Below are 56,455 nucleotides of genomic sequence, written 5' to 3'. Positions count from 1 at the left end.
AAGCGGCGGCGACGCCGCCTTCCAATTGGCGCTTCTTCGATAGTGTTCACGTCCACCTATTTTAAGTGGATACGATGCTCCCAAGACCCTCAGCCCAACTCAAGACGGGATGACCGGGCGCTTACCTCGACTCCTCCCATCCCTTCACAACAGCCCAACCTGAAGCATAAAAATAGCTGTTTTCAACAGATATAAGGCTGTCCTAAAAACAGCATTCATCACTTCCTCAAGCCCCTTCCTGCACCCACCGGGCTGTATCCCTCCATCTTAACATCCATCCCAAAATACTGTATAAATATACAGTGAAAACTCGTCACCTCATGCTTGCTCGATGCCGGGCAGGGCGGAGCATTCCCTATTCAAGAGCGTGTCTATGGCAGCAGCGATTCAGCTTGCGACGACCGCGCTGTCGTCTAAATTACGGCGTCAGGTGTGGCAGGGCAATGAGCTTGCCGAGGCGGACTCGCGTGTGATTTCCAGCGGCTATGCCACGCTGGATCGGTTGTTGCCGGGACAAGGCTGGTCGGCTGGCGGTCTGACAGAGTTGTTGGTTGAGCATGGTGGAGTGGGTGAAGTACGGCTGCTAGCTCATGCGCTGCGTCATCTGACGAAGCAAGCCGGGCGGCATGTCATGCTCGTGGCGCCTCCGTATCAGCCATGCGCTGCCGCATTGAGAGCTTGGGGTGTCGATGTCGAGCGAGTCTTATGGGTGCGCTCGAGTGAAGACCAGGCCCTGTGGGCCGCTACTCAGGCCTTGAAGCAGGATGGCATCGGCGCGGTCCTGGTTTGGCTGCCGAATGCGCGTGCCGACAAGGTCCGGCGCCTGCAAGTGGCGGCTCAGGAGTCGGCATCGCTGGCATTTTTGATCCGGCCTGTCGAGGCCGCCACGCAATCTTCCCCTGCGCCATTGCGAATGATCTGCGAGCCGCTTTTGCCGGCCAATGCGCAGACGATCAACCGTCGTCAATGGCTGCAGGAGATTGGTTTGTCGATCGACATCTTCAAGCGTCGCGGGCCGCCGCTAGCCGAGCCTCTTCGTCTCGTTTTGCCTTTACAAAGCGTCTTGTTGCCGGAAGACGGACTCGACCGTCATCAAGGGCCAGAGATCAAACATGCTGTGGATCGCAGTCACATTGCCACTCTTGTCGCTGGAAGCGGTGAAGCCTCTCGCGCCGCTCCAGGATGGTTCGCTCGCGAAGCCGAATCGGCGTGAGTCGCGCGACGAGACAAGCCAACTTCACGATGCCGAAGACATCGGTGGAGGGCGTTGTTACGCCCTAGCCGATCACGCGCACATCCTGATGCCGGATCTCGACGCGCTGCGTGCCGGCGTGCATGCGGGTCATTCGCGTTCGTACGCCTTGGCGTTGGCGCCGGGGCTTGAACTGCTTGCCGCCGATGCCGCCCGCGAAACTCAGGCATTCGAAGCCATAGCGCTTGCCTTGCTGACATACACGCCGAAAGTGTCGCTTGCCGACGCGCATACCCTGTTGCTGGAAGTCGGCTCGGGTTTGAGATTGTTCGGCGGCTTGCGCGCGTTGTTGTCGCGGGTGTCTGCCACGGTGGCGGAGTTCGGCTATACGGCGCGCATCGCCTGTGCGCCGACCGCCTGGGGAGCGTGGCTGTTGGCGCAGGCGCGCGCCGTTCGGCAGGGCCATCGCTGGCACGTGGTCAAGGAGACGTCGCTTGCGCGCGTCCTCGATGGCTTATCCGTCTCACTGCTGCCGGTCACGCAGGCGCATCGCGATGCGTTTTCGCACGTCGGCTGTACGACGCTGGCCGATTTGCGTCAATTGCCACGTTCGGGTGTCGTGCGACGTTTTGGCAGCGGCATTCTGGATCTGCTGGCGCAGGCGTATGGCGCGCGCCCGGATCCACGCGAATCGTTTCGCGCGCCGGCGTCGTTTCATGCGCAACTGGAGTTGCCCTCGCGGGTCGATAACGCGGATGCATTGCTGTTCGCCGCGCGTCGGCTGATCGTGCAGTTGGCCGGCTGGCTGAGCGCGCATCATGCAGCGCTCAGCGGTTATACGTTGCTGCTCGAGCATGAATTGGCGTCCCGTCATGCACCGAAGACATCGAGCCTGAAGGTCGCATGGGCCATACCGTCGCGTGATGCCGAGCATCTGATCTGGTTGTTGCGGGAAAAGTTGAATCAGACCGTGCTGGCGGCACCGGTCATCGAATTGAAGCTGGTCGCTGAGCAGATCGGTGAATATGCCGGGCAGTCGGACACCTTGTTTCCCATGCCCGAATCGGATGGCGATTCGATTGCGCGTCTGCTGGAGCGCCTGAGCGCTCGATTAGGGCCGGAGAATGTGCTGCAGATGTCGGTGCAGGACGATCATCGTCCCGAGCGGGCAATGCGCGTCGAAGCCTACCAGGCGCAAGCGTTTTCGCGCAAGAAGCGTTCGCCTGCGAAGTCCCGGTCGAAGATCAAAGCGGACAAAACCTGGCTGACCGATGAGTTGCGGCACGCTGCCGCGGAGGAAGGGCGCGAAGACGGCGAGGCGCTCGCCTACGCGATCGAGGCGGCTGAGGCGACCCAGGCACCCCAACGCCCATCCAAAACAAACGACGCCAAAAACACCAGCACATCCGCACCGCAACCCGGCAACGCACAGGCATCCCTCGACTTACCCGACAGCGCATTACCTTCCCAGCCTCGCCCGGTCTGGATGCTCGACAAACCGCTGCGCCTGATGATGCGCGACCAGCGGCCGATCTATCGCCGGCCGCTGAAAATGCTCACGCGTACCGAACGGATCGAAGCAGGGTGGTGGGACGGCAACCGTGTCGAGCGGGATTACTACGTTGCAGCCGACGACCGCGGGCACATGTTCTGGGTATACCGCGAACGCCTCAGCGGCGAGTGGTATTTGCAGGGTTTGTTCGGCTGACCATCATGCCTCTAATCCAGCCATCATTCCTCGCGCAGCCGCCGCTCGCCACCCAGTTGCCGGCGTATGCGGAATTGCATTGCCTGACTAATTTCTCTTTTCTGCGTGGCGCGTCGCATCCTCATGAACTCGTCGAGCAGGCGATGTCGCGCGGCTACAGCGCGCTCGCCATCACCGATGAATGCTCATTGGCAGGCGTCGTGCGCGCCCACACGGCGTTGAGGGAAATCAAAGCGGAGCGGGACCGTCAGCAGAAAGAGCGCGAGGAAAAGGCCAAGGCTGCGCAACCGGAAGCGCCTTTGGAAGACGCGACAAAAACCGGAACGTTGCAACAGGAAACCGTGGGAGCCTCGGAAACCGAGGCACTAAAACCCCTCCCTCAACTGATCATCGGCAGCGAACTCAATCTGACCGACGAAGCCGGCGAGCCTTTCTGCACCCTGGTCGCGCTAGCAACCAACCGCAACGGTTACGGCAACCTTTCCGAGCTGATCACGCTAGCCCGCTCGCGTGCGGACAAAGGCAGTTATCGCCTCGGTCCGTCCGACTTCACCGATTCCTTGCCCCATCTGGCACATCTGAAGACGTTGCCCGATTGCGTCCTGATGCTCGTGCCGCAGCGCGCGGCGACGCTCTCGCATACGCTGCGTTGCGCGCATTGGCTCGCATCGTTCGCTGCACAACGGGCATGGATCGCGCTCGAACTCTGGCAAACGGGCAGCGATGATCTTCAGATCGACGCCCTGCGCATGATTTCAAAAGCGAGTGGTTTGCCGCTGGTCGCGGCGGGCGGCGTTCTCATGCATGCCCGATCGCGCAAGCCTTTGCAGGACACAATGACAGCCATCGGCCTCGTTACGCCGCTATCGCAATGCGGCCACGCGCTCGAGGCGAATGCGGAGCGGCACATGCGTACGCGCGTGCGGCTCGGCAAACTGTATCCGCGCGATACGCTGGAAGAAACGCTGCGTATCGCCGCGCTATGCCGCTTCTCGCTCGACGAACTCAAGTACGAGTATCCCGAAGAACTGGTGCCCGCCGGCGAGTCGCCGTCGAGTTATCTGCGCAAGCTGGTCATGGCCGGTGCGATGGAGCGCTGGCCCAAAGGCATGGACCTGAAGCGAATCGGTCAGATCGAAAAGGAGTTGGGGCTGATCGCCGATCTGAAATACGAAAAGTATTTTCTGACGGTGCACGATATCGTGAGTTTCGCGCGCTCCAGAAACATTCTCTGCCAGGGGCGAGGTTCAGCGGCGAATTCGATCGTCTGTTATTGCCTGCACGTGACGGAAATCGATCCGGTGCATATGAACATGCTGATCGAGCGTTTCATCTCTCGCGCGCGCAACGAGCCGCCTGATATCGACGTCGACTTCGAGCATCAGCGGCGCGAAGAGGTCATTCAATATATCTACACGAAGTACGGCCGTCATCGGGCGGCCCTGACTGCATCGCTGATTACGTATCACGCGCGTAGTGCGCTGAAAGACGTCGGCAAGGCGCTGGGTCTCGAGGCGTCGTTGATCGAGCGGATCAGCAAGTCGCAACAATGGTGGGACGGCACGGATGCAGTCGCCAAATATCTGGCCGAAGCGGGCTTCGATGCCAACTCGCACATCACGCGGAACCTGATTCGTTTGACCCAGGAGTTGCGCAGCTTTCCGCGTCATCTGTCGCAACACGTCGGCGGTTTTGTGATCGCGAAAGACAAGCTGTCGCGACTCGTGCCGATCGAGAACGCGACGATGAAAGACCGCAGCGTGATCGAATGGGACAAGGACGATATCGACGCGCTCAAGCTGCTGAAAGTCGACGTGCTGGCGCTCGGCATGTTGTCGGCGATCAGACGCGCGCTGGAATTCGTCGCGTTGAGGCGCGGTTTTCCGACGTTCAGGGTGCAGGATATTCCGCGCGAGGATCGCGCCGTCTACGAAATGTGCGGCCATGCCGATACGATCGGCGTATTCCAGATCGAATCGCGTGCGCAGCAAAGCATGCTGCCGCGCCTGAAGCCCAACAAGTACTACGATCTCGTGATCGAAGTGGCGATCGTACGGCCCGGGCCGATTCAGGGCGGCATGGTGCATCCCTATCTGCGCCGCAAGCAGGGGCTCGAACCGGTTGACTACGCGAAGGATGAGTTGCGTCCCGTACTCGAACGTACGCTCGGTGTGCCGATTTTCCAGGAACAGGTCATGCATCTGGCGATGGTTGCGGCGAAATATACCGGTGAGCAGGCCGATCAGTTGCGGCGCGCGATGGCCGCATGGCGGCGCAGCGGCAACCTGGCGAAGTATCAGAAGGATTTGAGCGACCGCATGTCGGCGCGCGGTTATGAACAGGAGTTCATCGACCGTATCTGCAAACAGATCGAAGGCTTCGGCGAGTATGGTTTTCCGGAGAGCCATGCGGCGAGTTTCGCGTTGCTCGTTTATCTCAGCGCGTGGTTGAAGCGCTATGAACCGGCTGCTTTTCTGGCAGGTTTGCTGAACAGTCAGCCGTTGGGGTTTTATTCGCCGTCGCAACTCGTTCAGGATGCGAAGCGTCACGGCGTCAAGGTATTGCCGCCCGACGTGACCCTGAGCGATTGGGAGTCGACATTCGAAAGACGCGGTCATGAAGGACAGCGGATCTCAGCGGACGAAACCTGTTTGCATCGTCAACAGGCCGTACTATCCGCGCAGCAATTGCGCGATCTTTCGCTGCGGCGCCTGACGGTGAGCAGGACGGTCCGGCGCGCGGCACAGCGGTTGACTGCCCGCGTGTTTCAATCGTCGGATACCTATGGCGCTCGCGGTCCCGCCGTGCGCATCGGCATGCATCTGATCAAGGGGCTGGCACAAGGGGCCGCTGAACGCATCATGGCGGCACGCGACGAGGCGCAGTTTACCGATGTCGACGATCTGGCGCGCCGTGCGGCCTTGACGCGGCGCGATCTCGAAGCGCTTGCCGCGGCGAACGCGCTGGTCAGTATCGCGGGACATCGGCGCGAAGCATGGTGGGCCGTGACGGCGCAGCACACGGTGCCCAAACTGCTGCGCGACGCACCGATCGCCGAAGCGCCGCTGCTGTTGCCGCAGGCAGCCGAAAGCCGCGAAATCGTCGACGACTATGCGAGCCTCGGCCTCACGCTCAATCGCCATCCGCTCGCGTTGTTGCGCGCACGCCTTGCTCACCATCGTTTTCGCACGGCCGCCGAACTCGCCGCGTGTCAGCACGGCACGCTGGCGCGAGCGTGCGGCATCGTCACCGTGCGGCAGCGGCCGGGTACGGCAAACGGCACGGTGTTCGTTTCCATCGAAGACGAGACCGGGTCGATCAATGTGATCGTCTGGCCGTCGCTAGTGGAAAAGCAGCGCAAGGTTTTGCTGGGCTCGTCGTTGCTCGCGGTCTACGGCGTTTTGCAGCGCGACGACGGCGTGGCGACCGGCGGCGACCATGCCGGAAATGGCGTGAGCGCAAACCAGGCAGGCAAAGCGAAACGGAAAAACAAAGGCGAGGTGATCCATCTCGTCGCCCATCGCCTTGAGGATCACAGCGAATGGCTCGGTGAACTGGCCACGGCGAGCCGCGATTTTCATTGAGGGCGGCTTGCGGCTGTTAAACCCGCACGTCCGCCATCAGGCCGTCGTGCCGGCGCATCGCACTCATGGCGACACGGGGTGCCGCCGTGGCCAGCCCTATCTGCCAGACGAGGCGTTCTACGCCGACGCGTCACCTCGCCACGGAAACACGGCTAACACTTGCCGGATCGCCGCATCGAACGGTGTGCGGCGGCCGATCCCAAGCGCCTCGAGCCGGCTCGAAGCCAGGTGGCAGTTATGCGGGCGCGGCGTCGCATCGGTCGGCGTGTGTTGCGGCGTCAGATGCGCGCCGACTTGCAACGCTTCGGCAAGGCGCACGGCGATTTCGTACTTGTTCATCGGTTCGTCGCCGGACCATTGCATGATGCCGCGGATCGCGTCGCCCTGCGCATGCCGTTCGAGCATCTGCCGGATCACGAACGCGACGTCCGGCGTGAAGGTGGGATAACGGATCGCCCATGCATCCATGACGGCGGGTTTGCCATCGGGCGCGGCCGACGCGGCGATCGCCGGCACGAGACTCGTCACGGCAGACTCCGCCCAACTGACGATCGGCCCGTACAGCAACGGCAAACGCAGCACGCAGCCGAGGTCGGTCGATTCAGTCAACGCACGCTCGCCTTCGAGCTTGCTGCGCCCATAGGCATTGAGTGGCGCGGGCGCGGAATCGTGCTGGTAGGGCGGGTGCGTGCCGTCGAACACGTAATCGGTGGAGATCGACAGCGTCCATGCGCCGCGCCGGTTCGCCGCCGCGGCAAGGGTGCGCACCGCGTCGACGTTCAGCGCGCGGGCCAGTGCGGGATCATGCTCGCACACGTCCGGCCGACGCTCCGCCGCGGCAATCACGAGCGCGTCCGGCGCTTCGCGCTCGACGAACTGCTCGACTGCCTGCGCGTCGCGAATATCCAGCGCGACCGTGCCCGGCGCCAGCCGGCTGAAAGCTGTAGCGACGACTTGCCAGCCGGTCTGCTGCGCCAGTTCGTCGACGAGCGCGCGGCCAAGCAGCCCTGAGGCACCAATGACGGCAACTTTGAACATGACGTGAACTCGCTCACCGGGCGGCGCCGGACGCGCCGTTTGTCGTGTCGTTTGACGCGCCATTCGCGATGCCCGTCACCGTGTATCCGGCCTCGTCGATGGCGGCCTTCAGCGTCTCAGCCGGTTGCGCCGATTCGACCGCCACGCGCCCGGATGCCAGATCCACGTGGACTTTCGCGGCTTCATCGTGTTCGCGGATTGCGTTCGTAACCGCCGCCACACAGTGCTGGCAGCTCATGCCTTCTACCTGGAATTCGATTGTCATCGGGATTGCCTCGGAAAAATGGATAGTGCGATGGTTGAATTATGCCTGCCGATCCGCAATTGAGTGGTACACCTTCCCATCATGGGAAGGTGTACGATCGACGTACATAGACTGGGGGAAAGAGCCATGAATATCGGTGAAGCAGCCCGCGCGTCGGGCGTCACGGCGAAAATGATTCGCTACTACGAAAGCGTCGACTTGCTGGCGGCGAAATCGCGCACGAGCGCCGGTTACCGCGTATACGGCCCGCAAGAGGTGCATTCGTTGCGCTTCATTCGCCAGGCGCGCCGGCTTGGCTTTCTGGTCGAAGACATTCGACGGTTGCTGGCGCTGTGGCACGACCGCTCGCGCGCCAGTGCCGAAGTGAAGACGATTGCGTTGGAACACGTTGCGGAGCTGGATCGCCGCATCGCTGAACTGACCGACATGCGCGACACACTGGCGCACCTGGCCGACCATTGTCACGGCGACGACCGCCCCGATTGTCCGATCATCGAGCGACTCGCGGATACCGATCTGGTCTCAGGACAGGGTTGTCATCCAATTTGAGATGGTCTTTTGGCGTTCGGCGCAACCTAGTAGCTGAGTTAATTGCGATCCAATCGACATTTGCACCAATATCGTGCGTTAAAATATGGGGCGGTATCGTTTTTTGCAAAAAATCCGTCTCAATTTAAGCGAAATCAACTAGTTACGTGCACCGCTCTCGTGCACCATTCCAAAACGGAATGCACGTCATGCGGGCATTTCACTAGTCAGGTTGCGCTATAGGGCTATAATCCGGGTTAACCCTTTTACGGGAAATCCCTGATGCCCAATCCACCGGGGATTCAATCTGATCCTTGGAGAACATCATGTTTGCATACGTACTTGAAAAGCTGAGCACCTGGTTTGAAACCGCTGAACGCACCCGCCGCGAAGCCTATCTGGCGTCGTCGTCGGATATCGTCCAGCTCGAACAGCGCATCCGCTCGCTCGAAACCAACGGCTACTCGCTGTAAGTTTCAACTGCATCAAGTTTGACCCGGCAGCGCTTGTCGCGCAGCCACGGCAGTAAAAGCGTCAAGCCCCGTCCATGCGGGGCTTTGTCACATCTGGACGTCGAAAATTTCAATCCGACGGCGTCTGCGGGCTATTTGTGGCGAATATCGACTAGCCTCGCGGCGACCGTCGCGGTAAGGTAAAGCGTTTTCTACGAAATCCGGCTTTCCCACACTCAACCGGTCCGCCCATGTCACCTGTCCGCCCGCTCAAATCCCTCCTGGCCGTGACCATTGCAGCCTCGCTGACCACGGTTTTCGCCGTGTCGAGCGCTTGTGCTGCGTCGACCAGTGCGCGCAAGCCGGTGATTCTCGACTCCCAGAACGGCATCAACGACGGCCAGAGCGGCACCGTGCTGCAGACCGCGCCGCTTTCGCATCAGCCGATCGTCGAAGCGCAGCCGATCGCGACGCCGGCCGAACTGGCGCCGAATTCGACAATCCCGATCGTCGTTGCGCCTTATATCCAGTTGCCTGCGGGCGGAGGCATGCCGCTGCCGCAACCGCAGCCTCGTCCAGTGCCTCGGCCGAAATAAGTGCTCGCGACGCGGCCGTTCCCGCCAGCTCTGTTCCATATCCGTTGATCCTTCGGGTGCGCGGCTAATCCCACCGCCTCGTGGACGCCTGCGCGAGCACGCCCGCGATGAACGCGGCCCGCCTTACACGCCGACGACGGCAGCGCGTGATTGCTGGGCGTGAGCACAGGCACGGGATCGGACATATGTGCCGACTCGCTGCGTGCGCCATTGGGGTTTGGGCGCATGGCGCGTGCGAAACCGTCCGACGACAATCATCGCGCGGTCTCTCGCTAGCGACGCGGGCCCCACATCAAGCCCGGCGCCACCGTATCGAACGAAAAACAGAATAAGGAGACATCGAATGCCGACTCACTGGATGCGGCAGGCCGCCGGCGCCTGCGTCACGCTGCTGGCACTGGCCGCGCTGCCTGGCGCCGCGCTCGCCAAAGACACACCGGAGAAGCCCACGCTGACGATGGCAGTCGGTGGTCTGCCGGGCCTCTACTATCTGCCGGTGCTCGCTGCGCAACAGTTGGGCTACTTCAAGGACGAAGGCCTCGACGTCACGCTCGAGGATTTCGCGGGCGGATCGAAGGCGCTGGAAGCGGTGGTGGGCGGCAGCGCCGACGTGGGTGCCGGCGCATTCGAGCACACGCTGTTCATGCAGGAGAAAGGGCAGCACTACCGGGCGTTCGTGTTGATGGGACGCGCGCCGCAGATCGTCGTTGCCGTGTTGAAGTCGAAGGCTGACCAGCTCAAGACTTTGGCGGACTTCAAAGGCGCGAAAGTCGGCGTGAGCGCGCCGGGTTCGTCGACGGATCTCGTGCTCACCGTGGCTTTGCGCAAAGCCGGCGTGCAGCGCAACGAGATTTCGGCGATCGGCGTGGGCAGCGGCGCCTCCGTGCTCGCCGCGGTAAGCGGCGGCCAGATCGACGCGCTCTCCAACGTCGATCCGATGATGACCAAACTGACGCGCAGTGGCGCGATCAAGGTGCTGGTCGATACGCGCACGGTAAAGGGCACGCAAGAGGTATTCGGCGGGACGATGCCGGCGGCGACGCTCTATGCCTCGGACAATTTCATCCAGAAGTATCCGAAGACGACGCAGGCGCTGGCCAATGCAATTGTGCGCGCGGATCACTGGCTGCAGACCGCAAGCGATGCCGATCTGCTGAAGATGGTGCCGCCGGCTTATCTGCTCAACGACTCGGCGCTGTATGTGGAGGCCTTCCACAACGTGCGCGACGCCTATTCTCCGGACGGCTTGATGCCCGCGGACGGTCCGGCGACGTCATTGCGCGCGTTGTCTTCGTTCGATAGCCGGCTCGATCCGAAAAAGATCGACCTGAACGCGACCTATACCAACGACTTCGCCCGGAAGGCTGACGCGCAACTCAAGTAGGCGGCGGCCCGGACTGACTGAGCAGCCGGACCGGCTGCGCGCGTCGTGCGCGCGTGGCCGGTGACAACGTTAGGACGGCTCGACGAACCGCGTAAGCTCGGAGGCCCCAAAAACTCGTAGCCGACAAAAGCTCAGAGCCGAAAAAGCTCGCTTCCCACCACAAGAAGCTCAGTCGCCGCGATACTCCACCTTGAACTGCGCGGCCTTGTCCTCGCCAAGCGTCTTGACGAGCCAGGGCATCTGGTCCTTCAACGTTTTTGCCAGAGTATACGGCGGGTTCAGAATGAACATGCCGCTGCCGAAAAGTCCAAAACCATCTTCTGGCGGATTGCTGACAGTCAGACTCACGTGCAGCCAGTTCCGGTCCTGCAGCTTCTTCAGTTGATCGGGGAAGCGCTGCGACTCAGGGCGTCTCACCTGCGGATACCAGACCGCATACGTACCGGTCGGAAACCGCTTCAGGCTTTCTTCGACGCAGCGCAGTGTGCGCGTGTAGTCGCGCTTGTCCTCATACGACGGATCGAGCAGCACCAGCGCGCGGCGTGGGGCCGGCGGCAACAAGGCAAGAATGCCGTCGAAGCCGTCCCCCGCATAGAGCATGGCGCGGCGGCCCGCGTCGCGGAAATTGTGGCGCAGCACGTCGATTTCGGTGGTGTGCAGCTCGAACAGACGCATGCGGTCCTGTTCGCGCATCTGCCGCCACGCGATATACGGCGAGCCGGGATAGAAGCGCAGCTGGCCGTCCGGATTGAGCGCGCTCACTTCGTCGACGTAGTCGGCGAACATCGGCGGCAGATCGTTGCGTCCCCACAGTTTGCCGATGCCGGTCTGGAACTCGCCGGTTTTGGTCGCGTAACCTTCCTTCAGCGAGTAGACGCCGGCGCCCGCATGCGTGTCGATATACCAGTAGGACTTGTCCTTCTGACCGAGGTAGCGCAGGAGCTGCAACACGACGGCGTGTTTCAGAACGTCGGCGTGATTGCCTGCATGAAAGGCGTGGCGGTAGCTGAGCATGATGAGGAGACGCTGAAAGAGGGCGTGCCGCTCCAGGGCGGATTCGGCGATGCGGCTGCAATGTGGCTGCACAACGCGGACATATAGCGCCGGTGTGCAGCGCGGTCGCGTATTGTACGCGACGCCGCGTCGCGCCCCGCGCATTGCAGCGAGCTCCACGCGTAACACAGCCGCGCTACCGCCACGGCAATGTTACGCGGTCGCGCGAGTCCGGTCAGTCGTGGGCGTCGCCGATAATTTCCTCGATTCGGGTTTTGATCTCCGGTGTGATCCGCTCGGCCACCTCGGCGGACTTCATGTTCTCGCCGATCTGTTCAACCCGCGACGCACCTGTGATCACCGTACTCACATTGGGATTCTTCAGAATCCAGCCAATGGCGAGCTGACCGACGGTGCAGCCCAACTCATCCGCCACTTCGCCGAGCTTGCCGACCACGTTGTTCTTGCCGGCGTCGGTGACCTGCTTGCGCAGCCAGTCGTAGCCCTGCAATTGCGCGCGGCTGTCGGCCGGCACGCCGTCGCGGTATTTGCCGGTCAGCAGGCCGGATGCAAGCGGGCTCCAGGTGGTCAGCCCGAGGCCGATATCCTCGTAAAGCCGCTTGTATTCCTGCTCGACGCGGTTGCGATGGAACAGGTTGTACTGCGGCTGCTCCATGACCGGCTTGTGCAGATGATGCCGTTCCGCGATGTCGTAAGCAGCGCGGATTTCATCGGCGCTCCATTCGGACGTGCCCCAGTACAGCGCCTTGCCGCGAGTGATCATGTCGCTCATGGCCCAGACGGTTTCCTCCACCGGCGTGTTCGGGTCGGGACGATGACAGAACACCAGATCGACATAGTCGAGCTGCAGCCGTTTGAGCGACGCGTCGATCGCGTTCAGCAGATATTTGCGGTTCAGCGTGTGGTACTGGTTCGGCGCTTCCGCGAGTCCCCAGAAGAATTTCGTCGACACCACGTAGCTCACGCGCGGCCACGCCAGCTCCTTGAGCGCCTGGCCCATGATCTCTTCGGACTTGCCGCCGGCATAGACCTCGGCGTTGTCGAAGAAGTTGACTCCCGCGTCGCGCGCGGCCGCGAGCGATTCGCGCGCCGCGTGGGTGTCCACCTGATTGCCGTAGGTGACCCACGAGCCGATGGACAGCTCGCTGACTTGCAGGCCGGAACGGCCCAGACGTCGATAATTCATGCATTGCTCCTTGTTGGTGATGCCACCGGAATCCCGCCGAAAACGTCCAGTTTAAAGAGATACGCTTCGATGTGCTTTTAACCGATGGAGTTCACACGGTTCATGCACAATAGCAGCGTTGGCCGCAGTGCAGCATTCGGCCGAACGGCCTATGCCGTTTGGCTGACTTCACGCCGCCCGCGGCCCGTGGTCTCATTGCTCATCAACTGCATGGAGGTTCTAGATGTCGTCAACGAACACGAATCTGAATGGCAAGGTTGCGGTGGTTACTGGCGCCGCAAGCGGCATCGGCAAGCAGATTGCGCTGACTCTTTCCGCGGCGGGCGCGGCTGTCGCGATCGCCGACCTGAATCAGGACGGAGCGAACGCCGTCGCTGAAGAAATCAAGAAGGGCGGCGGCAAGGCAATCGGCGTGGCGATGGACGTCACGAACGAAGACGCCGTCAATCAAGGCATCGACAAAGTGGCCGCGGAACTCGGTTCGGTCGATATTCTCATTTCCAACGCCGGCATCCAGATCGTTAACCCGATCGAAAACTATTCGTTTTCAGACTGGAAAAAAATGCAGGCGATCCACGTGGACGGCGCCTTCCTGACCACCAAGGCCGCGCTCAAGCACATGTACAAGGACGATCGCGGCGGCATCGTGATCTACATGGGCTCGGTCCACTCGCACGAAGCGTCGCCGCTCAAATCGGCCTATGTGACGGCCAAGCACGCGCTGCTGGGTCTCGCGCGTGTGCTGGCTAAAGAAGGCGCAAAGCACAACGTGCGCTCGCATGTCGTGTGTCCTGGTTTCGTGCGCACGCCGCTCGTCGACAAGCAGATTCCCGAACAGGCCAAGGAACTGGGCATCAGCGAGGAAGACGTGGTGAAGCGCGTCATGCTGGGCGGCACGGTCGACGGTGTCTTCACCACGGTGGAAGACGTCGCGCAAACGGTGCTGTTCCTGTCCACCTTCCCGACGGCGGCGCTGACCGGCCAGTCCTTTATTGTGAGCCACGGCTGGTATATGCAATAAGGAGGTGCCTATGGCGCAACGCAATCTCAAGCGGGCGCGCGTCGGCGCGCCCGGCGACGGGGAAGGCGAGGGCGCCGGTCCGGCGCCCGCCGCGCATCCCGGCCGGCACCTCCATTTGCCCAACTACGAAACCGTTGCCTTGATGCTGCAAGGCGGCGGCGCATTGGGCGCCTATCAGGCTGGCGTCTTTCAAGGACTTTACGAAGCAGGCATCGAGCCGAACTGGCTGGCCGGCATTTCGATCGGCGCGTTGAATACGGCGATCATTGCCGGCAATCCGCCCGAAAAGCGGGTCGAACGGCTGTTGCAATTCTGGGAGACGATTTGCCAGCCGGCCTTCGGGCCGCCGTTGCCCGCGTTTATCGAACACGCGCTCTTCAATTCCAGCGACGCCGTACGTAAGGCCTTTACAGCAACGCAGGCAATCGGCGCCATCGTCGAGGGGCAAAAGGGCTTTTTCGTGCCGCGCTTTCCGCCGCCGTTGCCCACCGTGTCCGGGCCGCCGCAACTGGCCAGCTACTACGACACCACGCCGTTGAAGGCCACGCTCGAAGCGTTCTGCGATTTCGATCGGATCAATTCGAAGGAAATGCGCGTCTCAGTGGGAGCGGTCAATTGCGGCACGGGGAATTTCGCGTACTTCGATAACACGCATACGACGCTTAGGCCCGAGCATTTCATGGCGTCAGGCGCGTTGCCGCCCGGCTTCGCGGCGGTCGAGATCGACGGCCAGTACTACTGGGATGGTGGCTTGATGTCGAACACGCCGCTCTACGAAGTGATCCAGTCCACGCCGCGTCGTGACACGCTCGCCTTCCAGGTCGATCTGTGGAGCGCGATCGGGCCGGTGCCGGACAACATCACCGACGTGCAAGGGCGCGTGAAGGACATCCAGTATTCGAGCCGCACGCGTCTCGTGACCGATATGCTGCAACGGTCGCAGCGGTTCCGGCACGTGTTGCGCGAGGTGCTGGATCGCGTGCCGTCCGATCAGCGTGACGATCCGTGGTGCAAGCTTGCCGAAGATCTGTCGTGTTCGAAGCGCTACAACGTGATCCATCTTATCTACCGGCACAAGGAGTACGAAGGGCACTACAAGGACTTCCAGTTCGGTCTGTCGACAATGCGAGAACATTGGCAAAGCGGTTTGGAAGATATCCGCCATTCGCTCGCGCAACCGGATTGGCTCGACATGCCGGATAACGATGCGGGTTTTGTTACGCACGATATCCATCGGGATTCGCGCTGAAGGAGCCACGGGTCCGAGTGGCGCATGACTGAATGAAGTGGGTCGCGGCAATCGTGGCAGTCCTTGCTTGTGTCGAAAGCGGCCTTGCTCGAGCAACAGGCAACAAGCAAGTTGCAAACGCAATCAGGCCGCAAACAAAAACGGCGCCCTAAAAAGGGCGCCGTTTTCACAAGCATTTCCAGCGGAGCGGGTGCAATGAATGCCCGCGCCCGCCAATACCTTACTTCAACACGTGAGCGACCGCGTTAGCCACCACGTCGAGGTTGCGCGTATTCAGCGCAGCCACGCAGATGCGACCGGTGCTCACGGCGTAGATGCCGAACTCTTCGCGCAGACGGTCCACTTGCGGGGCCGTCAGACCCGAGTACGAGAACATGCCGCGCTGCGCGTTCACGAAGCTGAAGTCGCGATCCACGCCGCTCGCCTTCAGACGCTCGACCAGACCGTTGCGCATGGCGCGGATACGGTCACGCATTTCGGCCAGTTCGGTTTCCCACGTGGCGCGCAGTTCCGGCGACGCGAGCACTGCCGCGACCACCGAGCCGCCATGCGTCGGCGGGTTCGAGTAGTTCGTGCGGATCACGCGCTTGAGTTGCGACAGCACGCGAGCGGCTTCTTCCTTGCTTGCCGTGATGATCGACAGCGCGCCGACGCGCTCGCCGTACAGCGAGAACGACTTCGAGAACGACGACGACACGAACACGTTCAGTTCCGATGCAGCGAAGAGACGCACTGCCGCGGCGTCCGCTTCGATGTTGTCGCCGAAGCCTTGATACGCGATGTCGAGGAACGGTACCAGATTGCGCGCCTTGACCACTTCGACAACCTGCTTCCATTGCTCGACGCTCAGGTCCACGCCGGTCGGGTTGTGGCAGCACGCGTGCAGCACGACGACAGTGCCGGCGGCGTAGCTGTTCAGCGCGCTCAACATGGCGTCGAAATTCACGCCGTGCGTGTGCGCATCGTAGTACGGGTACGACACGACTTCGAAGCCTGCGCTTTCGAACAGCGCGCGGTGGTTTTCCCAACTCGGATCGCTGATCGCGACCTTGGTGTTCGGGTTCAGGCGCTTCAGGAAGTCCGCGCCGATCTTCAGCGCGCCCGTGCCGCCCAATGCTTGCGCCGTTACGACGCGGCCCGCTGCGAGCAGCGGCGAGTCGTTGCCGAGCAGCAGTTTCTGCACGGCGGCGTCGTAAGCGGCAATGCCTTCGATCGGCAGATACCCGCGCGGCAGCGCGGCTTCGACGCGAGCCTTTTCGGCGTCGCGCACGGCGCGCAGCAGCGGAATCTTGCCTTCTTCGTTGAAGTACACGCCGACGCCAAGGTTGACCTTGGTGGTGCGCGCATCGGCGTTGAAGGCTTCGTTCAGGCCCAGAATCGGGTCGCGGGGAGCAAGTTCGACGGCGGAGAACAGAGACATGATGGGTGGGCAGCAGTAGTGAGAAGAGGGCGGCTTCGATCGCGGACGGCCGGGCCAGCGGCGTCCGACGCAAAACGCGGACAGGCGGCGGACAACGGCGAGCGAGCGCAACTCCGCATTGTAACGAATTCGCGACCGTTTTTCGGACGCCAACGCCGCTCGTAGAGATTTTTTTGCTTGAAAAACAGGCACTCCGACGCCACCTGGCAATAGCGGCGCTGCCTGGCAGGCCGCGCGGAGAAGCCCAGCGAGCGGCACGCAACCAAGCGTGGCCATGGCTTGTAGTGAGCGTCGGCTGCCATGACCAGAAGCCGCGAGAAGCCGCGCGGCTGCTCCAAAGGGCCGTACCATCGCGTCGGACCCTACCCACGCGAGCGGCCCCAAACCCTACGCAGACCCGCTCGGTCTTCGATTCCCGCAACCCGTTAGAATAGTTCTTTGCCCAAGGCCCGGTGCCGCCCCCCATGTCCGAACAACATCTGACTGAAGCCGAAGAAACGCTCGACGAATCCAAATTCGTCAGGTTCGAAGGCTCGCCGTTTCAGCTCTACCAGCCGTATCCGCCCGCCGGCGATCAGCCCACGGCGATCGACACGCTCGTCGAAGGCGTCGAGGACGGCCTCGCGTTCCAGACGCTGCTCGGCGTGACCGGTTCCGGCAAGACCTTCACGATGGCCAACACGATCGCGCGGCTCGGCCGCCCGGCCATCGTGTTCGCGCCGAACAAGACGCTCGCCGCGCAGCTCTATTCGGAATTCCGCGAGTTCTTCCCGCGCAACGCGGTCGAGTACTTCGTCTCGTACTACGACTACTACCAGCCGGAAGCGTACGTGCCGCAGCGCGATCTGTTCATCGAGAAGGACTCGTCGATCAATGAACATATCGAACAGATGCGGCTGTCGGCCACCAAGAGCCTGATGGAGCGGCGCGACGTGGTGATCGTGGCGACCGTGTCGGCCATTTACGGTATCGGCAATCCATCCGAATACCACCAGATGATTCTGACGCTGCGCACCGGCGACAAGCTCGGTCAGCGCGACATCATCGCGCGGCTGATTGCCATGCAATACAACCGCAACGAAGCCGACTTCCAGCGCGGCTCGTTCCGCGTGCGTGGTGACACGATCGATATTTTCCCGGCGGAGCACGCCGAGATGGCGGTGCGCGTCGAACTGTTCGACGACGAAGTCGAAACGCTGCAACTGTTCGATCCGCTCACCGGCCGCGTGCGTCAGAAGATTCCGCGTTTCACGGTGTATCCGTCGTCGCATTATGTGACGCCGCGCGATACCGTGGTGCGCGCGGTCGAAACGATCAAGAACGAACTGCGCGAGAGGCTCGAATTCTTCTATAGCGGCGGAAAGCTGGTTGAAGCGCAGCGGCTCGAACAGCGCACGCGCTTCGATCTGGAAATGTTGCAGGAGCTGGGCTTCTGCAAAGGCATCGAAAACTATTCGCGGCACTTCTCCGGCGCCGCGCCCGGCGAGCCGCCGCCTACGCTGGTCGACTACCTGCCGTCGGACGCGATCATGATGCTCGACGAATCACACGTGCTGATCGGCCAGTTGAACGGCATGTACAACGGCGACCGTGCGCGTAAGGAGAATCTGGTCGATTACGGCTTCCGTCTGCCGTCGGCGCTCGACAACCGGCCGCTCAAGTTCAACGAGTTCGAACGCAAAATGCGCCAGGTGGTGTTCGTGTCGGCCACGCCGGCCGACTACGAGCAGAAGACGGCAGGGCAGGTGGCGGAGCAACTGGTGCGTCCGACTGGCCTCGTCGATCCGGAAATCGAGGTGCGGCCGGCGCGCAGCCAGGTCGACGACGTGCTCGGCGAGATCAACGAGCGCGTCAAGGTGGGCGACCGCGTGCTGGTCACGGTGCTGACCAAGCGCATGGCCGAGCAGTTGACGGAGTTTCTGGCTGATCACGGCGTCAAGGTGCGCTATCTACACAGCGACATCGACACGGTGGAGCGCGTCGAAATCATCCGCGATCTGCGTCTCGGCACCTTCGACGTTCTGGTGGGGATCAACCTGTTGCGCGAAGGGCTGGATATTCCGGAAGTGTCGCTGGTCGCGATTCTCGATGCGGACAAGGAAGGTTTTCTGCGCGCTGAGCGCTCGCTGATCCAGACCATCGGACGGGCGGCGCGGAATGTGAACGGCAAAGCGATTCTCTACGCGGACAAGGTCACCGACTCGATGCGTCGCGCGATCGACGAAACCGAGCGGCGGCGTAACAAGCAGATCGCCTTCAACCTCGAGAACGGCATTACGCCGCGCGGGGTGGTCAAGCGCATTCGCGACATTATCGACGGCGTGTACAACGTCGACGATGCTCGCGCCGAACTGAAGGAACAGCAGGCGCGCGCGAAATTCGAGGACATGTCCGAGAAGCAGCTTGCCAAGGAACTCAAGCGCCTCGAAAAGCAGATGATGGAGCACGCCAAGAACCTCGAGTTCGAGAAGGCCGCGCAGACCCGCGACCAACTCGCGTTGCTGCGCCAGCGCGTGTTCGGCGCGAACGTCGGCGACCACGTGTCGGGCGTCGACTAGTCGTCCTTCCGCCTCGGGGCGCGGCAACGTGCCGCGCCCTGTCGATCAATGCCGGGCACTCGCCCGGCCTCGCATCATTCCATTCCAGCACTTTCTTAAGACCGCCTTAAGACCCTGCTGCCACAAGGCTTTGCGTGCGTTCTGATTTGTTCTCCCTTGCGATCGATGATAAACTCGACCAATATTGAGAATGGTTCGCATTAACGTTCGTACTGCCGCCTGGCTGGCGATCGATCGCGGTGCTCAACGCCCGCGACCGCTGCATCGAGGTATGCGCGACGCACTGTTCCAATGGGTTCGATTCCAGTCTGATAAAAACAAGGAGTTTCAATGCGGATTTCTTCATTTGTGCGCGGTGGCGCAGCAGCGCTGGCCGCAGTGGCGGCTTTCTCGGCAGCGGCGGCGGAATATCCGATCGGCAAGCAGCAGATTCATGGCGGCATGGAAATCAACGCGGTCTATCTGCAGCCGATCACGATGGAACCCGAAGGCATGATGCGCAAAGCCTCGGATTCGGACATCCACCTCGAAGCGGACATTCACGCGGTCAAGAACAACCCGACCGGTTTCGCCGAAGGCGACTGGATGCCGTATCTGCAAGTGCACTATGAACTGACGAAAGCCGGTTCGACCCAGACGCAGAAGGGCGACCTGATGGCGATGGTCGCCAACGACGGTCCGCACTATGGCGACAACGTCAAGCTGCAAGGCCCGGGCAAATATCACCTGAAGATGATCGTCGAGGCGCCGATGCAAACGGGCCATATGGCTTTCGGCCGCCACGTCGACAAGGAAACCGGCGTGGGTCCGTGGTTCAAGCCGATCACGCTCGAATACGACTTCACCTTCGCCGGAATCGGCAAGAAGGGCGGCTACTGATCGCCGCGCGTGAGTGAATGACCGAATGAGCTGAGCGAGCCAATGCAGCAGGCGGCGCGTTGGCGGTTGAATGCCAACGCGCCGCGTTTTCCGGAAGGGCTAATGAGAATCAACCGAAAGATCGCGATCTTCGCCGCCACGGCTTTGCTGGCGGGCGCGGCCCATGCAGCCGACCTGCCGACCTTCAAGCTGGAAATGAACGACGGCAAGCTGAACCCGGCCCGCATCGAAGTGCCGGCGGGGCAGCGTATCAAGATCGAAGTGCGCAACACCGGCAAAGGCGCGGCCGAATTCGAAAGCGTGCAATTGCGCAAAGAAAAGGTGTTGGCGCCGGGCGCGGATTCGTTCGTCGTGATCGCGCCGCTCGAGCCGGGCGAATACAAGTTTTTCGACGATTTCCACCAGCAGGCGCAGGGCGTCATCGTCGCGAAGTAGTGGCTTGGGACGCGAGCGCCGGCCGTCATCAGGTCCGCGTTCGCTGGAAGCAGAAGCAGGTAGAGGGAGAGCTTGATGGGTCAGATTCTATTCATCGTATGGCGGGAAAGTGTCGAGGCGTTGCTGGTCGTCGGCATCCTGTACGCGTGGCTGAAAAATGGCGACGACGACGCGCGCCGCGGTTTGCCGTACCTGTGGGGCGGCGTGGCGGCTGGCGTGATAGCGGCGGTGGCGCTCGGCGCCGCGCTGGTCGGCTTCACCGAAGTGCTCTCCGGTAACGCGCAGGATTATTTCCAGACCGCGATGGTGCTGGTCGCCTGCGTGCTGATCGTGCAAATGGTGCTGTGGATGAAGCGGCACGGCCGCACGCTCAAGCGCGACATGGAACAGTCGCTGCAAAAGAGCCAGCGCGATTCGAACTGGTGGGGCGTCGCATTGCTGGTGGCGTTGGCCATTGCGCGTGAAGGCAGCGAGACGGTGATCTTTCTGTACGGGCTCGGCTTCGGCCAGTCGGGTCACGTGGACGCCAGCCAGACGCTCGCGGTCGTGATCGGCCTGGCGCTCGCATTCCTGACCTTCTACGTGCTGCAACTGGGCGGCAAGATCTTCTCGTGGCGGCTCTTTTTCCGCATCACGGAAATCATGCTGCTGTTTCTCGGCGCGGGTCTGTTCCAGACCGGTGTCGACAAGCTGATCGACAAGGAAATCCTGCCGACGATCGTCGACCAGATGTGGAATTCATCGGCGATCCTCGATGATTCGAGCACCTTCGGTTCGCTGGTCGCCACGCTCACCGGCTATCGCGCTCACCCGGCGCTGATGAATCTGATCGCCTATGTGGCGTATTGGGCGGTCGTCTATCTGCTGGTGCGCCGCGCGAATCGCAAGCCGGCGCCGCAAGCCGCCGGGCGCACGGCATGAGCACGGTCATGACCCGTCCGGGGCGCCTCGCGGCGGCCGGGCAGTGGATGCAACGTCACGGTGCCGCGATTCGCGGCATTCAGTGGGTCGTGGTGGCGGTGTACGCGTTTCTGATTCTGGTGCCGGCCGTGATGCCGCTGCCGGACGACACGGCGCACCTGTGGAACAACCTGACGCTCGCCGCGCAGTTCGTGTTCTGGGGTATCTGGTGGCCGTTCGTCTTGCTCTCGATGGTCATGCTCGGCCGCGTCTGGTGTGGCGTGCTGTGCCCCGAAGGCGCGCTCGCCGAATTCGCCAGCAAATACGGGCGAGGCTGGGCGATTCCACGCTGGATGCGCTGGGGCGGCTGGCCGTTCGTCGCGTTCGGCATCACCACCATCTACGGACAGATGGTGAGCGTCTACCAGTATCCGAAGGCCGTGCTGCTGGTGTTGGGCGGCTCGACTTTCGCGGCGATGATCATCGGCTTGCTATACGGACGTGAGAAGCGTGTCTGGTGCAAGTATCTGTGCCCCGTCAACGGGGTTTTTTCGCTTCTGGCGCGCCTCGCGCCGTTCCACTACAAAGTCGATGAAGATGCATGGCGCCGCTCCTACAAGAACGGCGAGCATGGGCATCGCGTGATTCCAATCAATTGCGCGCCGCTCGTGCCGTTGCGCAATATGAAGGGCGCGTCGGACTGCCATATGTGCGGACGATGCAGCGGCCACCGCGACGCGATTGCGTTGACGTGGCGCGCGCCGTCGTCGGAAGTGGTCCAGTTGGGCGACAAGCAGGCCAATGCGTGGGATACCGCGTTGATCCTCTATGGCCTGCTCGGCATCGCGATCGGCGCGTTCCACTGGACCGCGTCGCGCTGGTTCATCGATCTGAAGATGTTCTTCGCGAATTGGCTGGTCGATCACGACATCACCTGGCCGCTCGACACCAACGCGCCGTGGTTCCTGTTCACGCATTACCCTGAACAGAACGACGTGTTCTCGTGGCTCGACGGCACGATGGTGATCGGCTACATCCTCGCCACGGCACTGGTGTACGGCACCGCGCTGCTAGTGCTGCTGATGGGCGCGACGCGCATGCTGGGGCGCTTCAATACCGTGCGTCTGCATCATTTGACGCAAGGGCTGATTCCGATTGCCGGCGCGGGCGTGTTCCTCGGCCTGTCCGCTACCACGCTGTCGCTGTTGCGCGCGGAGCATGTGTCGTTGTGGTGGGCGTCGGATATGCGCATCGCGATTCTGGCAATTGCCAATCTGTGGAGCGCATGGCTCGCCTGGCTCGTCACGCGCCGCTATAGCGAGCGTTTCGTTCAACGCGGCCTCGCGATGGTGTGGTTTGCCGCGGCACTGGCCGTGGTCGATAGCGCGTGGTGGTTGATGTTCTGGGGCTGGGCTTCGAAGTAGCGCATTCAACGCTTACGGTCGCAGTAGTTAGCGCCGGCACAAAACAAAAAGCCGTGGAGATGACAACATCCCACGGCTTTTCCATTTTCCGCATGATCGGCACACGGCGTTGCGTGCTGCCGTATCGAGTGAGAACCAAAAAAAGCGGCCTGGCTTGCTGCGACGGCTGGCTTGGTGTCTGCACGAAGGGGTCTAGTTCTCACGTGCAAGCCGTCGTGGCTGGCTACTGCCCAACACCTCTCTGGGAGGTGGTCCCCACAATACCCGGTACTGACTGCTATTCGTTCCTACTTCGTCAGGATCAGCTTGCCTAAGCGCGTTGCCCGCAACTGATAGGTCTCGCCGTTATGCACGATGCTGACGTGGCTATGTCCTTGCAACAGAGCGTCGCTCCGTACGACTCGCTCCGACGTCTCACCCGAACCGTTAGTCCGATCCGCGCCAGGTTTCTGGCCGGTTGCCGATGCCGTTGCCGTCGACGTTTTCGGGCGGCTGGTCAGCGCGGCCGCCGGGCGGCGCAGGCTGAGTGTGGAAGGGCGCGTGGGATCGGTCATTCGTTTTAGCTGTTGGTCGATTCGATGGATTAATTCTAAATGATAACTATTCCCATTTACAAGGAAGAGAAATTGATCGGATTTGATTTTCGATAGTCTGTGGGGAGGAGAGGCGGAACGGCGGAGGAGTTTGCAGCAAGACCGCCAGCTCGTTCGGCGGTCTTGCGCTCAATGGCGAGCAGCGTGCCCGCGCGACATTCAATGCAGCGTGCCGGGCTCCTGTTTCGTTTGCACATACTGGCGAATCAGCCGAACGGTATCGATATCGTTCTCCCGATATGCCGACTTCACGATCTCCTGCGTCTGATGCGCGTCGGGATCGGTCGATTCGGGCAGCGTGGTCGCGTACTCGAAGCGCAGGAACAGTTGCAGTTCGTCCGGTTGCTCGATCGTCATGGTGAGCGAGCCGCCGACGTGATCGGCCGTCGGCAGAATGTCGTAGCGCACGCTCTGGCTCTCCTCCAGCGTGACGCGGTCGCGCACCGTGGCCTGGCCATAGTGCAACTCCCGTTCGAGGACGTTGCCTTCGCGCGAAAGAATCGTGCAACTATCGAGCCCCATCACGAACAGTTGCGGCTGTTCGGCACGCAGCACGAGACCCTCCCACAACTGCTCGCGGGTCATCGATTCGACAAACGGATTCAACGGGTCGTTGATCTGGATAAGGTGTTCGAAATTCAAAACGACGGCTTCCTATGAAAGCGTTTAAGCGACGGCGAGCCCCGAACGGATCGTGATCGAATGCGTGAGGATCTTGTGAACCGGGCACTGATTGGCGATTTGCAAGAGCCGTTCCCGCTGTTCGTCGGACAGATCGCCTTCGAGCACGATCCTGCGATCGATGGTCGTGCCCGCGTCGCCGGTTTCGAGCGAGAGCGTCACGCGCACGTCGGCGAGCGGCCAGTCCTTGCGCTGGGCGTACATCTTCAGCGTGATCGACGTGCAAGCACCGAGGCTCGACAGCAGCAGCGAGACGGGTGTCGGCCCGCGATCACCGCCGCCGAGCGACTCGGGTTCGTCGGCAAGCCATGTGTGCGTGCCGTCGTCGAAAAGAACCTGGAAATTCGTCGAACCGATGTGTGCGGTGACGGTGGACTCTGCCATGCGCGCTCCTGAACAGGGACGGAAATCGCCGCGCGCCACGGCCCGTTATCAGTGAACGGCGTGGCGCGCGGCCTGAATTGCTATTGTGAACGAATTTACCGGCCTTCGCGCCTCGGGTTGCGCCGCGGACGGGCCGTGCCGCGCCCGTCGACGACTCAATGCGTGATCGCGCCCATGCGCCCCGCCTGGTAATCAACGACAGCCTGGCGAATCTCGTCTTCCGTATTCATCACGAACGGGCCGTAGCGCACCACAGGCTCCTTCAGCGGCACGCCGCCGAGCAGCAGCACATCGAGTGGCTCCGCACCGGCCGTGAGCGTCACGGAGTCGCCATCGTTCTGAAACACGACCATTTTCTGCGCGTCGATTTCCTGACGCGCTTCGCCTTCACCGTAGAAGCCCTTGCCGGACAGGCTATAGGCAAACACGCGATAGTCGGCCGGCACCGGCTGCCGGATCGTCGCGCCCGGTTGCAGCGAGAAATGCTGGTACAGGATCGGCGTACGCGTTTCGATTGCCGCTTTGACGCCGAGCGCCTCGCCGGCGATCACCTTGACGCGCACTTTGCCGTCCGCGGAGGTCGCCACGGGAATGCTCGACGACGGGATTTCCTGGTAGCGCGGCTCGATCATCTTGTCGCGCCGCGGCAGATTCACCCAGAGTTGCAGGCCGTGCACGCGTCCGCCGGTGCGGATGAACGACGGATCCGGCATCTCGCTGTGCACGACGCCCGCGCCCGCGGTCATCCATTGGACATCGCCGGCGTGCAGGGTGCCGGAATGGCCGGCCGAATCTTTGTGGCCGAACTGTCCCTCGAGCACATACGTGACCGTTTCGAAGCCGCGATGCGGATGGTCGGGCGCGCCTTTGGCCTCGCCCGGCGCGTAGTCGATCGGGCCCATTTCATCGAGCAGCAGGAACGGATCGAAGTCCATCAGCAGGCGGGTCGGAAACGGGCGGTGGACGATAAAGCCGCCACCCTCGGTCGTGCGAACGGCCGGGAACGTGCGTTCGATCGTGCGGGTCGTGCTCATCAAAGTCACCTCAAATAATGGGGAATAGCGTTATTTTTGAAACATGGAGCTATTATAGGGACCGTTTTCCGGGGTGCCAGCCGCCCTCACGCAATGGATTGTTCTATTACTGGAACGATGAGATGAAGATCGATTCACATAATCTGAATGACCTGATGTATTTTTCGCAGGTTGTCGAACACGGCGGGTTTTCGGCCGCCGAACGCGTGCTGGGGATTTCCAAATCTCGCCTGTCACGCCGTCTGACCGAGCTGGAAGCGTCGCTCGGCGTGCGGCTGTTGCAGCGATCCACGCGCAAGCTGGCGCTGACCGAAGCCGGGCAATTGTTCTACCAGCATTGCCAGGCGATGCTGAGCGAGGCGCAGGCGGCCGTGAACGTTGTCCAGCAACTGCGCTCGTCGCCGCGCGGCACGGTGCGCGTCAGCGTCCCGGTCACGATCTCGCAGACCATCCTGTCGCAGATCCTGCCCGAATTCATGCATCGCTATCCGGAAGTGCGGGTGGTGATGCGCGTGACGAACCGCGTGGTCGATCTGTTCGAGGATTCGATCGACGTCGCGCTGCGAGTGCGCTCGGATCCGCCGGAAAACGCCAATATCGTGGTGCGGCCGCTGTGGCGCACGCAGCAGATGCTGGTCGGCGCGCCGAGCATGTTGCAACAGAATGCGCCGCCATTGCTGCCAGCCGATCTGAACGGTTTCGAAACGCTCGACGTGCCGACCGGCGACGGACGCCACGTCTACAACCTGATCGCGCCCGACGGCACGCGTCATGCACACGAACACGAGCCGCGCCTCGTGACCGCCGATCTGATGACGATTCGTGAAGCGGTGCTCGCCGGCGTCGGCATTGCCGCGCTGCCGGAGATGATGTATGGCGCGGCGCTGCGAGCCGGCCAATTGTCGCCGGTTATGCCGGGCTGGACGTTTCCGACGCCGCAGTTGTACGCCGTATTCGTGTCGCGGCAGGGGATGGTGCCGGCCGTGCGCGCCTTTGTCGATTATCTGGTTGAGATGCTCGATCCTGACGACGGTAAACACATCGCGGGCGAGTGTCCCGCGCGCGAGGTAAATGTCGTTGCCGCGCAGCCGATGTTTGCAATTGCGCCATAGCACTTCTTACAGACCGCAACATCGCTTTTAGCATTTAAGCGTGGCCTGTCATGAGTACTTTCAATGGCCGTTTGCTTGAATGCGCGCGCGGACGGGCCTATAGTGAAATCCCTTCGCTAAGGAGTCTCTTATGCGGAAACTCATGGCCGCTATCATAGCGGGCCTGATAGGGCTGACCGCGCTGTCCGTGTCGATCACGGCTGTCGCATGCGGTGATTCGACGAGCTATCAATCTTCGAACGATGGCAAATGATCCCGCCGCCCGAAGGCGCCGAGTGCGCACAAAAAAAGGCCTTCATCTGACGATGAAGGCCTTTTACTTTTTGGCCCTTGTTTCAAGGGCTTTTTACTGTGTCACCTGGCTTTCGGTTGCGTAACGAAGCCGATCTTCGTAAGGCCGCCGGCTTGTGCCGCCGACATCACTTCCGCCACTTTCTCGTATGGAACCTTGCGGTCCGCATCCAGATGCAGCTCAGGTTGCGGGTTCGCTTGCGCGGCCTCTGCAATCTTCGCGCGCAGTGCGGCGTCGTCGAGCTTCTTGTCGTCCCACATGACGTTGCCGTCCGCGTCGACCGTGACCGTCACTTGCGCGGGCTTGGTGTCTTCCTTCTGACTGCTTGCGTGCGGCAGATCGATTTTGACCGCATGACGAATCACCGGAATCGTCACCATGAAGACGATCAGGAGAACCAACATCACGTCGACGAGCGGCGTCATGTTGATTTCGTTCATCAGGCCGTCGTCATCGTCGCCGGCGAAGGGGCTCATTGCCATCGGAGTGCCTCGTCGATCAGTTCGTGCGCGCGGCAAGACGCAGGCCGTCGCCGCGCTTGGACGACGACAGGCGTGCGCCCGTCACGAAGAATGCATGCAGGCCGTGCGCAAAACGGCTCAGTTTGGCGACCACCGCCTTGTTGGCGCGCGTCAGTGCGTTGTAGCCGAGCACCGCCGGAATCGCGACGAAGAGGCCGAACGCGGTCATGATCAACGCTTCGCCGACCGGACCGGCCACCTGATCGATCGACGACTGGCCGCTCGCGCCGATGGCTAGCAGCGCGTGATAGATGCCCCACACCGTGCCGAACAGACCGACGAACGGCGCCGTGCTGCCGATCGACGCGAGAATCGCGAGCCCGCTCTGCATGCGCGCGACGCTTTCGTCCATCGTGTCCTTCAGGCAGCGCGTGACCCAGTCCGACACGTCCATGCGGTCGTGCAGATGCGGCTGCGTCTGATGATGATGATCGGCCGCTTCCTGGCCCGACAGCGCCAGCGCGAGGAACGGATTGTCCTGCGGCGTCGACGACCCGGCGCCGAGCTTCTTCACGCCGTCGGCGAGGTCGTCCGAATGCCAGAATGCCTGCTCGGCATTCTTCGTGAGGCGGTTCAGGCGCATCACGTTCCAGCCCTTGATGACGATCACGCTCCACGACATCACCGACATGATCAACAGCGCGAGCGCGATTCCGCGCGTCACGAAATCCCCTTGCGCCCAGACGTGCGCCAGTCCGTAGTTTTGCATTGCAATTCCTTTTTTTAAAATCTGCCTCAATCGTTCAGATTGAAGTCGTAAGGCTGGGTGTAGGCGGCCCGAATCGGCTGGCCGTTCTCGAGATAAGGCTTGCAGGCGCTCCCGTGCACGGCTGCGAGCGCGGCGTCGTCGAGGCGGCTGAAGCCGCTGCTCTTCTTCAATTCGATGTTTTCGAGCTTGCCGGTCAGGCCGACCACGAACTTCACGTACGCGGTGCCGGTTTCGCCGCGGCGCTTCGAGAGCGACGGGTACTCGGGCTTGGCGATGTTGCAGTCGAGGTGCGAGACGTTTTTAGGCGCGCTGATCTCCATCGTCTGATGGCCGATCGCCGGCGCGGCAGGCGCGGGCGGCGCAACGGGGGCAGCCGGTGCGGGCGGCGTCGGATCGGGCGCCGCCACGGGCGTCGGCGACGGCGCGGCGGCCACCGGTAGAGGCGTAGGCGTTGGCTTGGGCGTCGGAGTCGGCTTCGGTTGGACCTTCGGCTTGGTATGAACCGGCGGCGTCGGCGTGGGTGGCGGCGGCGCGATCGACTGCATGGCGACCGGCGCGGCAACCGGCGCCGGCGGCAGCAACTGCGCGGTCATGACGTGCGATTCGAGGGCCGGCTGCACGGGGTCGTGACGCAAGGTCATCACGACGGCAAGCAACGCGACGTGAATCGCTGCAACCACGGCGGTTGCGGTCAGGACGCGAGAGTTCGTGCGAGTGGACGAAGCCGGCATGGCGCCGGCTGAAGCGGTATGCGAAGCCTGCATGTTAGCGTGGTGGCGCGCAGTCGATGCAGCGCGTCAGACAAGACATCGTCATGTTCGAAAAATCAGCAGCGAAATGAACAAAGTAGTCACGAAACCAATCAGCAATTCCATCTCGAACTCCTGTGACGGGTGAGCGGGTAGCTGGCTGGTACGAATACTGGCTTGCTGACGGCAGTGGGATAACGCTTGAACAGCGAAAACGGCAGGAGCGCTCGAGGCGCGGCGTGAACCGCGCCCTGGAACCTGGCTCAGGCGGCCTTGCGTTCGTAAAATGTCAGCGGTACGGCTTGCGGGTGATGCTCGAAACCACAACGGCTCGCGCAGACGCCGCTTTTCATCATGACGTCGCGCACGGAGTCGGCGCACTTGCCACAGCAGGATGCAACGCCGAGCTCGAACTGAAGCTCGTCAAACGAATCCATGCCTTCCTCGATCGAAGCACGGATCTTTCGGTCAGAAACAGACTTGCAGACACAGACAATCATGGCGGGCGTCATAGCTAACGTTAATGCGAATTATTATCATTTTGTTTGGTCCGTTTGGCAAGCGTCCTGCTTGATTTTTTGTAACAAAACCAGACTCTTAGAAGGGTTTCGTCTATGAGACGGAATCTGGTGCCAGCGGCGGGCGGCGCGGAAAAGCGCCTAAAAAGCGCACAGAAGGCCGCGCAACGGGCCAAAAACGGCGCTTGGGTGGCAGTTTATGCGGCTTGGGAGTCCGGCGCTGCCGTGCGGCGCGAGGGGATCGACACCTGTTCGACGGTGGCGTCGATATGCAACAGGGTCGCGGCCAGCTGCTGCTGATGCGAGCCGTCGCCGGTCGAATAAAAGCGGGGCAGAACAGTGGTCGTGTTTTCGGGCGCCGCGCGCAAACCGTGCTGGTCGAGCACTCGTTCCAGTTGGCGCGCGATAGCGACGCTCGTGTCGATCAGCATCAGCCGTTCGCCGACGATGTCGCGAATCGCCGCATCCAGAAACGGGTAGTGCGTGCAGCCGAGCACCAGCGTATCCGCGCCGGCGTCGAGCATGGGTTGCAGGTAGCCGCGCAGCAGCGCCCGCAATTCGGCGGAGCCGACGTCGCAGCGTTCCACGGCCTGCACGAGCCCGTGGCCAGGCTGGCAAAGAAAGCGGCAATCCGCGGCGTAGCGTTCGAGCAGCGCCTGGAAGCGGGCGCTGCGCAGCGTCACTTGCGTGGCGAGCACGCCGGCGACACGCGTTTTCGACTGGAGCGCGGCGGGTTTGACGCCAGGTTCGACGCCGACCAGCGGAATAGGCAGCTTTTCGCGAACCAGCGCGATCGACTGCGCGGTTGCTGTATTGCAGGCGACCACCAGCGCCTTTGCGCCTTGTTTGACCAGCCATTCGCCGATCGCAAGCGTGCGGTCGGCGATGAAGTCGTCGTCGCGCTCGCCGTACGGGGCGTAGAGCGAGTCGGCGACGTACAGAATCGCTTCGTCAGGCAGTTGTGCCCGGACCGCCCGCAACACCGACAAACCGCCGAGCCCCGAATCGAAAATGCCGACCGGTGCGCGCGATCCGGCGCCAGACGTGAACATTCTTGCATTCATGGACGGTGATTCTGCGGGCATAGGCGAAGAGGACGCGTGCGGCACAGCACTCAAGGGAAACTCGGAAAAACAGGAAAGTGCGCAAGTATATCGTCCGCGCGGCCAGGGCCATCGCAAATAAGCTGACCCATGAACGGGCGCGCGGACGGTTGCAACCTGGTTCGATCAGGACTCGACCGAGCCCATTGCGGATTGCTGGTAGTTCTGGATGCCGACCTTGCCGATCAGGTCGATTTGCGTTTCGAGCCAGTCGATATGCTCTTCGGTGTCGTCGAGAATCTTCGTGAAGATTTCACGCGAGATGAAATCGCGAACCGTTTCGCAATATGCGATGGCTTCTTTACAGGTGCTCTGCGAAATCTGTTCGAGCTTCAAATCGCATTCGAGGATTTCTTTCGTTTCCTCACCGATCAGCAGCTTGTGCAGGTCTTGCAGATTCGGCAGACCGTCGAGCATGAAAATACGTTCGATGAGCCAGTCGGCGTGCTTCATTTCGCCGATCGATTCATCGTATTCATGCTTGCCGAGTTTCTCGAGGCCCCAGTGTTTATACATCCGCGCATGCAGGAAGTACTGATTGATGGCGGTCAGTTCGTTTTTCAACTGCGAGTTGAGATATTCGATGACCTTTTTGTCGCCTTGCATGGTGTGTCCTTGTAGGGGCTTTGAATTTCCCAGAACAATAAACGGCGAAACGCAAAAAGCCAAGCCAAAAAATCAGTTTTTCGCCTGATTTTAGAGGGTTTTTCGCGTGATGCGTACCGTTCTCATTTCATCATAAAAAAAGCCGGGGTTTCAGGCCCCGGCTTTGAATTACTCAGTGGATGTCAATACCAATCAAACCGTCGCGACCGGAATCTTGCCGATCTTTGCTTGCCATTCTTTCGGGCCGGTCTGATGAACGGAAGTGCCGTTCGAATCGACAGCCACCGTCACCGGCATGTCCTGCACGTCGAACTCGTAGATCGCTTCCATGCCGAGGTCTTCGAACGCGAGAACCTTCGCGCTGCGAATCGCCTTCGAGACGAGATACGCCGCGCCACCCACGGCCATCAGATACGCGGCCTTGTGCTTCTTGATCGCCTCGATGGCGACGGGGCCGCGCTCCGCTTTGCCGATCATCGAGATCAGGCCGGTCTGCGACAGCATCGTCTCGGTGAACTTGTCCATGCGCGTTGCCGTGGTCGGGCCTGCGGGGCCGACGGCTTCATCGCGCACCGGATCGACCGGGCCGACGTAGTAGATCACGCGGTTCGTGAAGTCGACCGGCAGCTTCTCGCCCTTGGCGAGCATGTCAGCGATGCGCTTGTGGGCCGCGTCCCGGCCCGTCAACATCTTGCCCGACAGCAGCAGCGTCTGGCCCGGCGTCCACGCAGCGACTTCTTCCGGCGTGAGCGTGTTCAGATCGACGCGCTTGCTCTTCTCGGTGTCCGGCTCCCACTGCACCTTCGGCCATGCGTCGAGCGACGGCGCTTCGAGCTTGGCGACGCCGGAACCGTCCAGCGTGAAGTGCGCGTGACGCGTAGCCGCGCAGTTCGGGATGATCGCGATCGGCTTGGACGCGGCGTGCGTCGGCGCGGCCATGATCTTCACGTCGAGCACGGTGGCGAGACCGCCGAGACCTTGCGCGCCGATCCCGAGCGCATTGACCTTCTCGTGCAATTCAACGCGCAGTTCTTCGATCCAGTCTTTCGGGCCGCGTGCGATCACGTCCTGAATGTCGATCGGATCCATCAGCGATTCCTTCGCCATCACCATCGCTTTCTCAGCGGTGCCGCCGATGCCGATGCCGAGCATGCCCGGCGGGCACCAGCCCGCACCCATGGTCGGCACGGTCTTCAGAATCCAGTCGACGATCGAATCCGACGGATTCAGCATCGCGAACTTCGACTTGTTTTCCGAGCCGCCGCCCTTGGCGGCGACCTGCACGTCGACCGTATTGCCCGGCACGATCTCGTAGTGGATCACGGCCGGCGTGTTGTCTTTGGTGTTCTTGCGGCCGCCTTCCGGCGGGCTCACGATCGACGCGCGCAGCACGTTGTCCGGGTTCAGGTAACCACGGCGCACGCCTTCGTTGATCATGTCGGTGACGCCCATCGTCGCACCGTCCCAACGCACGTCCATACCGACCTTCACGAACACCGTGACGATGCCGGTGTCCTGGCAGATCGGGCGCTTGCCTTCGGCGCACATGCGGCTGTTGGTGAGAATCTGCGCGATGGCATCCTTCGCGGCCGGGCTCTGTTCGAGCTCGTAGGCGCGGCCCAAGGCCTGGATGTAATCGAGCGGGTGGTAGTAGCTGATGTACTGAAGCGAATCAGCAATGCTCTGAATCAGATCTTCCTGTTTGATGACGGTCATGGCTAGCTCAGTGGGGACAGTGGCGCTTGTTTTCAGACACGCGGGGCAGTGCGGGTCAGTCGTGCGCCTTCAGGGGAGTGGAACCTTTAACGGCACCCACGGCGTGCAGCACCGTGGGCTCTTCGAAATGCTTGGGATGCGTATGCGTAGTGAGGCGGTCGACCAGTGCCATCACGAGCGCCGAGACGAGGAACGCGACGTGGATGATCACTTGCCACATGATCGTATGCGTCGTGTTCTGATCGGGGCTTATGAAGGTCTTCAGCAGATGGATCGACGAGATGCTGATCAGCGCCATCGACAATTTGACTTTGAGCACGCCCGCGTTCACGTGGTCGAGCCATTCCGGTTCGTCCGGGTGACCCTCGACGCCCAGGCGCGACACGAACGTTTCATACCCGCCGATGATCACCATGATCAGCAGGTTCGAGATCATGACCACGTCGATCAGGCCGAGCACGACCAGCATGATGTTGGTTTCGTCGAGCGTCATGGAGGCCGTGACGAGATGCCAGACTTCCTTGAGGAACAGCACGACGTAGACGCCCTGGGCGACGATCAGGCCCAGATAGAGCGGCAACTGCAGCCAGCGGCTCATGAAAATGATGGCAGGGACCGGGCGCATCGGGCGGCGCTGATGGGCGGAGTCGGATCGCGGAGCGGACATGGGCAAGAGTCAGATGAAACGCAGGTGACGGAACATGGACCAAATGCGCCGACCCGGCACGCGCAATACTCCTCAGCACGCACGCGAATCAGGCACGCAAACCAGGCGCAGACGGCGCGGTGCACGGCCAAGGGAGGCCGGAAAAGCTCGCGTCAGGCGCGCTATTGTACAGCGTCGGGTGAATTTGCTGCGTTGCGGCGGGCAGGTTGGCGGCGCCCGACACGCGGCGCGCGTGGCGAATTGCGGCTCGCGCGTTCAGGCTTCAGGGCTCACGACGCCACCGGCGGCATTGCCCGTGAACGATGTCTCGCCGGCCGCGCTCTGATCCACGTGAGCGAGATGGATGACAACCACGCCGACGATTGCCAGCGCGATCGACGCGAGTGCCCGACCGTTCGGACGCTCTTTGAGGATGAGCCACGAGAGCAGCGCGACGACCGCGGGGATCGTGCTCGTGATGCCACCGGCCGCGACCGCGCTCGTGCGTTGCACGCCGCCCAGCATCAGCAGCGTAAACCCGAAGGTGCCGAACAGTGCCTGTAGGAACAGATTGAACCATTCATCGCGCTTCACGTGGCGCAGTCTTGACACGCGCACAAGCGGCCACAGTACTGCCATCGCGATCACGAAGTGCAGCAGCGCGAGCAGAGGGACGGGGACAAAGTCGACGATCGATTTACCAATTCCGACATTGCTGCCGACCAGCAGCATCGAGGTAATGAGAAGCAGGGAGTAACGATTCAGGCTGGAATCCAGGCGGCTAGTTCAGTTAGCATTGTAAGAGGCCGTGCGAGCCAGCGTAACGGCGCGCCTGGTGTCGCGGCATGCAGGATGCTCGACGATATAGGTGGCGGGTCAAGCACATGTTCGTCACGGAGCGCGTAGCATGCGTTGCCTCGCGCTGCATCTTCATGCGCCGCTGGCGTCACATGAGCCGCGTTAGGGTTTTCGCTGGCAGTCCGGCGCCATGCGCGTAAGTGGCCGGTAAGTTGCAGCGCTTATGTTTGAGCGTGAGAGCGGAACGTCGTCCGGCGCACACTCATGTTGCAGTGCCGCATGAGTGGTCGTTGCAGAGTGACGGGCCGTGGCGCGATGATCGGTGAAACGACGCGCGAGGGTTGGAGACAGCGCGCCGCTCGTTGCGGCGTCAACAAGACATGGCGCGCCAGACGCGCGCTGGCACAGGTTTTACGTTTCATCTTCACCAAGGGGTTGTCGATGTCTGCGATTGAATCGGTTCTTCACGAACGCCGTGTTTTCCCGCCCTCCGCTGAAGCAGCGGCAGGCGCCGCGATCTCCGGCATGGACGCGTACCGGGCGCTGGCCGCCGAGGCGGAGCGCGATTACGAAGGCTTCTGGGGGCGCCTCGCTCGCGAGACGCTAAGCTGGAACACACCCTTCACCAAGGTGCTCGACGAGTCGAATGCGCCGTTCTACACGTGGTTCGAAGACGGCCAGATCAACGCCTCGTATAACAGCATCGACCGTCATGTCGAAGCTGGCAACGGCGAGCGCGTCGCGATCATCTTCGAAGCCGACGACGGCACCGTCACCAACGTCACCTATCAGGATCTGCTGCAACGTGTCTCGCGCTTTGCGAACGCGTTGAAGAAGCGCGGCGTGAAGAAGGGCGACCGCGTGGTGATCTATATGCCCATGTCGATCGAAGGCATCGTCGCGATGCAGGCTTGTGCGCGGATCGGCGCGACGCATTCGGTGGTGTTCGGCGGCTTCTCGTCGAAGTCGCTCAATGAGCGGCTGGTGGACGTGGGCGCGGTCGCGCTCGTCACGTCCGACGAACAGATGCGCGGCGGCAAAGCATTGCCGCTGAAAAACATCGCCGACGAAGCGCTTGCGATGGGCGGCTGCGAAGCAGTCACGAGCCTGATCGTGTACCAGCGCACCGGCGGCAAGGTCGCTTGGAACGAAGGCCGCGATCTGTGGATGCACGAGGTCACGCAAGGCGAATCGGATCAATGCGCGCCCGAGTGGGTCGGCGCCGAGCATCCTTTGTTCATCCTGTACACGTCGGGTTCGACGGGTAAGCCGAAGGGCGTGCAGCACAGCACCGGCGGCTATCTGCTGTGGGCGGCGCAGACCCTGAAGTGGACCTTCGACTGGAAGCCCTCCGACGTGTTCTGGTGTACCGCCGACATCGGCTGGATCACCGGCCATAGCTACATCACGTATGGTCCGTTGACGCTTGGCGGCACGCAGGTCGTGTTCGAAGGCGTGCCGACCTATCCGAACGCCGGCCGCTTCTGGGACATGATCGCCAAGCACAAGGTCTCGCTGTTCTATACGGCGCCGACCGCGATCCGCTCGCTGATCAAGGCTGCCGACGCCGATGAGAAGGTGCACCCGAAGAGTTACGATCTGTCGACGCTGCGCATCATCGGCACGGTCGGCGAGCCGATCAATCCGGAAGCGTGGATCTGGTATTACGAGAACGTCGGCGGCAGCCGTTGCCCGATCGTCGATACGTGGTGGCAAACCGAAACCGGCGGCCACATGATCACGCCGCTGCCGGGCGCGACGCCTTTGGTGCCGGGTTCGTGCACGCTGCCGCTGCCGGGCATCATGGCCGCGGTCGTCGACGAAACCGGCCAAGACGTGCCGAACGGGCAGGGCGGCATTCTGGTGATGAAGCGTCCGTGGCCGTCGATGCTGCGTAACGTGTGGGGCGATCCGGACCGCTACAAGAAGAGCTACTTCCCCGAAGAACTCGGCGGCAAGTTGTACCTTGCAGGCGACGGCGCCGTGCGCGACAAGGACACCGGCTACTTCACGATCATGGGACGTATCGACGACGTGCTGAACGTGTCGGGTCACCGGCTCGGCACGATGGAGATCGAGTCGGCGCTGGTGTCGAACCCGCTCGTCGCGGAAGCCGCTGTGGTGGGACGCCCCGATGCGACCACCGGCGAAGCCGTGTGCGCGTTCGTCGTGCTGAAACGGGCGCGTCCGGAAGGCGAGGAAGCGGTGAAGCTCGCCAACGAACTGCGCAACTGGGTCGGCAAGGAGATCGGTCCGATCGCCAAGCCGAAGGACATCCGCTTCGGCGAGAACCTGCCGAAGACGCGCTCGGGCAAGATCATGCGCCGCCTGTTGCGCTCGCTCGCGAAGGGCGAGGAAATCACGCAGGACGTGTCGACGCTGGAGAACCCGGCGATTCTCGATCAGCTCGGCGAGTCGCTCTGAGCCAGGGTTTGTCCGTGTGAACGGCAAGAGCGTGTCGAACGACACACTCTTGCTTCGACGCAGATATTCACTACAGAAGCCACGTTGTTGAAGCCACCGCGCGGTCAATCCCGATTGCCTGCCCGGTGGCTTTTTGATACATAGGCGCATGGCCGCGCCGCACCACTCCTCTCACGCTACGCTCAATCCGCCGCCCGAACCGCCCGCGGTCTCGGCAGCGATGGCGCGCGCGCATCAAAAGTACTGGCGTTTCAACCTCGCCTTGATTGCGACGTTGATGACCTTGGGCTTCATCGTGTCGTTCGTCCTGCCATTGATGGCGCCGGCTTTGGCGCAGGTGCGCGTCGGCGGCTTCAGGTTACCGTTCTATTTCGGCGCGCAGGGCGCGATCCTGATCTATCTGGCGCTCATCGTCGTCTATATCGTGCTGATGCAGCGCGCCGACCGCCGGCTGCAACGCGCTTTGGAAGCGGACGCCAGCGCCGTTGCCGACGCACTCACCGCGCTCGGAAACTGAGCCGATGAAGCTCACGAACCGGCTGATCCGCTACTACGCCCTTTACACACTCGGCTTTCTGCTTTTCATCTACGTGATGTGGCGCATCGAGCGCACCACCGGTCCCGGTGTGTGGATCGGCTATGTGTTTCTGTTCGTGCCAATCGCGGTGTATGCGGTGATCGGTCTACTATCGCGGACTTCCGACCTGGTCGAATACTACGTGGCGGGGCGGCGCGTGCCGTCCGCCTTCAACGGCATGGCGACGGCGGCCGACTGGCTTTCGGCGGCCTCGTTCATCGGCCTCGCCGGGTCGATCTATGCGACCGGATATGACGGTCTCGCGTATCTGATGGGCTGGACCGGCGGCTATTGCCTCGTTGCGTTCCTGCTCGCGCCGTATGTGCGCAAGCTCGCGCGCTACACGATTCCCGATTTTCTCGGCACGCGTTTTTCGAGCAACGCCGTGCGCGGCCTTGCGGCGCTGGCGGCGATCCTGTGCTCGTTCGTTTATCTGGTCGCGCAGATCCAGGGCGTCGGCCTGATCGCGACGCGCTTTATCGGCGTGGATTTCGCCGTCGGCATCTTCTGCGGACTCGCTGGCATTCTCGTGTGTTCGTTTCTCGGCGGCATGCGCGCCGTGACGTGGACGCAGGTCGCGCAGTACATCATCCTGATCGCGGCGATTCTGATTCCCGTGTCGATGATCGCGCACAAGGACGGCCTGGGCTGGGTGCCGCAATTCAACTACGGCCGTTTGATGGAGCGTGTCGAAGGCCTCGAGAAGCAGGTGCGCGACGCGCCGCTCGAGCAGACCGTGCGCGACGATTATCGACGCCGTGCCGCGTTGATGCAGATGCGGCTCGACACGTTGCCGCAATCGTTCGTCGACGAGAAGCTGCGTCTCACGCAAGAGGTCGCCGATCTACGCCGCCATAACGGCCCGCTGCGCGAGATCAACGAGCGCGAGCGGGCGCTCGAACAGTTTCCACGCGATGCCGCCGCCGCGCAGATCGTCTGGACCCAGCGACGCGATGAAATGCTGATGCGCGCCGCCGCACCCGTGCCGATGCATGAGCCGTTCCCCGCCGTGAACGATGAAGACCGGCGCACCCATGAACGCAATTTTCTTTCGCTGCTGCTTTGCCTGTCGCTCGGCACGGCGAGCCTGCCGCATATCCTGACGCGCTATAACACGACCACGTCGGTGGCTTCGGCGCGACGCTCTGTCGGATGGACGCTCTTTTTCGTCGCGCTGTTCTATCTGACAGTGCCGGTGCTGGCGGTGCTGATCAAGTACGAGATATTGACCAACCTCGTTGGCCATCATTTCTCGGATCTGCCACAGTGGCTCATGCAATGGCGAAAGGTGGAGCCGAGCCTGATCAGCCTCGCCGATACGAACGGCGACGGCATCGTGCGTTGGAGCGAGATTCAGATGCAGCCCGACATGGTCGTGCTTGCCGCGCCGGAGATCGCGGGGCTGCCGTATGTGATGTCGGGGCTGATCGCGGCGGGCGCGCTGGCCGCGGCGCTCTCCACCGCGGATGGTTTGCTGCTCACCATCGCCAATGCCTTGTCGCACGATGTGTACTACCACATGGTCGATCCGAACGCGTCGAGCCAGCGGCGCGTGACGATCTCGAAGATTCTGTTGCTGGGGGTCGCGCTGTTTGCCTCGTATGTGGCGTCGCTGAATACGGGGAACATTCTGTTTCTGGTGGGCGCGGCGTTTTCGCTGGCGGCTTCGAGCCTGTTTCCGGTGCTGGTGCTGGGCGTGTTCTGGAAGCGCACCACGCGGCTCGGCGCGGTGGCGGGTATGGTGGCGGGGCTGGTGGTGTGCATCTACTACATCGTCTCCACGTATCCATTCTTCACGCAAATGACGGGCTTCGCCGGCGCGCGGTGGTTCGGGATCGAGCCGATCAGCTCCGGCGTATTCGGCGTGCCGGCGGGCTTTCTGGTGGCGATCGGCGTGAGTCTGGCCGACCGCAAACCGGACGCTTACACGCGGGCGTTGGTGGACTATATCCGGCATCCTTAGGCCGGTTTGCGCGTGGGTCTGGCGCAGGGCGCGAAGTTTGCTATAATTCGGCTCCCCGCCGGAGAGATGGATGAGCGGTTTAAGTCGCACGCCTGGAAAGCGTGTATAGGTTAATAGCCTATCGGGGGTTCGAATCCCCCTCTCTCCGCCACTTCTGAGATAATCCCTTGATGCAAAGGATATCTCTGTCAATCAAAGGGTTACAGCAGGCTGGTGTGCCGAAATGGTGTGCCAAACTGATTGATGACTCGATGCTCTACCTCTTCAAGCGTAAAGACGGAAAGTCGCCATATTACTGGCTCAGCTTCATCGTGCCCGAACCGTTGCAGGCGCAACTGGGCAAACGCAAGCGCGTGTCCACGAAACAGACCGACAAGGACCTCGCTCGCCAGGAAGCCCTACGTCTGGTCGCGGAGTGGTGTGCGCCGTTGTTGCCCCCAGCAGAGCCTGCGAGTGAATCGCCGGAGCCTGCTCCGCGTCCCGTCGTTCTCAGCCCTGATTTGATAGAGGAACTCTCCCGTGCTCGCCGTGAGGCAACGATGTGGAGCGCCGAGGACGATGCGAACGGCGTGTCATTCGAGGGGTTCGAGCACGAAGTGAAAGGCAAAACGAGCGATGTCTCGTCTGTGGGCGAGAATACGGTTGGCAGGCAAAACGATATTATGAAACGCGACCTGCCCCCGGGCGTCGTCAAGCACAATAGTTTGTCTGAGCACTTCCTTGAGTGGGAGCCGCGTTTGCGCAGTGTCATCGAGAGCGGGCGGAACAGTTCCGATTTCGATGACGTAGCCGCTGAAGCAGTTGATTTTGCAGCGGTTCTTGACTATGCGGTGAACGTCGATGACCCGATGTTCGTAGCGTTCGTGCGCAACTTCGCCATTGCAGACCGACGGTCATACAAAGCCATCCAGAGTGGACGTGCAGGAGACCCGAGCGAAGCGGATGGTTTCGCTGGCGTTACACCTGCAGCGGGTTCGCACAAGCTGGGCTATCTGCTAAAAGAGTGGCGGGATAATCGTAGCCGTCATTTAAAGCCTGACACGGTGGAGCTGTATTCGTCCCGGTTTCAAGTATTTATCGAATTTGTGCACGATATTCCGAGTCGCATCGTTTCGAAAGTACACGTTACGCGTTTCCTTGAGCACAGTGTGTACGGAGGCAGTCTCTCTGAGAAGACGGCCAACGCTGGTTATCTCCCAGCGCTGCGCGCGATATTCGGCTATGCCGCGTCGGTCAACCTAATCGACACGAACCCGACTGTTGACGTCAGCAAGCCGAAGCTTTCGAAGTCCGAGCGCAAACTGAAACAAAAGAAGCGTCGGCCATTCTCGACAGCGGAACTGAATGCGCTGTTTGCCTCTCCTTGGTACACAAGCAAGGCGCGCGACATCGGGCAGAGCAAAGCAATCACGGGAAACGCACGTTATTGGGTGCCCCTGCTCGAGTTGTTTCAAAACCTGCGGCCGGAGGAAGCCTGTCAACTTGAAATCTCCGATGTAGGGAATATCGATGGTACGCCCGCTCTTCGCGTAGAAGAAGTAATTGAAATTGAAGAAGGTGATGATGGACGTCGCCCGCTTTTGCGACGGAAGAGTGTGAAATCGAGTGCGTCACAACGCTGGCTTCCAGTACACCAGACGCTTCTTGACCTCGGCTGGGCGGAGTTTGTCGCTTCACGTCAGAGAGGAGCCGCAACCGGCTGGCTCTTCCCGGAGTTACCGAGAGGCAAGAACAATAGCGATGCATTTAGCAAGCGGTTCAACGACTTCCTCCACAAGCGCCTGGAGCTTGATATCGTGCAATATGGCCTGCGTCATGCATGGGAAGACGAGCGCAGACGTGCCCAGGCGCAAGCTTCCAAAGCTCAAAGTGCCTGGCCACCAGGGATGTATTTTCGGATTGCGGGTCGTGCGACGACCGAAGATGAGGAAGGCTCAGGTGCCAACTACGGTGAAGGCTACGATGTCGTCGACATCAAGGGCTTTCTTGACCAGCTTAAGTTCAAAGGCGTCAACTGGCCGGTTCGATGGACTGAGTGGGTGAAACTCTACGGGCCGCCAGGCGCGTAGGCGCATTCCACCGACTGGCGGCGCGTGACGGGTCAATCCTATATATTCCGGCACCCTGAAGAAAAGACTTGGTCTAGCCTTCGAACTGCGAATTCTTGGCCCAGGGTTGCGAGCGGGAAAGTTCCGTATGCGCCGGCAGAGTCGTACGCTAGTGCCGCTGCTTTATCTCGGGCATGTCGGAGACGGTGAGATTCTCGCTCAGTATAAAACCGGGCCAGTCAAATCAAGGACTTAGCTCAGGTCCACAGGGTGATACTGGCACACCTCAGCGGCACACACAAGGCCCGCGAGACGGCCTGTGCATCGATGCGGCATCCGGTACGGCGCACAGCCGCTGGCAACGCATGCGGATGAACAGGACCTATTCCTGGCGCTGGTTTGCGCATGGACAGGCAGTCTGGGCTGCGTTCACGTGGTGGTTCGCGCGGTGTTTCATGCCTTTCTTGTGCGGTGGCCCCGGCGACTGCACCCCCGATGCCGCCGGACCCGGTGCAGCGGATGGGTCAAGCTGACCCATCCCCGGCGATGAGCTGGCCGGGGACCCAGGGTCGTCGAGTCGCCCCATCCCGGATTCGACGGCTGCGGCAGGCGTTGACCCGGTGTCGACCCGCCCCATCTCTGCCTGCGGCTTACTGGAGCCTCCTGCAGATGACCCATCCGTTACGGGGTAGACGTACCGGATGTACAGATAAAAGAAGAAGAAGGTGATAACCAGAATCATGAGTCCCGCGAGCGACGACTTGAAGTAAAGCTTGCTTGCCTCCTTGCTGGATTCGGCGGTGAATTCACTCGCATCTGTGAGCAGCTTCCGCTCGCGCCATGAGAGGGCGAACACGAAGGCGAGCTGCAGGGCGGCCAGCGCAATGCCGCCCCAGGTCATCCCTTCAACCAGTCTGAGAATCGCATCGCTTTGAGTCTGGCTTTGCTCGTACGCACCACGCCGGACTTCCCATTCGGTCTGGTTATAGGCGTAGCCGGACTCGTTGTGACAAAACTCGGAGACCTGCTTCAGCGTGTCAATATCGGCGGTCGCTTTGCCCAGGCGCGCAAAGGCGCGGTCATAGCACGCAGTGAGCTTGGACAATGCGGCGTCCACCAGTCCCGGCAATGGGGTAGGACCTAACGTCGAGTCGCTGGCACCCGGCGAACGACTCAAGACTACCGATGCCTCCGACCCTTCGGCATGTGCCTGTTGAAAAAGGCATAACGCTAGGCACACGGTGGCTGCCTGAAAGAAGCCTGTTATCGCTTTCATGACGGGCTCCAGAGCTGGGCAGTGTCGACTTCTAGCCGCTCGTCCCGGCACACCAGCACTTTTTGCCGGGAGGCGTGCCTGCAGGGAGCGGGCATCGTGTTTCCGGGCCCACGCACCACACTCTTTCGCTGGGCAGAGGTCCAGAGGGAGCCGGTGCACGGGGCAGTTCTAGCGTGCGCGCATTGTTGGTTATATCTGGCCCAGGTGGGGCAGAGGCTTGTGCGAGAGAGAAGGGCACGATTTGCTGTGCGGCGCTTGACATCGGGAATGCCGCGAGGCAGCCCAGTCCAGCTGCGAGAATCCGTTGTGCGAAGTCCATAACGCCTCCCAGATAGGGTAGTTGCCGACTTTGCATCGTAGGCGTGTGCTGCCTTTCTGACGTCTACGCGATACTTGCTTCCTGTGTTTTACTGACTGACGCCGGGACACCAGCATTTCTGCCCGCGCGGGTTGCCAGCGGGAAGTGGGCATTTGGTTTCGGCGCCAAGACACGAAGTCGCGCCAGAGGGCTGATTCGGGCCCGAGGTCACAGGACTAGGGGACGAAATGACAGGCCCCGGGCCGGCGGGCACTGCGGCTGCGGGCGGTGGCATCGCCTGCTCAATTATGTGGTCGATATCGCCGAACCCGACGGCCCATGCCGGTGATGTCAGGCACGTGAGCGCGACCAGCGTCGCTGCCAACACACACATCAAGGTGGTCATGGACCCTCCCGCTGCCAGTAAAAGGAAGCGCTTCCCGAAATGCCGGCCCGTCGGCCAAAAGTAAACTAGCGGAGCCCGCCTCTCAAGGCCGCAGACCAAGCGTCTGCTGCACTCAGCGACTAGCTTCGAACGGCTGCGACAAATCCTGTGAGCAAGCGTCCAAGGCTCGCTTCGAGCGGCCACGTTTGTGCTCCAACTAAGAGTTATCGGCGCGGGCAATGGCCAAGGGCATCCTGCCGACCGCCCCGCCCCCTGCCCGCGCGACCGGTTGCTGAGGGAAACAGTGTTCGAAAGCGGGAAGGCTGTCCGGTCCTAGCCACTCGTCCCGGCGCACCAGCACTTTTTCCCTCGGGGGGAGCCCGAAGGGAGCGGGCAACGGGTTTGCGGGCCAATGCACCAGACGCTCTCACTGGTCGACGGGCCGCGTGGGGCTATTACTACTGGCGGCCCTTCTTTGACAATGTGTGGCCCGGAAGGGGCGGCTGACTGAGACGGGGGGGCATCAGCCTTCTGAGCGGCACTCACTGTTGGCAATACCCCGAGGCCAGCCAGCATGCCAGTTAAAATCCATCGCTCAAAATTCACAACGCCTCCCGAAGAGGGTAATCCCACACCGTCAATACACACAGTTGTCGACGTTCCCGCCGCCTCAGCGATGTCTCGTCTAGCTTGACCGGCTGACGCCGGGACACCAGCATTTCTGCCCGCGCGGTGTTCCTGAGGGGAGCGGACACTTTGTTTCGGCGCTGAGGCACCACGCGGGGTGCCGCTTTTGTTGACCGCTCGATTCGGGATTGCCGTCGGTCATCCCGGTCTTTGGACCCGGAGGCGCAATGGGACCGGCTGCCCATGACGATGTACCTATCGCTATAAAGACGACCACCATCGACTATGTTGCGAATCTCGAAATTTCCGAAGGCACTCCTCTGCGCAGCCTGCCCTGCCTGACATCGGCCTCTCCGCAACGATGCCTTTGATAGAAGGTAGACAAAGAGGCACGACAAGGCAAGGCAGACCGGCTCTGCCATGTTCGCTGTCGTTCCTCAAGTTTTGGACAAATGCGCCGATAAACACGGGTCTTGCACGCGCCGGCGCGCGAATCGCGTGCCCATACAGCCAGTCTGGTGTTTCCAATGCCATTACGCCGCCTTGAGCTTTCCCGCTGGCAGGACTTTCAAACCGTTTGCGGGCTTTCGCTATGAACCATCCGAGTGTCTTCCATCCCGGGCCGGCCGCCGTCACTCCACAGCAGCGGTTACTGTTGATGCACGAGGGCGAGTGGGAAGACTTCATCGAGGAGTGCGTCCGTCAACTCCAGAAGGAGGGGCAGTATGTCGAAGTGGTGGCTCTCGGGGGGAGTGGAGACAAGGGTCGTGACGTATGTGGGTACTCGAAGGAATATCCGGCAACTGGAACCTGGGACCTATACCAGGCAAAACACTACGATAGCCCGTTGACTCCCAGCGAGTTTTTTCCAGAACTCGCAAAGTTCGTCACGTGTGTCTGGCGTGAAGACTATACGCGTCCTGCGAAGTATTTCATCTGTGCAAGCAAGGACGTTGGTACAACGCTTTTCGACCTGCTCAAACATCCGGTACGCCTGAAAGAACGCCTTCTCGAAGACTGGCGAAAGAAGGATGGCAAGTTCGGGAAGTTCAGACAACCCCTTGATGCCGACCTTGAGAAGTTCATCGACGCATTCCCGTTTGACGTCGTGAAGCGTCTGCCGCCCATGGAACTGTTGTCAATCCACGGGAGAGATGCATCTTCGTATTGGGCGCGATTCGGAATTCTTGCTCCTCGAGACAATGACCCAGAAGTGCCTCCACTGCCGGTTTCTGGCGAGTCGACATATGTGACCGAACTGCTAAGGGTATATGCCGAGCATGCCCGGGTGACGATTGATGACGTGCCCGATATTCCGCCTGCGCACGGGCCACACTTCAAGGCTCAGCGGCGGCTCTTTTATTCAGCGGAGGGCTTGCACCGTTTTAGCCGTGACAAGCTGCCAGGGGCATTTGAAGCGCTCCTGGACGAGGTGGAAAACGGGATTGGGGCAGAGTTGACTTTCCCGCACGAAAGCGGATTCGTTCGCTTGCGCTCCGTTCTTCACACAGCAAACGCGTTGCAGATAATGGATAACCCTTTGCGGGCGCGCCTCAGGTCCGGCGACCTGCAGGGCAGTTGTCATCATCTCGCAAATCAAGGACGGGCCCAGTGGGTCGAAGGCGATGAAGCAGACAGCGAAAGTGTTCAATAGCTCATTCGAGCTTGGCGTTCGAATGGTGTTCTTGCTGCTCGCTTTGCATCCTCGCAAGGCGGACCTGCAGACGCTTGTCTATATGGACTATGCGGCAATCTACTCGGCCGACCTTGGCGGCCCGAGCAGCCTTCATACGCCGGTGCCGCTACGGAACGGCGAGTATCTTTCCAGGCGAGACGTCATCGAGCAAGGACTTTACCTGATGTCTACCAGGGGCCTCGTGTCGATAGAAGCTGACGTTGGCGGAATCTGGTATTCGGCAGGGGAGAGTGCGGCAGCGCTTGTCGGACTGATTGCCGGGGAATATGGAACGGTATTGGCGGAGCGATGTCGCTGGGTGGCGGACACTGTCGGGAGCCGCTCGGCAGGCGAGATAGAGGTCATGTTTGTCGAGCGCGGACTGCGATGGGGAGCCCACTTCGTCGATGGCGGCTCCGACATCTTGGAGGGTTGATGAGTATTCAGCTTCACAGGTTGTGCATAACCGGTCCAGGCCGGGAGCCGGCAGAGCTGCTGTTTGGCGGACGGTCATACCTTGTGTTCGGTCCAACCGACACAGGTAAGTCGTACGTTCTTGAGAGCTTGCGCTACGGACTCGGCTCCTCAGGTAAGCCTCGCGAAAATGAGTTCTCCGCAGGATATACGCGGCTCGCGCTCGAGTTACAGTCGGCCAACGGTGAGGAGTTAACGTTCTTTCGGGACCTCGTGGACGGAGGCGAAGCGGTCTGCGATGGCTATCATCAAACTCCACCTCAGGGCGCAATTCCCGGAGTCAAGCCGCGAAAGATAGCAGGTGTTTTGGCGCTACTATGCGGCGCCTCGGAAAAACGAATTCTGGTCAAAGCTGGGAAGCGGGAGGGGCTTGCTGCGGGCGACCTGCGCCACTTCAGCCTGTTTGACGAGATTGAGACTCTTGACCTGAAACCGTTGGTTGGAACGGACACGAACCTACAAACACGACGACGCGCCAGTGGTGCGGTCATCCTGACGGGACAGGACGACGACGGGCTGACGCTGGTCGCATCAGCTACCGAACGGGCGAATGCCGGCGGCTACGTCGAAGCAGTCGACGAGGAGCTGGCGATACTCAACGCCCGACTTCCCAAGGACGTCAATGCTTCGAATGTACTTGACGCGATAGCACAGCTGGACGCTCGTATTCAAGGACTACAGACGTTCTTGCGGAGCAATGAAAGCGCGCTGAATGAGTTGAAGCGTGACCGATTGCACTTGCAGCGGGAGGGTCGGCGCATCGCAAACGAGCACACTGCATTGGCGGAAGCCCGCACGAGGTTCGAGCTTCTCCGAGAGAAATATTCGAGTGACCTTCTGCGGCTGGAGGCCGTCGAAACGGCTGCGTCGGTAATGGATGCTTTTGCTCCCCAGCCCTGTCCGCTGTGCGATACGCCGTTGGAGGCCCAGTCGCGACATGTGCACGCGGAGAACGACTCCTTTGCGATATTGGCCGAAGCAGCGCGCGCGGAGTCTCAGAAGATAGCGCATCTTCAGCTCGGTCTGGCGTCCGCGATTCGCGAGCTTGATGAAGACCTTGAGAGCCTTACGGCAGACCTTCGTGAAGTGCGCACGCAGGAAGCGGACAACTTGCTCGCGCAAGACGCGTTGTTCGCGAACTCGCCGGACCCTGATGGCATGGGCCTCAGCGTGCTGGCCACGCAGAGAACGGAATGGGCGCTTGTATCACGCGACTTGGACCGCGTTGACGTGCTGGTCAAGCGCCGTGAAGAGCACGCGCAACGTGCCAGACGGAAAACTCAAACCGTCGTCCGAAACGTGGCCGGAGATGCGCTGAGCGTTTGCAAACGCATCAAAACGTTGCTGTCAGAGTGGGGCGTTCCGGGGGTCGAGGCGGTACACTTCGACGAGAAGAATGTGGACGTACTTATAAATCAGCGAATTCGAATTTCCTTCGGGAAAGGAAAGCGCGGGATTTTTTTGACTGCATACGTGGTGGCGCTGATGGAGCACGCGTTGCAGAGTGGCAATCCCCATCTCGGATTTGTAGCCGTCGACTCTCCTGTCGTCACTTATAAGGACCCTAAACACGGGGGGAAGGGCGAGGAGTTGCTGGACACGACGGTGGCCGACCGCTTTTACGAGTGGCTAGCCGCTCGTCAGGAGCCGGGGCAGGTCATCGTGCTCGAAAACGAGGAACCGTCGACGGCATTACTCGAACAAATCCCCCACACTGAGTTTATCGGTGAATCGGGTGGCACGGGCCGACGCGGCTTCTTTCCGTCGTGAGGAGAACCCCGACCGATGGCCGGCGAGCCCCACAAGGGGCCTCGCTTAAATGTGTTTGTCGTTGCTGCATGCAACCGGCGAGTGCCCGAGCTGCGCGTTCGTTACGCTTCGCGGACACGCGCGGCGGCAGGGTTGCTGCTGGCACTGTTCCGTTCCCGCACACCTGGATATGCTACTGGTCGGCGGGCTGTGACCGGCGGGTGCGGAAGTCCCTCACCAAACTGAATAAGACTTTACAAACGCACACGGACGGGCGTTGCAGTACGCGAGGAAGTAAAAAGCGCGGCCTGCTGCGGGTTCCGAGGGGAATCAACCGCTCCGATGCGCATCTGAGAGAAGCGAGGAGTCATGGATAAGAAAACGCGGGGCGCGTGGCTGGTCCACCATTCGCGCAAGGTTCAGGCAACGACCAATCAAGATTTTGATGCAATTGGATTTGCGGGCAAGTGCGGCATCCTGCTGTCGGCGCTTGCTGGCGAAGACGGGCAGTTTCAGTTGACGCGTCGGCGGGTCGACCGCCTCGCGCAGGCAAACCATTTGAGTCCAAAGACCGAGGTGCCTGCAATCCTGCAGGAACTGGAGCGGCAGCGCCTGATAAATACCAATGCCACACACGTCGAGGTTCTGGGTCTGAGCGGACACAGGATTCTCGAACACACGTCGACCATTTTCGAAGAATCCGATAGGGAGGTCTTCGAGGATGCGGTGCTTGACTTGTCGGAACTGGCATCCGAATCGCCGGTCACGGACCGGCATGCGTCAGAACTGCTGGCCGATACACACAAGCTGTCGAGCCAACAGGTGAGCGACACCTTGCGGCTCGGCACTGGAATTGGCTTCTTCGATGCAGAACCCATTTCAGCTTCGGAAAAGCTGCTGTTTAATGGCAATCTGTTTCGCCGCGACGATGCAAAACGCATCAACGGAGTCTTGTCGACGCTCAAGCCAAATGAGGCGCGACTGGTGCAGGAACTGAATGCACAACTGCAGTCAGCCGGGTGCCTGCCATTGGCGTCGGCCACGAAGGTCTTAGGTGAAGACCTCTTCAAGAGTCTCCATTCGATTGGCATGTTCGATGTCAATGCTGTTGGCAATGATAGCGGGAAGAGCTATTTCGTCACCAGACCGGCAGCGTTTTCCAAGTTCAGTAATTCCATCGCCGACGACGCGCTGGACCTTGCCAAGGCGTTTGTTGCATCGCTGACTTATGGCATGACACAAAGTAGCTACTATCGGGGGCGCATCCAAGCGATTTCACTGTTGATGAATAAGCTCATCAGGGGCGGTGAGGTAGGCCCAGCAACGGCTATCGGAAGCGACTATCAGGCGCTCGAATATCGTGGCGTCGTGCAGGTAACGCCTGCTGATAAGGGCATGTTCACAATGAAACTGCTTAAACCGGAAGTGGGACGACTCGCGCTCGCTGTCATCGAAGACGGCGATATCACGGCGGAAAGCGTGGCGCAAATGCCCGGAGCACGTGTCACCGAATATGGAACGCCGGAGCAGACTCGGGAAGTGCAGCGCAAGAACGTGACCGAGGCGGTGAAAATGAACACGGCGAACATCCTGAATGAACTAAGGACAGGAGGCTTCGGCAAATGATTGATCGGGAACAACTAACGAAGGGGCCGGCGACGGAAGAACGACTACGCAACTATTTCCTCGGCGTAGGCTATTTCGTGCTGAGGGGTGCGAAATTCAAATACAATGATTTCGATGTCACGGACATCGACTTGTGGTTGTATGGGCTGAACTCACCGCTCAGCCGGGAACGTGTGAACGTCGACATCAAGGACAAGAAGACGCCGCAGGCGCTCGAGCGCATCTTCTGGGCCAAGGGACTGCAGGATGTGCTGGGACTGGACGCCTGTGTGGTAGCGACGACGGATGCGCGTCCGGACGTCCGGGAGTTTGGGCTAAAGCATGATGTTCGGGTGCTGGATGGTCACTTCGTCTCGCGTCTGAAGCGCAGCGAGAAAAGCCAGTTGCAGCGGCTGACGGAAGAAGAGTTTGTGCGGTTCATCGACGATTCATCGCTTGGGAAGCTGGGCGGTGACTGGCGCGGGCGATACGAGCAAAGCAAGTCAAGGGTGCTGGATTCGCTCGACTTCGACGGGTGTAACGCTTGGCTGATGGATATCGAATACTTCCTAAAGGAAGCCAGTTCGATGGGATTCAAGGACCCATCCGCATGGCGACTCGCATATATTTCATGTTCCCTGTTCCTAATTTCGCTCGATTTCCTGTTGCGTGACCACGTCACCCTTGAGCAAGACGAGCGCAGAGCGGTCTTGGAGAATGGATTTCGCTACGGCAAGGCCGGGCGCACCTTTGTAGAAAAGATTGGCAAGGTCGCAGCCGGCCTGGTGGCGAGCGTTGCTTCACAGCCTGGACTCAGAGAAACCCTGGAGCGAGAGCTTGCCACTCAGGCCGGGGACTTGCGCGCTGACATTCTGGCGGATTTCTTTTCGCGAAACGTTGCACAGACAGCCCTTTTCGATGCAGCGCGCGAATTTGAGGCCGGTGCGTTTGCACTCGAGTTTGACTCCCCTTCCCGCCTGTCGACGGGAGCGCAAAGCGTGTTAGGTGTCCTGTGCGACTTCTTTGGTCTCGACAGAAAGCGTGTACTGGTCTGACAGTGTGTGTTTCGGGTCGGAGGGTCGGCGTTCCGGTCCGTGCGGCCAGGTGAATATTGGGGATACAAGTGCTTGTCCACGGGGCAAAAGACCCGAATCGCGATGCGCTAGCCGGTTTGCTTAAGCTTCTCTCTTCGAGAAAAGCTTAAGCAGGGCTACACCCGCCTCGAACGCATTCTCGGTAGGCGCAGCGTCCAGACGAGTACAGCGGCCGTGCTTGCGGTCGCCATTTCTCAGCTAGAACGGCAGCGCTGCCTGCTTCACGGCATCAATCGCCTTGAACAGTTCAGCACAGTCAACGAGCCGAGGGTGGCCTTAAATGAATTGCGCTAGGCGAGCGCCTGCGGCTGGATTTCAACCCCGCCACTATTGGACAATTCGTCAAGCTATTAAGACTACGTCGTCGGTCGAGACGACCGGGACCCACATGCCATCTCCACATATGCAGAAAAATTCCGACAAGCTAGCTGTCACCCTTGAGTCAGATGGATATTGCATCGTACCAGCGGTCGTTCACAATGAATTGTTGGAGCGTATGCATCTGGAAGTCACCCGAACGTACAGCGCGGGTGAGACAGAGAGCGAACAGAATGAGGTGATTTACGGTACGGCATGCCCGTCGATGGTCTCCGAAGCGCACCAACAGTGGATGTCTGGCAATCGTAATCACTTGCCGCTGAATCGCTTGGTGAGCCAGATGTTCGAGATTGCGAGCGACTTGCTTGAGTCACGAGACGAGTTGGGGTGCGGTCCTGCACAGATTGCTGTGCGCGAGCCTGGTGTTCCATCGCCAACCCCGCATATCGATGGATACAGTAAGAATGAGCCCGAACCGAATACTCCTCGCGCTATCGTTGGCGTATATTTGACCGACGTCCTCGATAAAGGCGATGGAGCCCTGATGGTATGGCCGGGTGAGCGGGCGGCCATCGCCAATTTACGAGATGCCCGGCGCTTCGATGAAGCGGAAAAAATTGCAAAGGCGTGTGGGGAAGGAAATGCTGGATGTCGGCCACTGCTTGGCCCAGCCGGAACAATATTCATCGTTGACGGGAACGTCCCACACGCAAATGCGGCACGGGCTATCCACGGCAAGCGCATTGCAGTCTATCTTCGCGTTTATTGAAGCGCATGCGTTGAGTATTTGGCGCTGCGCTGCGCTGCGAGTCGAGTGGCGAGGCTAGCGCCCGAGAGCTAAAGCAAGCTGGCAAGTATCTGTTCCGCACCTGATTGTTGAGTGAGGAGTCTATGCCATTTGACCGCGCTACACTTGAGGCCGCTATCGAGGCATTGGGCGGCGGCAAACAGCCCGACGACCAGGTCGGAGGTTTGCTGGTCAAACTTCACGTGTTGGAAGCAGCGGGCCGCTACGGCCCGTTGCTCGTCGCTCTTGCGAATGCCAACGATGAGAGCAATTTCCGCTCGCTGGTGTTGGAGACGACCTTCGCCTATCAGTTCGAGGCTTCGGGAATGGCCCTCGATTACGAGGTAAAGCAGGTCCCCGACCAGCCGAGTTCGATTGATTTCAGACTGAGTGCAACGAGCGGAGAATCCGTCTTCTTCGAGGTGCGCTTGCTGCAGCAGGACCGCGCGACCGTGGACGAGATTGCTGCACAACTGAAGGCAAATAAACAGTATGCGGTCGTGAAAGACGGTCGCGCAGAGGCTGACGAGATTATTCGTTTGCAATCAACCATTCTCGCGAAAGTTCAAAAACCTGACGGAACACCCATTAAGTTCTTGCAGGCAGGTCCCGGCGTCGTGAACATCGTTGTAGTTGCAATCTCCGATATCCTCCTGGAGACCGCCGACACATACGACTGCGTACTCGCTATGTATGGCAATAGCGAGGTACCCGAGCCGTGTCGCCGAGGGATGTTTGGTATGTTCCAAGACGTAAAGGACGCGGACCCCCCCGATTTCCGAGCCGTAGCAGCGAGGTTCGCACACTTGAAGGGCATCCTCCACGGTGTGTTGTTCCTATTCCGGCCGCGCGGCGCTGGCGTACTGGACTATCAGTTGGAGAAGTGCATCGTCTGGAACCGTGGCCTTGTGTCGGTGGAGTCAGTGACTGCGCTCGCGGGACAGATAGCTCGGGCGCTGCCGGCTAAGGAATAGAGGCGCGCGATTCAGCACCTAGTTGCGCTCATGCGCCTTCATTACCTAGCCAGTGCGATACGTTTCCTGTTCGAATATCGTGTTTAGTACATTCGGAATTTTCTTGAGAAGCGCTGGCAATTACTCGATAGGTGGATTGGTTTTTCAATAACCCGTGAAGCTGGCGCAGTTCGCAGCAAGTCTTCGCATTTAACACGTCCGTTCGCGGCGGAGCCGCGAACGGACGGACGATTCCAATTGCTGCTAGTGGATAGCGCCGAGATGCTCTTCCCAGCGACCAAAAAAGTCGTCTTGCCGCAGATGCGCGTAAGTCGCCATCACCGTTTCTAGTGTATCGTGGAGGAGCAGTGCGACTGTAGGGTAGTCGTTGGGGTGCTTGCGAAGATAATCAGTCGCGACTAGATGTCTCACCGCATGTGGCCCAAACCCTGGCGTTTCTTCGACGAATTGTCGAGTGAACCTATGCATCTGCTTGGTCAGATTTCCCCACGGTTTTCCATCCCGAGTCGGTAGCAGTAACGTCGTGTCCGGATTCTTTCTGATAAGTCGCGGCCGAAATTCGTCAAGGTACTCCTCGATTCGCTTGGAGAGGCCCTGTGGTAATGGCGCATCATATGGGGACCCACGTGCACCTCGTTCGTTTTTGAAGTCGCTAGCTTCGAACTTCAGACGCCACGCCGTCTCTGCCCGATACAAATTCCCCGTGCCATCGGCCGCATAGGTCATGAGAGTGAAGTTGCTCAGCCTTAGAGGATTGGCCATAAGCATTGACAGTAATAGCGCGTCACGCTTGTATAACGCCTCCTGCAGGCTACCGGGCGCCGAAGCCGCCGCCGCTTTGTCTAAGGCTGTTATCGCTTTGAGAAGCGGCGCTAACGGCTCACTGGAAGCCAGAAGGGCCCGAATCGGGTCTTCGGGCTTTCGCGAGTGGCCGCTCACCTGGCCTATCCATTCATGCGCGAGTTCATAACTTTCGTCGCACATTTCTTCGAATGGGCGGTCGACAAAGCGTGTCGGTAGCCGGGAGGCGAATTCAGGCTGTTGAACGAGGAATCCTGTGCGCTTCGTAGTCAAACTGGAGGTGAAGGCGGCAAACGAGCGATGTCCCTCATGCACAATCCCATCAGCCCGCATCTTCACGAAAGTGAGATAGGAATCGACCGCCTCAGGGACCGCGAACCACGCCAATGTCATTACCTCCGACTTCGGTATTCCCATACCACCTTTGCTTCGGGGTCTACACAAGAATCCGAGGAAAGACCGTATCCTGCTGAACGCGATGTTAGCAGTAGGGCAACCTGACTCTCCGAGATAAGCCGCAGCTTGCAATTTCCGTGCAATCTGTGTTTCGTGGCGCAGTCTCCATCTACCTCTTTTCGTTCGCTTGAGTCTGGGGCGCGTCGCGGTTTTGTATTGAAAAAGGCTGTCCCACTCTTGGCGTAGCTCAGGCGAGATTTCGCTTTCGGGGAGTAAGTATTCATCGCTCGTGAGCGACTTTAGACGAGAGCGGTAAGGAATCGCCGCATGAGTCATTGTCGGTTTGCCAGTCTTGGTTTCTGAAATTAAGCTTCGCAGCGCATCCTTCTTAAGACCCAGAGCTCGCTCAATTCGAGTAACCGAGGGAAGTGCCCGCCGATTGGGCGTTGCCCCCTTCAGCCAACGTGCTACCGCGCTGACCGAAGCTCCAGCTTTTCGGGCTATCGTTTTTGGCGCATCGTCTTGTGCTGCAAAAGCTGCGCGAAGCGTGCGGTGGAAGAGGCTTGCCTCTTCCACTTCCTTTTGCGGTTCACGTTTGCCGCGTGCTACCTCAATGAGGTCCGTTACCGACGCCTGCCACGCGCGAAGGTGACTTCTACGGTCCGCGATAGTATGTGGCGCTTTCTGCAGATGCTCGAGGTAGTCGCGGCTGCGGTCGACAAAGGACAGCATGAGCTCAGCGCCGACTTTCGAATCTGGCGTTTTACCATTGAAGGCCAGATAGGAAATAAGGGTGCTTTGGTGATTTCGAAAAACTTGCTTCCGCGACGAGGAGTCTGTGTCGTCGCCGAGAAGTACATGTTTGTGGTGGCTTATTAATTCTGCGTATGAGATTTCCATTTGGGCATCAGTAGAGCCCCGCGACGCCTGCCAGCCGGTTACGTTATCCGAGTACGTTACGGTGTAACGTACATTTCCTAAATCATTGATAAAACGAGTATTTTTCATTGAGGCCTCCGCCTCTTGCTTACCAAGCAAGAGGTGCAGGTTTCATTATGTAGCCTAGGGCGGCGCGGAGCTGATTCATGTTGTTGTTGGATTTCGTGTAGCGCCGAGTTTTAGACTGACCACTTGCGGAATCGAATCACCGAACGCGGAAATCCACTTCGGGCGTCGTCGGACTTTCGTTATCGCGACGGAGGTGGGTCGAGGGCCTTCGATTTTCGTATGAGCTCAATGTTTAAAGCAGTAGCGACGAACGGCAGAAGGTCGGCCGAATGAGACGGAACCCTTTACAGATGGGCGAACGTTGGAACGCCGGATTCACAGGGCGGTTAGGGCAGTTGATTCTTTGCCACCCGCTACGTGCACGAGCGTTCAACGCCTGCTTGTACGCAGCAACCGAGTGGACTCAGCTCCGTGGATGTGCGACGTTCCCCAATCGCGAAGCGTTGCGGTCTGACGTATAGCGAACGCACCGAAATGTTTTAGCTTTCTGGTCAGAGAGGGACGCGCGTGCGCAGCCGGTAGGGTGGGCGTGGAGCTCGAGAGGCCGTGTCGGCGCCTGCGCCAGGAATTTGCATTCCTCTTTGCGCGGTTTTGGAGACCAGTATTCGGCGATTCGTTACGCGGTCCGACGCACGGGCGAAAGAGAGTTAATAACTATCGTGTAGCATCCGGATGTAAATGGGAGCGGACCGCCAGACGCCCGAAGCGACGGACTTTCTGTCCGTGCGTCGAAGGACTCGTTAAAATGTTACAGGGTTGGCAGATGGGTCGTTTTGCGTGCGCAGCGGAAGGCTCTGGGGGGGGCGGGCTTTCTGAGAGCAGGTAACCCCGTGTTATTTCGCGGATGTCGGGACGAGGCGTTGCCAAACGCTGAGATTTAGTGCTTCGCGGTGGTCCCTCCATATCGACTTTGGGAGACGCCCGGAGCAGCAGATGTGCGCGATGGCGCTTGTGAACGCGGTGGGACGACCGATGGAGAGGGAACGAACTATCCTTCATGGTCCCTCGGACGAATTCGGCCAGAATGAGGATAAAACCCATTCGCTTACTTTAAGAAAAAGTTCTCTCGAGCGCTTAAGTGGTTGTAAATGGGAGCACTCCAGTCCTTAAGGTTTTGGCGTTTTAGCGCGGAAACCGTTTCTCGTGCTCAGCGCCTAAAGTGAATCGATGGGAAATTGTCACAACGACACTTTGCTGCAGATACGGCTCCTTATGATTGCCAGAACAACAAATCGATGGTTTGCGTGCTGATGTGCAGCGGCTGGCCACGAATTACCGGTCATGCGGATAGCCAATGAGTTCATGGCTTGGGATTGTTGCCGCAGCGCGCCGTAGTTCCAACGAACGTACGTTACGACACTTGGCTGACGGAAGCAACGCCGCCGCGCAGGCTCTGGCGGAATAGGGTACTAATGACAAGAGACAAATGACGGTGGCCGACGACTACCGTGGGGAAAGGAGTGCCACCAACTGTTTGGGTGACGGTTTCGTTGTTGAGCTTGAAGAACCGGATTTTCGCGCTAGGGTTATCGCGACACCGGGGCACACACACGGCCACATTGTCTTTCTCCAGCCAGGAGTCGCTGGCCAGCCAGGGTACTCCTTCAGCCAGAACGCCTTCTTATTCCGAGCCGAGAGGTGATTGACAAACAGGGCCGCAGTATCTGCGTTCTTTCCTCTC

At 60.5% G+C, this 56,455-nt stretch carries 46 protein-coding genes, 1 tRNA gene and 1 pseudogene; 28 read left to right on the top strand and 20 right to left on the bottom strand.

Annotated features, from left to right (window positions below; genetic code table 11):
- Positions 1–373: 373 nt before the first annotated feature.
- From imuA to P0D96_RS24880, 3 genes are read left to right on the top strand one after another with little or no spacing between them, the layout of a single operon-like run.
- A complete protein-coding gene (gene imuA, locus P0D96_RS24890) occupies positions 374–1,213 on the top strand; it encodes a translesion DNA synthesis-associated protein ImuA (RefSeq protein ID WP_408315918.1) in 840 nt (279 codons plus the stop codon).
- A complete protein-coding gene (locus P0D96_RS24885; RefSeq protein ID WP_408315915.1) occupies positions 1,113–2,900 on the top strand; it encodes a Y-family DNA polymerase in 1,788 nt (595 codons plus the stop codon). Before imuA ends, P0D96_RS24885 begins: the two co-directional genes overlap by 101 nt.
- Positions 2,901–2,905: 5 nt before the next feature.
- A complete protein-coding gene (locus tag P0D96_RS24880; RefSeq protein WP_408315912.1) occupies positions 2,906–6,484 on the top strand; it encodes an error-prone DNA polymerase in 3,579 nt (1,192 codons plus the stop codon).
- 117 nt (positions 6,485–6,601) lie between these two features.
- Here P0D96_RS24880 and P0D96_RS24875 read toward each other — a convergent pair whose 3' ends face one another.
- Together P0D96_RS24875 and P0D96_RS24870 are read right to left on the bottom strand one after the other, a co-directional pair.
- A complete protein-coding gene (locus P0D96_RS24875) occupies positions 6,602–7,522 on the bottom strand; it encodes a dTDP-4-dehydrorhamnose reductase family protein (protein ID WP_408315910.1) in 921 nt (306 codons plus the stop codon).
- A 13-nt stretch (positions 7,523–7,535) separates the two neighbouring features.
- The gene (locus P0D96_RS24870) at positions 7,536–7,787 is read right to left on the bottom strand and encodes a heavy-metal-associated domain-containing protein (protein WP_408315907.1); all 252 of its coding nucleotides are present in this window, start codon (positions 7,785–7,787) and stop codon (positions 7,536–7,538) included.
- A gap of 126 nt (positions 7,788–7,913) precedes the next feature.
- Between P0D96_RS24870 and cueR the strand changes: the two genes are divergently transcribed.
- From cueR to P0D96_RS24850, 4 genes are all read left to right on the top strand, one after another.
- The gene (gene cueR / locus P0D96_RS24865) at positions 7,914–8,336 is read left to right on the top strand and encodes a Cu(I)-responsive transcriptional regulator (RefSeq protein ID WP_132375218.1); all 423 of its coding nucleotides are present in this window, start codon (positions 7,914–7,916) and stop codon (positions 8,334–8,336) included.
- A gap of 305 nt (positions 8,337–8,641) precedes the next feature.
- Positions 8,642–8,788 (top strand): DUF3563 family protein, encoded by a 147-nt coding sequence (locus P0D96_RS24860; RefSeq protein ID WP_012432419.1) that lies wholly within the window; start codon positions 8,642–8,644, stop codon positions 8,786–8,788.
- A gap of 230 nt (positions 8,789–9,018) precedes the next feature.
- Positions 9,019–9,363 carry a hypothetical protein gene (locus P0D96_RS24855; protein ID WP_408182092.1) on the top strand — a complete coding sequence of 115 codons (345 nt, stop codon included), beginning with the start codon at positions 9,019–9,021 and terminating at the stop codon, positions 9,361–9,363.
- 343 nt (positions 9,364–9,706) lie between these two features.
- Positions 9,707–10,747: an ABC transporter substrate-binding protein gene (locus tag P0D96_RS24850; RefSeq protein WP_408182091.1), complete on the top strand. Its 1,041-nt coding sequence runs from the start codon at positions 9,707–9,709 to the stop codon at positions 10,745–10,747.
- 168 nt (positions 10,748–10,915) lie between these two features.
- Here the strand turns inward: P0D96_RS24850 and P0D96_RS24845 are convergent, their stop codons facing one another.
- Positions 10,916–11,764, bottom strand: a complete 849-nt coding sequence (locus P0D96_RS24845) for a 23S rRNA (adenine(2030)-N(6))-methyltransferase RlmJ (RefSeq protein ID WP_507028609.1) — start codon at positions 11,762–11,764, stop codon at positions 10,916–10,918.
- Here P0D96_RS24845 and P0D96_RS24840 point away from each other — a divergent pair.
- The gene (locus tag P0D96_RS24840; RefSeq protein WP_408280672.1) at positions 11,705–11,848 is read left to right on the top strand and encodes a hypothetical protein; all 144 of its coding nucleotides are present in this window, start codon (positions 11,705–11,707) and stop codon (positions 11,846–11,848) included. The two genes, P0D96_RS24845 and P0D96_RS24840, sit on opposite strands and share 60 nt — an antisense overlap.
- A 127-nt stretch (positions 11,849–11,975) precedes the next feature.
- Here the strand turns inward: P0D96_RS24840 and P0D96_RS24835 are convergent, their stop codons facing one another.
- Positions 11,976–12,947: a potassium channel beta subunit family protein gene (locus tag P0D96_RS24835; RefSeq protein WP_408182089.1), complete on the bottom strand. Its 972-nt coding sequence runs from the start codon at positions 12,945–12,947 to the stop codon at positions 11,976–11,978.
- Between the two features lie 223 nt (positions 12,948–13,170).
- On the opposite strand from P0D96_RS24835, the gene P0D96_RS24830 reads away from it, so the two are divergent.
- Complete coding sequence (locus P0D96_RS24830) at positions 13,171–13,968, top strand: 3-hydroxybutyrate dehydrogenase (protein ID WP_132375213.1); 798 nt, start codon at positions 13,171–13,173, stop codon at positions 13,966–13,968.
- Between the two features lie 10 nt (positions 13,969–13,978).
- A complete protein-coding gene (locus tag P0D96_RS24825) occupies positions 13,979–15,217 on the top strand; it encodes a DUF3734 domain-containing protein (RefSeq protein WP_408182088.1) in 1,239 nt (412 codons plus the stop codon).
- A gap of 220 nt (positions 15,218–15,437) precedes the next feature.
- Here the strand turns inward: P0D96_RS24825 and P0D96_RS24820 are convergent, their stop codons facing one another.
- Positions 15,438–16,637 (bottom strand): amino acid aminotransferase, encoded by a 1,200-nt coding sequence (locus P0D96_RS24820; RefSeq protein WP_408315904.1) that lies wholly within the window; start codon positions 16,635–16,637, stop codon positions 15,438–15,440.
- Positions 16,638–17,101: 464 nt separating this feature from the next.
- On the opposite strand from P0D96_RS24820, the gene uvrB reads away from it, so the two are divergent.
- The 5 genes from uvrB (at position 17,102) to P0D96_RS24795 (ending at position 22,833) form a co-directional block, all read left to right on the top strand.
- Entirely contained in the window at positions 17,102–19,195 is a 2,094-nt protein-coding gene (uvrB, locus tag P0D96_RS24815) for an excinuclease ABC subunit UvrB (protein ID WP_408182086.1), read from the top strand.
- A gap of 330 nt (positions 19,196–19,525) precedes the next feature.
- Positions 19,526–20,074, top strand: coding sequence for an iron transporter (locus P0D96_RS24810; protein ID WP_408256007.1), 549 nt, complete (start codon positions 19,526–19,528; stop codon positions 20,072–20,074).
- A 102-nt stretch (positions 20,075–20,176) separates the two neighbouring features.
- Positions 20,177–20,509 carry a cupredoxin domain-containing protein gene (locus P0D96_RS24805; protein ID WP_132375208.1) on the top strand — a complete coding sequence of 111 codons (333 nt, stop codon included), beginning with the start codon at positions 20,177–20,179 and terminating at the stop codon, positions 20,507–20,509.
- Positions 20,510–20,584: 75 nt separating this feature from the next.
- Positions 20,585–21,430 (top strand): FTR1 family iron permease, encoded by an 846-nt coding sequence (locus P0D96_RS24800; protein WP_408315901.1) that lies wholly within the window; start codon positions 20,585–20,587, stop codon positions 21,428–21,430.
- Positions 21,427–22,833 carry a 4Fe-4S binding protein gene (locus P0D96_RS24795; protein ID WP_132375206.1) on the top strand — a complete coding sequence of 469 codons (1,407 nt, stop codon included), beginning with the start codon at positions 21,427–21,429 and terminating at the stop codon, positions 22,831–22,833. The genes P0D96_RS24800 and P0D96_RS24795 overlap by 4 nt, the downstream gene beginning before the upstream one ends.
- A gap of 287 nt (positions 22,834–23,120) precedes the next feature.
- Here P0D96_RS24795 and P0D96_RS24790 read toward each other — a convergent pair whose 3' ends face one another.
- The 4 genes from P0D96_RS24790 to P0D96_RS24775 form a co-directional block, all read right to left on the bottom strand.
- Positions 23,121–23,387: a hemin uptake protein HemP gene (locus P0D96_RS24790; protein WP_408182082.1), complete on the bottom strand. Its 267-nt coding sequence runs from the start codon at positions 23,385–23,387 to the stop codon at positions 23,121–23,123.
- Between the two features lie 198 nt (positions 23,388–23,585).
- Positions 23,586–24,068, bottom strand: a complete 483-nt coding sequence (locus P0D96_RS24785) for an SRPBCC family protein (RefSeq protein WP_408182081.1) — start codon at positions 24,066–24,068, stop codon at positions 23,586–23,588.
- Positions 24,069–24,092: 24 nt separating this feature from the next.
- The gene (locus tag P0D96_RS24780) at positions 24,093–24,491 is read right to left on the bottom strand and encodes an OsmC family protein (protein WP_408182080.1); all 399 of its coding nucleotides are present in this window, start codon (positions 24,489–24,491) and stop codon (positions 24,093–24,095) included.
- 155 nt (positions 24,492–24,646) lie between these two features.
- Positions 24,647–25,525, bottom strand: a complete 879-nt coding sequence (locus P0D96_RS24775) for a pirin family protein (RefSeq protein ID WP_408315898.1) — start codon at positions 25,523–25,525, stop codon at positions 24,647–24,649.
- Between the two features lie 122 nt (positions 25,526–25,647).
- On the opposite strand from P0D96_RS24775, the gene P0D96_RS24770 reads away from it, so the two are divergent.
- On the top strand, positions 25,648–26,637 hold the full coding sequence (locus P0D96_RS24770) for a LysR family transcriptional regulator (protein WP_408315895.1): 990 nt from the start codon (positions 25,648–25,650) through the stop codon (positions 26,635–26,637).
- 354 nt (positions 26,638–26,991) lie between these two features.
- On the opposite strand, the gene P0D96_RS24765 is transcribed toward P0D96_RS24770, so the two are convergent.
- The 9 genes and pseudogenes from P0D96_RS24765 to P0D96_RS24725 form a co-directional block, all read right to left on the bottom strand.
- On the bottom strand, positions 26,992–27,411 hold the full coding sequence (locus tag P0D96_RS24765; RefSeq protein ID WP_132375200.1) for an ExbD/TolR family protein: 420 nt from the start codon (positions 27,409–27,411) through the stop codon (positions 26,992–26,994).
- 16 nt (positions 27,412–27,427) lie between these two features.
- Positions 27,428–28,159, bottom strand: coding sequence for a MotA/TolQ/ExbB proton channel family protein (locus tag P0D96_RS24760; RefSeq protein ID WP_106285023.1), 732 nt, complete (start codon positions 28,157–28,159; stop codon positions 27,428–27,430).
- A 26-nt stretch (positions 28,160–28,185) separates the two neighbouring features.
- The gene (locus P0D96_RS24755) at positions 28,186–28,923 is read right to left on the bottom strand and encodes an energy transducer TonB (protein WP_132375198.1); all 738 of its coding nucleotides are present in this window, start codon (positions 28,921–28,923) and stop codon (positions 28,186–28,188) included.
- Positions 28,924–29,171: 248 nt separating this feature from the next.
- Positions 29,172–29,408, bottom strand: coding sequence for a (2Fe-2S)-binding protein (locus tag P0D96_RS24750; RefSeq protein WP_012432441.1), 237 nt, complete (start codon positions 29,406–29,408; stop codon positions 29,172–29,174).
- Between the two features lie 215 nt (positions 29,409–29,623).
- On the bottom strand, positions 29,624–30,511 hold the full coding sequence (gene murI, locus P0D96_RS24745; RefSeq protein WP_408280044.1) for a glutamate racemase: 888 nt from the start codon (positions 30,509–30,511) through the stop codon (positions 29,624–29,626).
- A 144-nt stretch (positions 30,512–30,655) separates the two neighbouring features.
- Positions 30,656–31,135 carry a bacterioferritin gene (gene bfr, locus P0D96_RS24740; protein WP_132375196.1) on the bottom strand — a complete coding sequence of 160 codons (480 nt, stop codon included), beginning with the start codon at positions 31,133–31,135 and terminating at the stop codon, positions 30,656–30,658.
- Between the two features lie 192 nt (positions 31,136–31,327).
- The gene (locus P0D96_RS24735; RefSeq protein WP_012432444.1) at positions 31,328–32,851 is read right to left on the bottom strand and encodes a fumarate hydratase; all 1,524 of its coding nucleotides are present in this window, start codon (positions 32,849–32,851) and stop codon (positions 31,328–31,330) included.
- A 55-nt stretch (positions 32,852–32,906) separates the two neighbouring features.
- Positions 32,907–33,518, bottom strand: a complete 612-nt coding sequence (locus tag P0D96_RS24730) for a TIGR00645 family protein (RefSeq protein ID WP_132375194.1) — start codon at positions 33,516–33,518, stop codon at positions 32,907–32,909.
- A gap of 288 nt (positions 33,519–33,806) precedes the next feature.
- A pseudogene (locus P0D96_RS24725) lies at positions 33,807–34,262 on the bottom strand (DMT family transporter); the annotation flags it as partial.
- 474 nt (positions 34,263–34,736) lie between these two features.
- On the opposite strand from P0D96_RS24725, the gene acs reads away from it, so the two are divergent.
- The 5 genes from acs (at position 34,737) to P0D96_RS24700 (ending at position 41,328) form a co-directional block, all read left to right on the top strand.
- Positions 34,737–36,719, top strand: coding sequence for an acetate--CoA ligase (gene acs, locus P0D96_RS24720; protein WP_408315892.1), 1,983 nt, complete (start codon positions 34,737–34,739; stop codon positions 36,717–36,719).
- Between the two features lie 148 nt (positions 36,720–36,867).
- On the top strand, positions 36,868–37,236 hold the full coding sequence (locus tag P0D96_RS24715; RefSeq protein ID WP_408315889.1) for a DUF4212 domain-containing protein: 369 nt from the start codon (positions 36,868–36,870) through the stop codon (positions 37,234–37,236).
- 4 nt (positions 37,237–37,240) lie between these two features.
- The gene (locus P0D96_RS24710; protein ID WP_408182072.1) at positions 37,241–39,259 is read left to right on the top strand and encodes a sodium:solute symporter family protein; all 2,019 of its coding nucleotides are present in this window, start codon (positions 37,241–37,243) and stop codon (positions 39,257–39,259) included.
- Positions 39,260–39,319: 60 nt separating this feature from the next.
- Positions 39,320–39,410: transfer RNA gene (locus P0D96_RS24705), tRNA-Ser, on the top strand.
- 100 nt (positions 39,411–39,510) lie between these two features.
- Positions 39,511–41,328: a site-specific integrase gene (locus tag P0D96_RS24700; RefSeq protein ID WP_408315886.1), complete on the top strand. Its 1,818-nt coding sequence runs from the start codon at positions 39,511–39,513 to the stop codon at positions 41,326–41,328.
- A 361-nt stretch (positions 41,329–41,689) separates the two neighbouring features.
- On the opposite strand, the gene P0D96_RS24695 is transcribed toward P0D96_RS24700, so the two are convergent.
- Positions 41,690–42,583, bottom strand: a complete 894-nt coding sequence (locus P0D96_RS24695; RefSeq protein ID WP_408315883.1) for a hypothetical protein — start codon at positions 42,581–42,583, stop codon at positions 41,690–41,692.
- A gap of 1,902 nt (positions 42,584–44,485) precedes the next feature.
- On the opposite strand from P0D96_RS24695, the gene P0D96_RS24690 reads away from it, so the two are divergent.
- The 7 genes from P0D96_RS24690 to P0D96_RS24660 all read left to right on the top strand — a co-directional run bounded on the left by P0D96_RS24690 (position 44,486) and on the right by P0D96_RS24660 (position 52,569).
- Positions 44,486–45,547: an ABC-three component system protein gene (locus P0D96_RS24690; protein ID WP_408315880.1), complete on the top strand. Its 1,062-nt coding sequence runs from the start codon at positions 44,486–44,488 to the stop codon at positions 45,545–45,547.
- Complete coding sequence (locus P0D96_RS24685) at positions 45,519–46,004, top strand: ABC-three component system middle component 2 (protein ID WP_408315877.1); 486 nt, start codon at positions 45,519–45,521, stop codon at positions 46,002–46,004. Before P0D96_RS24690 ends, P0D96_RS24685 begins: the two co-directional genes overlap by 29 nt.
- Positions 46,004–47,812, top strand: a complete 1,809-nt coding sequence (locus P0D96_RS24680; RefSeq protein ID WP_408315874.1) for a coiled-coil domain-containing protein — start codon at positions 46,004–46,006, stop codon at positions 47,810–47,812. The genes P0D96_RS24685 and P0D96_RS24680 overlap by 1 nt, the downstream gene beginning before the upstream one ends.
- A 348-nt stretch (positions 47,813–48,160) precedes the next feature.
- Entirely contained in the window at positions 48,161–49,417 is a 1,257-nt protein-coding gene (locus P0D96_RS24675) for a hypothetical protein (RefSeq protein WP_408315871.1), read from the top strand.
- Complete coding sequence (locus tag P0D96_RS24670; RefSeq protein ID WP_408315868.1) at positions 49,414–50,451, top strand: hypothetical protein; 1,038 nt, start codon at positions 49,414–49,416, stop codon at positions 50,449–50,451. Before P0D96_RS24675 ends, P0D96_RS24670 begins: the two co-directional genes overlap by 4 nt.
- A gap of 427 nt (positions 50,452–50,878) precedes the next feature.
- Positions 50,879–51,577 (top strand): phytanoyl-CoA dioxygenase family protein, encoded by a 699-nt coding sequence (locus tag P0D96_RS24665; protein WP_408315865.1) that lies wholly within the window; start codon positions 50,879–50,881, stop codon positions 51,575–51,577.
- Positions 51,578–51,699: 122 nt separating this feature from the next.
- Complete coding sequence (locus P0D96_RS24660) at positions 51,700–52,569, top strand: hypothetical protein (RefSeq protein ID WP_408315862.1); 870 nt, start codon at positions 51,700–51,702, stop codon at positions 52,567–52,569.
- Between the two features lie 243 nt (positions 52,570–52,812).
- On the opposite strand, the gene P0D96_RS24655 is transcribed toward P0D96_RS24660, so the two are convergent.
- A complete protein-coding gene (locus P0D96_RS24655; RefSeq protein WP_408315859.1) occupies positions 52,813–54,774 on the bottom strand; it encodes a site-specific integrase in 1,962 nt (653 codons plus the stop codon).
- Between the last annotated feature and the right edge of the window lie 1,681 nt (positions 54,775–56,455).

The sequence above is a fragment of the Paraburkholderia sp. RL17-347-BIC-D genome (assembly GCF_046027915.1).
Taxonomy (GTDB): Bacteria; Pseudomonadota; Gammaproteobacteria; order Burkholderiales; family Burkholderiaceae; genus Paraburkholderia.
This window is presented reverse-complemented; position numbering and strand designations above follow the sequence as displayed.

What these genes read in the sequence shown, in the direction of transcription:
- P0D96_RS24690 (WP_408315880.1), top strand. Translation starts at nt 44,486, where the DNA reads ATGAACCATCCGAGTGTCTTCCATCCCGGGCCGGCCGCCGTCACTCCA.
- P0D96_RS24660 (WP_408315862.1), top strand. Translation starts at nt 51,700, where the DNA reads ATGCCATTTGACCGCGCTACACTTGAGGCCGCTATCGAGGCATTGGGC.
- P0D96_RS24830 (WP_132375213.1), top strand. Translation starts at nt 13,171, where the DNA reads ATGTCGTCAACGAACACGAATCTGAATGGCAAGGTTGCGGTGGTTACT.
- P0D96_RS24835 (WP_408182089.1), bottom strand. Translation starts at nt 12,947, where the DNA reads ATGAATTATCGACGTCTGGGCCGTTCCGGCCTGCAAGTCAGCGAGCTG.
- P0D96_RS24800 (WP_408315901.1), top strand. Translation starts at nt 20,585, where the DNA reads ATGGGTCAGATTCTATTCATCGTATGGCGGGAAAGTGTCGAGGCGTTG.
- P0D96_RS24875 (WP_408315910.1), bottom strand. Translation starts at nt 7,522, where the DNA reads ATGTTCAAAGTTGCCGTCATTGGTGCCTCAGGGCTGCTTGGCCGCGCG.
- P0D96_RS24810 (WP_408256007.1), top strand. Translation starts at nt 19,526, where the DNA reads ATGCGGATTTCTTCATTTGTGCGCGGTGGCGCAGCAGCGCTGGCCGCA.
- P0D96_RS24850 (WP_408182091.1), top strand. Translation starts at nt 9,707, where the DNA reads ATGCCGACTCACTGGATGCGGCAGGCCGCCGGCGCCTGCGTCACGCTG.
- P0D96_RS24795 (WP_132375206.1), top strand. Translation starts at nt 21,427, where the DNA reads ATGAGCACGGTCATGACCCGTCCGGGGCGCCTCGCGGCGGCCGGGCAG.
- bfr (WP_132375196.1), bottom strand. Translation starts at nt 31,135, where the DNA reads ATGCAAGGCGACAAAAAGGTCATCGAATATCTCAACTCGCAGTTGAAA.
- P0D96_RS24675 (WP_408315871.1), top strand. Translation starts at nt 48,161, where the DNA reads ATGGATAAGAAAACGCGGGGCGCGTGGCTGGTCCACCATTCGCGCAAG.
- P0D96_RS24755 (WP_132375198.1), bottom strand. Translation starts at nt 28,923, where the DNA reads ATGCAGGCTTCGCATACCGCTTCAGCCGGCGCCATGCCGGCTTCGTCC.
- P0D96_RS24655 (WP_408315859.1), bottom strand. Translation starts at nt 54,774, where the DNA reads ATGAAAAATACTCGTTTTATCAATGATTTAGGAAATGTACGTTACACC.
- P0D96_RS24855 (WP_408182092.1), top strand. Translation starts at nt 9,019, where the DNA reads ATGTCACCTGTCCGCCCGCTCAAATCCCTCCTGGCCGTGACCATTGCA.
- P0D96_RS24780 (WP_408182080.1), bottom strand. Translation starts at nt 24,491, where the DNA reads ATGGCAGAGTCCACCGTCACCGCACACATCGGTTCGACGAATTTCCAG.
- P0D96_RS24790 (WP_408182082.1), bottom strand. Translation starts at nt 23,387, where the DNA reads ATGACCGATCCCACGCGCCCTTCCACACTCAGCCTGCGCCGCCCGGCG.
- imuA (WP_408315918.1), top strand. Translation starts at nt 374, where the DNA reads ATGGCAGCAGCGATTCAGCTTGCGACGACCGCGCTGTCGTCTAAATTA.
- P0D96_RS24665 (WP_408315865.1), top strand. Translation starts at nt 50,879, where the DNA reads ATGCCATCTCCACATATGCAGAAAAATTCCGACAAGCTAGCTGTCACC.
- P0D96_RS24750 (WP_012432441.1), bottom strand. Translation starts at nt 29,408, where the DNA reads ATGATTGTCTGTGTCTGCAAGTCTGTTTCTGACCGAAAGATCCGTGCT.
- P0D96_RS24820 (WP_408315904.1), bottom strand. Translation starts at nt 16,637, where the DNA reads ATGTCTCTGTTCTCCGCCGTCGAACTTGCTCCCCGCGACCCGATTCTG.
- P0D96_RS24670 (WP_408315868.1), top strand. Translation starts at nt 49,414, where the DNA reads ATGATTGATCGGGAACAACTAACGAAGGGGCCGGCGACGGAAGAACGA.
- P0D96_RS24710 (WP_408182072.1), top strand. Translation starts at nt 37,241, where the DNA reads ATGAAGCTCACGAACCGGCTGATCCGCTACTACGCCCTTTACACACTC.
- P0D96_RS24805 (WP_132375208.1), top strand. Translation starts at nt 20,177, where the DNA reads ATGAGAATCAACCGAAAGATCGCGATCTTCGCCGCCACGGCTTTGCTG.
- P0D96_RS24880 (WP_408315912.1), top strand. Translation starts at nt 2,906, where the DNA reads ATGCCTCTAATCCAGCCATCATTCCTCGCGCAGCCGCCGCTCGCCACC.
- cueR (WP_132375218.1), top strand. Translation starts at nt 7,914, where the DNA reads ATGAATATCGGTGAAGCAGCCCGCGCGTCGGGCGTCACGGCGAAAATG.
- P0D96_RS24885 (WP_408315915.1), top strand. Translation starts at nt 1,113, where the DNA reads ATGCTGTGGATCGCAGTCACATTGCCACTCTTGTCGCTGGAAGCGGTG.
- P0D96_RS24695 (WP_408315883.1), bottom strand. Translation starts at nt 42,583, where the DNA reads ATGAAAGCGATAACAGGCTTCTTTCAGGCAGCCACCGTGTGCCTAGCG.
- P0D96_RS24825 (WP_408182088.1), top strand. Translation starts at nt 13,979, where the DNA reads ATGGCGCAACGCAATCTCAAGCGGGCGCGCGTCGGCGCGCCCGGCGAC.
- P0D96_RS24770 (WP_408315895.1), top strand. Translation starts at nt 25,648, where the DNA reads ATGAAGATCGATTCACATAATCTGAATGACCTGATGTATTTTTCGCAG.
- P0D96_RS24735 (WP_012432444.1), bottom strand. Translation starts at nt 32,851, where the DNA reads ATGACCGTCATCAAACAGGAAGATCTGATTCAGAGCATTGCTGATTCG.
- acs (WP_408315892.1), top strand. Translation starts at nt 34,737, where the DNA reads ATGTCTGCGATTGAATCGGTTCTTCACGAACGCCGTGTTTTCCCGCCC.
- P0D96_RS24775 (WP_408315898.1), bottom strand. Translation starts at nt 25,525, where the DNA reads ATGAGCACGACCCGCACGATCGAACGCACGTTCCCGGCCGTTCGCACG.
- P0D96_RS24685 (WP_408315877.1), top strand. Translation starts at nt 45,519, where the DNA reads ATGAAGCAGACAGCGAAAGTGTTCAATAGCTCATTCGAGCTTGGCGTT.
- uvrB (WP_408182086.1), top strand. Translation starts at nt 17,102, where the DNA reads ATGTCCGAACAACATCTGACTGAAGCCGAAGAAACGCTCGACGAATCC.
- murI (WP_408280044.1), bottom strand. Translation starts at nt 30,511, where the DNA reads ATGCCCGCAGAATCACCGTCCATGAATGCAAGAATGTTCACGTCTGGC.
- P0D96_RS24715 (WP_408315889.1), top strand. Translation starts at nt 36,868, where the DNA reads ATGGCCGCGCCGCACCACTCCTCTCACGCTACGCTCAATCCGCCGCCC.
- P0D96_RS24680 (WP_408315874.1), top strand. Translation starts at nt 46,004, where the DNA reads ATGAGTATTCAGCTTCACAGGTTGTGCATAACCGGTCCAGGCCGGGAG.
- P0D96_RS24760 (WP_106285023.1), bottom strand. Translation starts at nt 28,159, where the DNA reads ATGCAAAACTACGGACTGGCGCACGTCTGGGCGCAAGGGGATTTCGTG.
- P0D96_RS24765 (WP_132375200.1), bottom strand. Translation starts at nt 27,411, where the DNA reads ATGGCAATGAGCCCCTTCGCCGGCGACGATGACGACGGCCTGATGAAC.
- P0D96_RS24860 (WP_012432419.1), top strand. Translation starts at nt 8,642, where the DNA reads ATGTTTGCATACGTACTTGAAAAGCTGAGCACCTGGTTTGAAACCGCT.
- P0D96_RS24870 (WP_408315907.1), bottom strand. Translation starts at nt 7,787, where the DNA reads ATGACAATCGAATTCCAGGTAGAAGGCATGAGCTGCCAGCACTGTGTG.
- P0D96_RS24700 (WP_408315886.1), top strand. Translation starts at nt 39,511, where the DNA reads ATGCTCTACCTCTTCAAGCGTAAAGACGGAAAGTCGCCATATTACTGG.
- P0D96_RS24730 (WP_132375194.1), bottom strand. Translation starts at nt 33,518, where the DNA reads ATGTCCGCTCCGCGATCCGACTCCGCCCATCAGCGCCGCCCGATGCGC.